Genomic DNA, 54,839 nt, shown 5'->3' on the forward strand with positions numbered 1-54,839 from the left:
TTCGGGCTCGACGTGCTCCGCCCCGCAACGGTCAAGGTCGTGTGCGACCGCGGTGAGCGGCTGCGGGTGGAAAGCGACCGCGGCGTCTTTTCGGCGCTTGGGGTGATCAATGCCACCGGAACCTGGGAGAAACCCTTTATCCCTGACATTGCGGGCCGTGCGCTCTTCGCTGGCCGGCAGCTGCACACGCACGACTTCCGCAGGGCAGAAGATTTCGCCGGCCAGCATGTGCTGGTCGTCGGGGGCGGAATCTCCGCCATCCAGCTGCTGGACCAAGTCTCGGCGGTGACGCGCACGACCTGGGTGACGCGGACGCCGCCCCGCTTCCGCGAAGGACCCTTCGATGAGGAGGCGGGCCGGGCGGCGGTGAAGCTGGTGGAGGATCGTGTCCGCGCCGGGCTGCCGCCCAACTCTGTCGTCTCGGTCACCGGACTGCCGCTGACGCCGACAATCCGGGCGATGCAAGAGCGCGGCGTGCTCGAACGGCAGGAGATGTTCGACGAGATCACGGCCCATGGCGTTCGCTGGGCCGATGGCCGGTCGCTCGACGTCGACGTCATCTTGTGGTGCACGGGCTTCCGCTCGGCACTCGACCACCTGGCCCCGCTGCAACTGCGGGAAGACTCGGGCGGTATCACCATGACCGGCCGGCTGGCGACGCAGGTGGCGCGTGACCCGCGCCTGCATCTCGTTGGCTATGGCCCCTCGGCCTCCACGATTGGCGCCAATCGCGCCGGTGCTGCCGCGGCACGGGAGCTGACCCGCCATCTCGGCATCGGCTAGGCTCTGCATGTCGATCAATCCGGCGGCTGCTCGTCGTGAGGTCAGCACCGTCAGTTGGAGGAGCTCAGGATGCCCGTCACCATCACGGCCTTTGCCGATTCTCCCGACGAGGGGCAGGGCATGGCCCGGGACATGCGCGTGCGCTGGGCGCTGGAAGAGGTTGGCCAGCCCTATGAGGTCGAGCTCCTCTCCTTCAGCCAGATGAAGAAGGCGCCGCATCTGGCGCGACAACCCTTCGGCCAGATTCCCAGCTATGAGGAGGACGGACTGGTGCTCTTCGAATCGGCCGCCATCGTCCTCCACATCGCCCAGCGCCACCGTGGCCTGCTGCCGGACGAGCAGAACGCCCGAGCCCGGGCGATTGCCTGGATGTTTGCCGCCGTCGGTACGGTGGAGCCGCCCATTGTCGATCTCGAAGTGGCCGAATTGGTGGAAAGGGACGAGTCCTGGTCCGATGCCCGCCTCCCTCTCGTTAAGGATCGCATTCGCGGGCGGCTTGACCAGCTCGTTGCGAGCCTGGGGGACCGCGATTGGCTCGAACACGCGTTTTCGGCCGCAGATCTGGTAATGGTGCATGTGCTGCGCCGGCTGGAGGGTTCCGGCATTCTGGAGGAATACAGCACCCTCTGCCGCTATATCGACCGCGCCAAGGCACGCCCCGCCCACCAGCGTGCCTTTGCCGCGCAGCTGGCCGTCTTCAACAATCGGCAGCAGGGCTGAAAAACGAAAGGCCGGACTTGCGTCCGGCCTTTTGATCGTTTCTTCCGGAAGGAAGATTGGAGCGGGCGATGGGATTCGAACCCACGACCCTAACCTTGGCAAGGTTATGCTCTACCCCTGAGCTACACCCGCGCTCCGTTTGCCGCCACCGCCTTGGCAGTGCGTCGACGCGGGCCTATATGCCCAATCGAAACCCCGATTGCAACCCACAATTTGACAGCATCGTCATCTTGGTGCCGCCTTGTGGATAGAGGGGCTTGTCACGTCACCGGTTGCGGGCGCAAGAAGGTCCGCAAATATCCCGGTTTGCTTGGTTTGAAGGGTCTCGTTTATGTCCACTCCGTTCAACGGCGTCGCCGCTGCCACTCCCTCCGCACCGCCGGCAGGGGCGCTGATCAAGGATTCCACCGATCAGGCCTTTAAGGCCGACGTGATCGATGCGTCGCTCGAAACGCCGGTGCTGGTCGATTTCTGGGCGCCCTGGTGCGGCCCCTGCCGCCAGCTGACGCCGGCGCTGGAAAAGGTGGTCAATGAAAAGGCCGGTGCCATCCGCCTGATCAAGATCAATATCGACGAGAATCCCCAGATCGCCGGTCAGTTGGGCATCCAGTCCATCCCGGCTGTGTTCGCCTTTGCCGGCGGCCGCCCGGTGGATGGCTTCATGGGTGCTATGCCGGAAGGCGAGGTGCGCCGCTTTGCCGACAAGGTCATCGCCGCCGGTCCCACGCCACAGCCAGCGCAGGGCTCCATGGAGTCCCAAATCGCAGAAGCGGTTGCCGCCGCCGAACAGGCATTCGGCGAGGGCGATCTCGGCCGTGCGGCACAGATTTTCGGCATGGTCATCCAGCATCAGCCTGACCACGCGGCATCGCTGATCGGCCTCGCCAAGGTTTACCTTGCGGCCGGCGAAGCCGAGCAGGCGCAGGCAACGCTGGACATGGTTCCCGAAGCCGAGCGCAAGGGCGATGCCTACAACACCCTGGCCAATTCCATTCGCCTTCTGGGCGAAGCGGCAGGCCTGAGTGAGTCGGCGGCGCTCGAAGCCGCCGTCGCCAGCAATCCCGACGACCACCAGGCCCGCTACGACCTGGCCCTGGCGCTCAATGCCGAGGGCAAGAAGGTCGAGGCCGCCGAGGCGCTGATCGCCATCTTCAAGCGCGACCGCACCTGGAACGAGGATGGCGCGCGCAAGAAGCTGCTCGAATTCTTCGACGCCTGGGGTCCGCGCGATCCCGCCACCAACAAGGGTCGCCGTCTCCTGTCGGCTGCCCTGTTCTCGTAAAGGAGTGCACCATGCCCAGGCGCCCCACGAGCCCGGATGATCTGCCCAAGTCGGTTCCCCTTTTTCCGCTGTCGGGCGCGCTGCTGCTGCCGTTCTCGCATCGCCCGCTCAACATCTTCGAGCCGCGCTATATCGAGCTCGTCGATGCCGCCTTGCGGGGCGACCGGCTGATCGGGCTGATCCAGCCCGAGGACACATCCGAGGAAAGCCCGCAGGGTCGCAGCCCCCTGCAGTCGGTGGGTTGCCTCGGGCGCCTGACCCATTTCGAGGAAAGCGGCGAAGGCCGCTATTTCATCATCCTCGAAGGGGTGACGCGGTTCCGCCTCCAGCATGAACTGACTGTGATGACGCCCTATCGGCAGGGCGTCATCTCGGCTGGAGGCTATGCCAGCGACTTCACCCGCAATTTCGGTGAGGAGGCGGTGGACCGCGACCGCTTCGTCAAGATGATGCGTGACTATGCCGAGTTCGCCAGCATCGAGCTCAACTGGGACGAGATCGAGCGGACTGGAACGGCGGAGTTGGTCAACTTCTGCTGCATGGTGGGGCCCTATGGCCCGGCCGACAAGCAACTGCTGCTCGAGGCGCAGACGCTGGAACAGCGGGCGGAAACGCTGATCGCCATGACCGAATACGAGATTGCGCGCGGGGCCGGCGGCGCCTCGCCGCTCAACTGATCGTGGAGAGTGCACCTTCGGCCGACCCGCGGCACGTCTTCGACGTCAAGACGCTCGAAATGCTGGTCTGCCCGCTGACCAAGACACGGCTGACGCTATCCGCCGACAAGAGCGAACTGATCTCGATCGCCGCCCGGCTGGCCTTTCCCATTGTCAACGGCGTGCCGCTGCTGAGCCTTGACGAGGCACGAAGCGTCGATCTCGACGCTTTGCGGCAACTGCCCGAGCTCAAGGGCGGCGGCCGCTAGATCGGCAGGCCGCTGAGCAGCTTTGGACCGGAGCTGCCGAGACCCGAGGCGGTGCGGATCAGTGCGGCCTTGAGCGGAGCGGCGCGATCCACCAGCCCAAGGCCGACGTCCCGCACGGCGCGAACGGGCGCTACGTCATTGGAGAACAGGCGATTGAGCGTGTCGGTCATCGCCGCCATGGCGGTGGTATCGAGCCGGCGCCACGCCTGGTAACGGGCAAGAACGTCGTCGCTGCCGTGGTCGAGGCCCAGCCGGATGGCTTCCACCACCACTTCGGCCAGCGCCGCCACGTCCTTGAGCCCGAGGTTGAGGCCCTGTCCGGCAATAGGATGCACCACATGGGCGGCATCCCCCACCAGGGCCAGCCGCGGTGCGACGAAGTCGCGCGCGATCTGGAGGCGCAGCGGAAAGCCCTGCAGCTTTTCCTCGATGCTGACGGCGCCCAGGGTCGACCCCATCGCCGCCTCGATCTCTTGCGCCAGGGCTGCGTCGTCCATGGCGAGGAACCGTCCGGCATCTTCGCTGCGCTCGGTCCAGACGAGGGACGATCGATTGCCGGGCAGGGGCAGGGAAGCAAAGGGGCCGGCGGGGCGGAAATGCTCGTAGGCGACGCCGTCATGCGCCAGTTCGTGTGCGATGGTGGTGACGAGGCCGGTCTGCCGATAGTCGTGGCCGGTGACGCCGATCCCGGCCATGCCGCGCAGCGCCGATTGCCCGCCATCGGCCGCGACCACCAGCGGCGCCTCGAGTACGCGTCCATCGCCCAGCGTCAGGCGGCCCAGGCCATCGCCCGCTGCAAACGCGGTAAAGGTTGCGGGGGCGATCACCTCGACCTGCGGGCTGACGGCGTCGAGCAGCGCCTGCGCGCTGACGCTGTTGGGCACCATGTGAGCAAAGGGCTCACCCGGAGCCACATCGCCTTCGAAGCTCAAGAATAGCGGGCGGGAAATGTCGCCCTGTCCGGAATCGGTGATGCGCATGGCATTGATGGGCTGGCTCGCCGCCGCCATGGACGGCCAGACGCCCAGGGCCTCGAAGATGCGCCGCACGCCCGCCGCGATGGCGGAGGCGCGATTGTCGCGCGGCACCGAGAGCGGCCGCCGGTCCACCAGGCCGATGCGGATGCCGCGGGCCGATTGCACCAGCGCCAGTGCCAGCGTCAGCCCCACATGGCCGCCGCCCACGATGATGACGTCAAACCGATCAGCCTGTTTGTCCATGCGAAACTCCTTGCGTCATTTGCGCCGCAACAGGTCACCGAGGCAAGCGCACGAAACGCCGCGGGCGCTGCCTAGATTGTAGGCAATGGGGAGCAGCGCTGCACAAAATCGCGACAGAGCCTCTCCGGGGGCTGCTGCTTTTTGCGACGAGTGCAGAATAAGTTATTGAATAGAAAGGAAAATTGTAGATCCGCGCAAACTGGCACGGCGCTTGAGTCTAACAAGCCATTCCAGACCGCGCCGAAAACGCAAAGGGGCAAACATGAAACTGGTGATCGCAATCATAAAGCCGTCACGCCTCGAAGAGGTTCGCCAAGCACTCAACACGCTCGATGTCCATGGCATGACCGTGACCGAAGTGAAGGGCTATGGCCGCCAGAAGGGGCACTCGGAAATCTACCGTGGCACCGAATATGCAGTGCACTTCCTGCCCAAGCTCAAGATCGAAATCGCCGTCGATGACGCGCTGGCCGATGCGGTCAGCAATGCCATTCGCGACGCGGCCCAGACCGGCCGCATCGGCGACGGCAAAATCTTCGTGCTCGATCTGCTTGCGGTCACCCGTATCCGCACCGGTGAAACCGGCGCTTCCGCCCTCTAAGCGTCTCAGGGAGACAAGAATGAAGACGTCAAAAATCCTGGGGAGCGCTGCACTGGCTTCCCTCCTGCTGGCGCTGCCGGCCTTTGCACAGGACGCGGCCCAGCCCATCGCCGAAGCCGGCGCCTCGGTTGCCGAAGCGGTTGAGGAAGTTGCCGCCGTGGTCGACAAGGGCGACACGGCGTTCATGCTGGTTTGCACCATGCTGGTCATTTTCATGACCGTGCCGGGCCTGGCGCTGTTTTATGGCGGGCTGGTTCGCGCCAAGAACATCCTGTCGGTCCTGACGCAGGTGTTCCTCGGCTTCTCGATGATTTCGATCCTCTGGGTCACCTATGGCTATTCGCTGGCCTTTGCCGGCCCGACAGAGGGCGGTCTTTCGGCATTTATCGGTGACTTCTCCAAGTTCTTCCTCTCTGGCGTGACGCTGGAATCGACGGCCGCCACTTTCTCGGCCGGTTTCGAACTGCCCGAAATGGTCTTCGTTGCCTTCCAGATGACCTTTGCCTGCATCACCGCCAGCCTCATCATCGGCGGCATTGCCGAGCGCATGAAGTTCGGCGCCGTGATGGCGTTCCTGGCCATCTGGTTCACCTTCTCCTACCTGCCGATCGCCCACATGGTCTGGTCGGGCCCCGGTCTCCTCTTCGGCATGGGTGCCTATGACTTTGCCGGCGGCACCGTGGTTCACATCAACTCGGGTGTTGCGGCCCTCGTCGCCGCCATTCTCCTGGGCCGCCGCATCGGCTACCAGCGCGAGCCGATTGCGCCGCACAACCTGGTCTGGACCTATGCCGGTACTGGCCTGCTGTGGTTCGGCTGGTTCGGCTTCAATGCCGGCTCCAACCTCGAAGCCAATAGCCTGACCGCCGTTGCCCTGATCAACACCGTGCTTGCGCCGGCTGCCGGTGCCCTGGCCTGGGCCTTGGGCGAAAAGATCACCCGCGGCCATGCCTCGGCACTGGGGGCCGTTTCGGGCGCCGTTGCCGGCCTCGTGGCCATCACCCCCGCTGCCGGCTTTGCCGGCATCGGCGGCGCCATCGTCCTTGGTGCCATCGCTGGCGTGGTCTGTCTCTGGGCCGTGGTCAACCTCAAGCCGATGCTCAAGTATGACGATTCGTTGGACGTGTTCGGCATCCACGGCGTCGGCGGCATCGTCGGTGCCCTGGGCACCGCCATTGTCGCGGCACCGGGCCTCGGTGGTTATCCGCTCGGCGATGCGGCTGCCTACTCCATCGGCGGCCAGTTCATGGTGCAGCTCACCGGCGTCGTCATCGCCATCGTCTGGTCGGCGGTCGTGGCCCTGGTCGCCATGCTGATCGTCAAAGCGATCTTCGGTGGGGCCCGCGTATCCGAATCGGCCGAAAGCGACGGTCTCGATCTCTCGTCGCACGGCGAACGCGCGTACAACTAAGAAAAGCGTCGGGCGGCAGCTTGCTGCCGCCCGGCTCTGCCACTCGAGCATAGCTCTCATGGCCTTTTCGCCTTCGATCGCTCCACCGGAGCGATCGATCCTGACGGAACGGCTCAAAGTTGATCGTGGCGTGCGGCCTGTGTTCCTCTTGGCCCGCCACAGAGGCTTCCCACTCGCAAACCGCATGGGCCGCACTCCACGATCAATTCCGAACATTCCCGCAGGCGCGCGCCTCCCTTGCGACCCTGCGGCTGACTGGCCCGCCTCCGTGGCGGGCCTTTTCTTTGCACGAAGCCGGAGTGGAGCCCCTCGGCCATGGTTAGCCTTGGGTTAACCCCACCCGGCTAGATTGAACTCAATGTGGGCCCGGTCTCCGGCCGGGCAGTGTTTGAGTTCGCCCATGCCCAGTTCACCCTCCCCAGTTCTCGACGAAATCCGCACGGTGCCGCAGCGCGGTACGCGCAGTCCGGCCGCAGCGCGCAAGGCCCTGCCGGCGCCGCCGCCCGCCCTGTCGATTCGGATACCGGTGCGCGTCGCAGGCATGATTCTGCTGGGCGTCGTGGCTATCTGCCTTGCTTCCCTCGCCTCCTGGTCGGTGGACGACCCGAGCTTTTCCTATGCCACCTCCAAGGTTCCGGCCAATTGGCTGGGCTTCCCCGGCGCGGCCATTGCGGACATCCTGTTCCAGGTCTTTGGCCTCTCGGCTCTGGCGCTTCTGGTGCCACCGGCGCTTTGGGGCTGGTCGCTGGTGCGCCGCCGCATGCCCACCCGTCTGGGCCTCCGCTTCATCGGCTGGCTCGCCGCCACTGTTCTTGTTGCGGGCGTCCTGTCCTTTGTCGCCATGCCCGCCACCTGGCCGCTGCCGACCGGCCTCGGTGGTCTTGTCGGCAACGGCTTCACCGCCTTGGCCAGCCTGGTTACTGGCGAGGCGCCGCAGGCGGTGACCTCGATCCTCTTTGCCATCATCATTTCGATCCCCGCCCTTGCCACCTTCTGGATCGCCATGGGCCTCGGCCAGTCCGTGCCCACCGACCCGCGCAAGAAGGTTGCAGGTGCCGGCAAGGGTGCCGCCGCCGCCGCATCGGACGACGACGAGCCCGAAACCAACCCCCTGCTCGACGTGGCGCTCGGTGCGCTCGTTCATATGGGCTATTCCGTGCGCACCGCCTTCCGCCGGGCGCGCGCCAGCCATGCCGAACGCCATGCCGCCGAACAGGCGAGCTGGCGCGACGAGGAGGTCGAGCCCAGCCTCGACGGGCATGCACCCGTGGTGGAGCGCCGCGAACCCGTGGTCGCACCCGCCACCCGCCGGATCCACGCGCCGGTCGAACCCCAGTTCCAGGCCGAGCCGAGCTTTGCCCAGGCGCCGGTGGAGTCCGAGATCTCCCCGCGCATCAATGCGCGTCCCAGCTACGACGAAACCGAACTCGACTATCCTGACGAGGTTGAGGACGACGTTCCCTTCGTGCCCGATCTTCCGGCGCCGGTGGTCAACCACCAGCAGCGCGGCGACTCGCGCTTCCATCCTGTCGATCCGGCCAAGCCGCGCGTCGTGGCGCCGCCAGCCGCACGTCCCGCCCAGGGCCAGCGCATGATGCGCGAGGCGCAGGCCTCGTTCCTCGACGAGCCCGGCGGGTTCGAACTGCCACCGCTGACGCTGCTTTCCGAGCCCAGGCATACCGGCCCCTCGCCCGAGCACGCACCCGAGCGCCTTGAGGAAATGGCGCGCCAGCTCGAGGGCGTGCTCGAGGACTTCGGGGTCAAGGGTGACATCATCAATGTCCGGCCCGGCCCGGTCGTGACCCTGTTCGAGCTCGAACCCGCACCCGGCATCAAGTCGAGCCGCGTGATCTCGCTGGCCGACGATATTGCCCGCTCGATGTCGGCCATCTCCGCCCGCGTTGCGGTCGTCCCGGGCCGCAACGCCATCGGCATCGAACTGCCCAACAGCAATCGCGAAACCGTCTATTTCCGCGAGATGCTGGCCTCGTCCGACTTCGAGAAGATGAAGGGCAAGCTGCCGATCTGCCTCGGCAAGACCATTGGTGGCGAGCCGGTCATCGCCGACCTCGCGCGCATGCCGCACCTCCTCATCGCCGGTACCACCGGCTCGGGCAAGTCGGTGGGCATCAACACCTTCATCCTGTCGCTGCTCTACCAGATGACCCCCGAGCAGTGCCGCATGATCATGATCGATCCCAAGATGCTGGAACTGTCGATCTATGACGGCATCCCGCACCTGCTGACCCCCGTCGTCACTGATCCGCACAAGGCGGTTGTGGCGCTCAAATGGGCGGTGCGCGAGATGGAAGATCGCTATCGCAAGATGAGCAAGATCGGCGTCCGCAACATCGACGGCTTCAACCAGCGCGTCACCGAATCCAAGGCCAAGGGCGAGGTCATCACCCGCACGGTGCAGACCGGCTTTGACCGCGAAACCGGTGAGGCGATCTTTGAGTCGGAAGAGTTTGATCTCGAGCCGCTGCCCTATATTGTCGTCATCGTCGACGAAATGGCCGACCTGATGATGGTGGCAGGCAAGGATATCGAAGGCGCCATCCAGCGCCTCGCACAGATGGCCCGTGCCGCCGGTATCCACATGATCACCGCCACCCAGCGTCCGTCGGTGGACGTGATCACCGGCACGATCAAGGCCAACTTCCCGACCCGCATCTCCTTCATGGTGACGAGCAAGATCGACTCGCGCACTATTCTGGGCGAACAGGGCGCCGAGCAGCTCTTGGGCAATGGCGACATGCTCTACATGGCCTCGGGCGGTCGCACCAAGCGCCTCCACGGCCCGTTTGTGGCCGACTCCGAAGTGGAAGCCGTCGTCAATCACCTCAAGTCGCAGGGCGCGCCCGATTACCTCGACTCGGTCACCGAGGAAGAGGATGGCGAGTTCGGCGGCGACAGTGGCGGAAGCGCTGGCGGCGACGGCTATGCTGGTTCGGGCGACGAACTCTACGACAAGGCCGTCCATATCGTCCTCACCGACAAGAAGGCCTCGACCTCCTATGTGCAGCGGCGCCTGGGCATCGGCTACAACAAGGCGGCAACGCTGATCGAGCGCATGGAAAATGAAGGCGTCATCTCAGCCGCCAACCATGCCGGTAAGCGTGAAATCCTCGTCGGCAACAATGCCGATGGGTACTAACAGGCCCTAGGTGATCAGGATCAAGAACCCCGGCCCTGTGCCGGGGTTTTGTTTCAGCCGCTAGTCGCCGTTCTCGGGGCAACTTAACTCACCCACATCCATATCGATGTGACGAGGCCCGGGAGGAAAATTACCCTCGAGATCGACTAATCTGACCTCAAGGGTACAGCCGCCACCGCGCACTTCGAAATGATCGGGAGCGACATCTGGATGCTGTCTATGGCATTGGGTGCAAGGGCGTTCACCACGTCGGGTTCGTTGAGAATAGCGATAAGTTCTGCCTGCCGCTGATAGTGCGGCGGCAAGGCTGCCAGCACCGAACTGGTGGCAAATAGCGATAGACTGGCGGCGACGGCAAACTTGCGCATCTCGAGCTCTCCGGGACGGGTCAAAAGAAAAGCATGCTTTCTCCCTTGGCGCCAAGCCGCTGCGGAACCACCTGTTGCCGCAATTGCTTTCTAGGCTAGCTTCTAAGTCAACCAATGTGTGGGAACATAAGTCCATGATTCGTCGCCATGCTCTTCTGCTCGGCTTTTCTGCGGCCTTTGCCCTGAGCATGCCGGCCTGGGCGCTGGATCGGGCGCTGACGCCCGAGGAACAGCAGCTGATTGCCGATATCGGGACGCACAACTCGGCGATCCGCACCATGGTGGGCCGGTTCCTCCAGATCGACACCAATGGCGGCCGCACGGAAGGCACGTTCTTTCTCGAGCGCCCCGACAAGATCGCCTTCCGCTACGCACCGCCCAGTCGTGAGGAAATCGTTTCGGTCGGCCGCGGCTTTTATGTGCTGAACCGCCGCGACGAGACCTATTACGCCTATCCGCAGGACACGATCCCGCTGCGCCAGTTCCTGGGCTCGGAGATCAACCTGCTCAATGCCAATGTGGTCGATGTGACGACCTCGGATGGCTATATCTCGATCACCGTCATCGACGAGACCGTCGCCGGCACGGTCCAGGTGTCGCTGATCTTCGATACCGACACCAAGGAACTCTCGCAGTGGAGCCTGGTGGAGCCCAGCGGCGCAGAGCTGACCTTCTCGCTCTACGACGTGGAGAAGGGCGTCGAAATCCCGCGCGCCTTCTTCTCGATCCCCGCGACCTTCAAGCCGCTCGAACAGTAGGGCGCTCGATCATCGGAATCGAAACGGCCGTCCCTTAGGGTGCGGCCGTTTTGCTTGTGACATGGGCTCAGCGGCCCAAGGCGTAAATGGCGACCAAACCTGCCACACCCACCAGGATGCGCCACCAGGCGAAGGGGGCAAAGCCATATTTGCTGACAAAGCCCAGGAGGTAGCGGACCACCAGGGCTCCCACCACGAAGGCGGCGGCAAAGCCGATGGCGACGTTGAGAGCAATGGAGCCATCAATGAGGTCGCGGCTCTTGTAAAGGTCGTAGCCGAAGGCGCCAACCATGATGGGCAGGGCGATAAAGAAGGTGAATTCGGCCGCCGCCCTCTTGGAGGCGCCAAACAGCATGCCGCCCACCACCGTCGAGCCGGACCGCGACACGCCGGGGACAAGGCTCAGCATCTGGAAGAGCCCGACAATGAAAGCCAGGTGCCAGGGAAACTGGTAGATGTCGTCATAGCGCGGCTGGAGCGGCAAGCGGTCGACGATGAGGAGGATCACGCCGCCGACCAGCAGGGTCCAGCAGATCAGCTGCGCCGACTCCCAAAGGTCGCCCTGGATGAAGTCGCGCAGCAGCACACCGGCCGCTACGGCGGGGAAACAGGCCAGGACGACGCTGAGCGCGAACTGCCAGGCATAGCGCTTGCCGGTCAAAGCGTCGCGGATCAACAGGCCCAACTTGGCGAAGTAGACGGTGATTACCGCCAGGATCGCACCGAGCTGAATCAGCACGATAAAGGTCGCCGGCTGGGTCAGGCCGAAGAAATGTCCCGCCAGCAGCAGATGGCCGGTGGAACTGACCGGCAGGAATTCGGTAAGGCCTTCGAGAATTCCAAGGATCAGCGGCACAAAAAGACCTTGATCGGCGTTCATTTGATCCCCTAATTCAGTCCATCGGGCCTGTGGTGCCGGCAAGCTCTAGCGTGGTTCGCTACACGCGCCAAGCAGCGGCCGCAAAAACAACGAGCGTCAAACATGCCGAGCCTCATCCATCATCCCCTGGACCCTTCCTCGCGCCTTATTCGCCTCATGTGCGCCGAATATGGCGTGCCGCTGGACATGCAGGAGATCAAGCCCTGGCTGCGCGAGCCTGAACTGCTCGAGATCAATCCCGCGGCCACCCTGCCCATCATGATCGGCGAGAGCGACCAGCCCATCATCGGGGTGCTTGCCGCCATCCATACGGTGGAAGATCTCTACACGCCCAGCATCGTTGCCGGCCTCGTGCCGCCCGATCCCGGTCCCCGGGCGGAGATGTGGCGGCTGCTGGAGTGGGTGATCGTCAAGCTCAATGACGAAGTCACCCGCTATGTGCTGGAAGAAAAGATCATCAAGCGCGACCACAAGGGTGCCACGCCCGACCCCGCCGTGCTGCGGGTCGCCAAGACCAACCTCAACGAGCACATGCTCTATTTCAACTGGCTGTTTGCCACCCGCTCCTGGTTGGCCGGCGACATCCTGACCCTCGCTGATTTCGCGCTGGCGGCGCACTTTTCGACGCTCGACTACTTGGGCGACATCGACTGGGGCAAGGCGGGCGAAACGCGCGACTGGTATTCCCGCATAAAGTCCCGCCCGGCCTTCCGCACCCTCCTCAACGACCGCGTCGTCGCCCTGCCGCCGCAGAAGGGCTATGCCGATCTGGATTTTTAGCAACGTCTGCGCGTCCCGCGCTGACCGTCACCCTCGGGCTTGACCCGAGGGCTCTTCACTTGCTGCATGCCTAGAAAGTATAGTGCCCTCGGGTCGAGCCCGAAGGTGACCCTTAGTGCTTGGGAAGAACCCGTGCTCGACTCCGACAATCCAGATCCAGGAAAGCTCGTCGCCGAGCTCAAGGCGCGTGCCGTTGCGCTTGGCTTTGACAGCTTCGGCATAGCGCCCGCCGACGCGCGGCCTGACCTGCCCGAGAAGCTCAATGCGGCGCTGGCTTCGGGCTGGCATGCGGACATGGAATGGATGGAGGAGACGGCCGAGCGGCGCGGCAGCCCAAAGGGCATGTGGCCCGAGGCGCGGTCGGTGATCGTCCTTGGCATCAACTATGGGCCGGAAACCGATCCGCTTGCCATATTGGAAGAGCGCTCCCTGGGCTCGATCTCGGTCTATGCCCGAAACCGCGACTACCACGAGATCATCAAGGGCAAGCTCAAGGAACTGGCGGGCCTGCTGGCCCGTCGATCAGGCGCCGAGGTCAAGGTCTTCGTCGATACTGCGCCCCTCATGGAAAAGCCCTTGGCCGAAGCGGCAGGGCTTGGCTGGCAGGGCAAGCATTCGGTGCTGGTCAGCCGCCACTTCGGGTCCTGGCTGTTTCTGGGTGCCATCCTCACCTCGGCCGAGCTTCCAGCCGATGCAGCGCATGTGGAAAGCTGCGGCTCGTGCACGCGTTGCCTGGACGTCTGCCCCACCAATGCCTTTCCCGGCCCGTTCCGGCTCGATGCGCGCCGCTGCCTGGCCTATCTGACGGTGGAGCACAAGGGCTCCATCCCCGTCGAGTTTCGCGCACCCATGGGCAACCGCATCTATGGCTGCGACGATTGCCTTGCCGTTTGCCCCTGGAACAAGTTTGCTTCGGTTAGCCGCGAGGCCAAGCTGCGGGCGCGACCGGAACTGGAGAGGCCGCGATTGGCCGAGCTCGTGCAACTGGAAGATGCCGGCTTTCGCACCGTGTTCGCCGGTTCGCCGATCAAGCGCATCGGCCATGCCCGCTTCCTGCGCAATGTACTGATCGCCGTCGGCAATTCCGCCGATCCTTCGCTTGTGCCGCTGGTCGAGGCGCGGCTCGGCTCCGATGACCCCATCGTGCGGGGGGCGGCAGTCTGGGCCCTGCGGCGCCTTGCGCCGGAGCGCGCAGAGGAGGTGGGCCTTGCCTATCGGGCGCGGGAAAGCAATAGCTCGGTGCTGGCGGAATGGACCGGGGAGATTGCATGAGCGCCTTTTTCTTTGGGCTGGGCTATTCGTCCACCGCCGCCGCTGAATGGATGCTGCGCGAAAAGCAGTTTGTCGGGATCGGCGGCACGGTCCGGACTGCGGAAAAGGCGGCAGCACTTCGAGCCCGCGGCCTCCGGGCCCATGTCTTTGACGGCACCAAACCGGGATCAACGCTTGCACCGGACCTGCGGCAGGCCAGCCACGTCATTTTCTCCATCGCACCCGCCGGCGATGGCGACCCGGCGCTGTTCCACCACCGCGCCGATCTCGACGCTTCCGAGAGGCTCGAATGGCTCTGCTATTACTCTACGGTCGGAGTCTATGGTGACTTCGGCGGCGCCTGGATCGATGAATCGGCGCCACTGGTGCCGCGCAACGAGCGCTCCGACCGGCGTGTTCTTGCCGAACAGGCCTGGCGCGACTACGCCGCCGAACGCGGCGTGCCGCTGGCCATCCTGCGCCTTGCCGGCATTTACGGCCCCGGCCGCTCCACCTTCGATAAGCTCCAGGACGGAACTGCCCGGCGCGTCGTCAAACCAGGTCAGGTGTTCAACCGCATCCATGTCGAGGACATCGCCCGCATCACCGCCCTTGCCGCGGCGGCCCGGCTGGACGGAACCTTCAACCTCGCCGATGACGAACCGGCGCCGCCCCAGGATCTGGTGACCTATGCCGCGGGACTGATGGGGGTTGAACCCCCGCCCAAAATTCCGTTTTCCGAGGCCGAGTTCACGCCGATGCAGCGGAGCTTCTATGCCGACAACAAGCGCGTTTCCAACGCGGCCATCAAGCAGGCGCTCGGGATCGAACTGCTCTACCCCAACTACCGCGTCAGCCTCGACGCCATCTGGGAGATCATGAAGTGACCGGCCTGCATCCTGCCAAATCTGCCCCCGAACCCATCGTGCTCGCCGGGCGCTTCGTCCGGCTCGAGCCGCTGGCCGCAGCCCATGCCCGGGACATCTTCGAAATCTCGACCATGCCCGGCGGCGCCGAGCGCTATCGCTGGCTGTTCAGCACGGCGCCGCAGACGCTGGAGGAAGTCGAGTCCCGGATCGCTGGCGCCACCTGGGGCGAAAACCGCTACGTCGCGGTCGTCGACCAGAAGAGCGGCAAGGCGGTGGGCCAGCAGGGCTGGATGCGCATCCGCCCCGAACATGGCTCGATCGAGATCGGCGGCGTCTATTGGGGCCTGCCCATGGCGCGCACGCCGCTCGCGACCGAAGCCCTCTATCTGTTCGCCCGCCATGCCTTCGACGATCTCGGCTACCGGCGCTTCGAATGGAAGTGCAACGATCGCAACGAGCCTTCCAAGGCCGCCGCCCGGCGCTTCGGCTTCACCTATGAGGGCCTGTTCCGGCAGGACATGATCCTCAAGGGCGAGTCGCGCGACACCGCATGGTTCTCGATCATCGACAGCGAGTGGCCGGCGCTGCGGGCCGAATACGAACGCTGGCTCGATCCCGCCAATTTCGACGCCGACGGGACGCAAAGGACCAAGCTCTCGACGCGCTAGGGGGCGAGCTGCCGCAGCACGGCATCCTTGAGCCGCAGGAGGTCCTCCTCGCGGCTCAGGCGGTGATCGCCGTCAGGGATCAGCGTCAGCGTTACCGGATCGTGGAGGATGTGCGTCACGAGCTTGATCGCATGAGCCTGCGGCACGTCGGGGTCCTTGCCGCCCTGCAGGATGGTCACGGGGCAGCCGGTCTCGATGACATTGCCGAACATGAGGTGCTTCTGCCCGTCCTCGATCAGCCTGCGCGTGATGCGGTAGGGCGTCTCCGAATACTGGCTGGGCTGGTCGATATAGCCCTGGTTCTGCAACTGCTCATGCTCCGCCGCCGTGAAGCCGGGCAGCATCAGGTCATGCGTCATGTCGGTGGCAGGGGCAATCAGCACCAGGGCATGCGCCGGGCTGCCGCGTCCCAGCAGCTTGCGGGCCAGCAGCAGCGCGATCCAGCCGCCCATGGAGGAGCCGACGATGATCTGCGGTCCCGAAGTCGAGGCGAGTACCGCTTCGGCTTCCTCGAGCCACCGGCTGATCGTGCCCTCGTCGAAGCTGCCGCCCGACGCGCCATGGCCGGAATAGTCGAAGCGCGTGACCATGAGTCCCTGTTCGGCGCCCAGGCTATCGAGCGCCATGGCCTTGCTTCCCATCATGTCCGAGCGGAACCCTCCCAGCCACAGGATCCCCGGCATGCGTCCGTGGCGCTGCTCCACCGCAATGGGGCGTGCAGCTGCTCCGGATCCAACGGTGATTTGGAAGCGTTCTGGCTGGGTTGAGGTCATCTGGTCCTGTAGAGAAGGGGGGTTGATCCATCGGGTTCGGTGGAAGCCCATTTACGAAGGGCGTTCCAATGCTGCAACAGCCCGGATTTTCTGGCGTTCAGCAGTTGACTTATCGGTCGCGTAACACGATTTTATGGCCGATTTCACCACTTGGCTAAATTACACAAGGATCCTTTGCCATTCGTCGTCCAATGAGACCAGTCGCGCCCCAGAAAGATGGGCCGCTCTCGAACGAAGATATCACCAGCCCCGATGTCCAGCTCATCGATGCTGAAGGCGAGAACCGCGGGGTGGTCCGCACCCGCGAGGCTCTTGCAGAAGCGCAGGAACAGGGGCTCGACCTCGTCCTGATCTCTCCCAACGCCGTGCCGCCCGTCGCCAAGATGCTCGACCTCGGCCGCTTCAAATACGCCGCGCAGAAAAAAGCTGCCGAGGCGCGCAAGAAGCAGAAGGTGATCGAGGTCAAGGAAGTCCAGATGCGTCCCAATATCGATACGCACGACTACGAGACCAAGATGAAGGCGGTGCACCGCTTTCTCGACGACGGCGATCGCGTCAAGGTAACGCTGCGCTTCCGCGGTCGCGAAATGGCGCACCAGGATCTGGGCATGCAGCTTTTGCTCAAGGTTCGCGAGCAGACGGAAGCCATTGCCAAGGTCGAGTCGCAGCCGCGCTCGGAAGGCCGACAGATGGTCATGGTCCTGGCGCCCAAGTAAGGGCGGCGGCGCTACGGAATGCTAAGAAGCGGGTCGAAAGGCCCGCTTTTCTTTGGCCCTTTTGCAGGCACAAGCAGCAGGCGCGGGTCTTGCCGGCAAAGAAATCTGGTGGCGCTATGTCGAAATCGGGCCGTGCCGACCGTCGTATAAGTGCCAAGTTCCTGGCATCACCATCTGCCCTGGAGACATTTCTATGCGCTACTTCATGAGTATCATTCCGCCTGCCGACCTCAAGCCAGAACAGATCCCCCGGGGTCTGATGGACGCCATGGGTCCCTGGATGGAGAAGCGCCTGGGCGATGGTTCGCTCGTTTCCACCGGCGGGCTCAAGCCAGCGTCCGAAGGCAAGCGCCTAGTGGGTTCCACGGGCGAGATCGTGATCACCGACGGTCCCTTCGCCGAGGCCAAGGAACTGATCGGCGGCTATGCCGTGTTCGAGGCGCACGACATGCAGGCGGCAACCGCACTTGCCGGCGAGTTTCTGCAGCTGCACATCGACAATGGCCTGCGCGATGTCGCCCTCGAGTTGCGAGAAATCGCCGGCGGCGCGAACTACTAGCCTGACCTGGCGGCAATTCCATTGAAGCTTGCTTCAGCGGGTCGCCGCCGCATCCACTTCCGCGGTATAGGGAATGGCGGGCTGCGCGCCCGGCTTGAGGCAGGCAAGGCTTGCTGCAGTCGCGGCGCGGCGCATGGCGGCTTCAAGATCAAGTCCGGCATCGAGGCCGGCAGCAAGATAGCCGCAGAATGTGTCGCCCGCGCCCACCGTGTCGACAGGCGCGATGGGGAGTGCAGGCACGACGATCACCTTGCCCTCCGCCGTCACGGCGCGCGCGCCGGCACCCCCCAGCGTCACGATGATGGTCTGTTGTTCGGTCTTTGCCCAGTCCAGCATCGCCCGCTCGATCTGGTCGTCAGCGCAACCGCTGAGCAGGGCGAACTCAATTTCGTTAGCGATGACGATGTCGGCCTTGGCCGCAACGGCGGCGGTGGTTTCAAGAAAGGGGGCCGTGTTGAGGATGGCGGTCATGCCCTTCTCCCGCGCCAACTCAAGCGCCCGTTCGGTCGCGGCCTGCGGAATCTCCTGCTGCACCAGCAGTACGCCACCGGAAACCGCGGACAATGCCTCTTCAGCGTCGGCCGGGCTTACCGTGCCGTTTGCCCCCGGCAGCACGGCGATGACATTCTCGCCGTGGCTGTCGACAAAGATCATGGCAATGCCGGTGGGCTCATCGACCGTCTTGACCGCAGAGAGATCGACCCCATCCTGACGTAGGAGGGCGAGCGCCAGATCGGCGAAGGCATCCTGCCCTACGGCAGAGACATGGCGGACGCTGCCGCCAGCGCGCCGCGCAGCCAGCGCCTGGTTGGCGCCTTTGCCCCCTGCAGCCATCGAAAAGGTGCCGCCGGCAACCGTCTCGCCCGGCCGCGGCAAGCGGCTGACCGTGCCCACCTGGTCGAGATTGGTGGAGCCGAATACAGTGATCATCGGAGCATCTTCTCCATGGTGTTCCAGTTGCGCATGGTGCCGGTATTGTCCTTGCTTAAGCGCTTGTAGAGCGGCGCCAGCACCTCCTCCACATGTTCGGTATAGCGGCCATTGCTTTGCCGATAGCCCGCCAGGTAGAGCTCCCGCGGGTCGATGCGGAGGATTTCGGTATCGCCCGGCCTGCCGTCGAGCGCGACGTCGTTCGGCAGAGCATGCTCGAAAAGGATCACATGCCGGGTGAGCTCGGCCCCGGGATTGAGGCTGCCGAAAGGATGGGCGGCCAGCATGGCCTCTACCTCATCCAAGCTCCGCAGGATCACGGTGACCGGAAAGCCGAAGCGCTCGGCGATCAATTCCTCTAACCGTGCCTTGACCGCGTCGGGCGCCTCTTCGGCGGAAAAGCGCACATTGCCGCTGGCAAGGACGGTCTTGATCTCCCCGAATCCTGCCGCTTCCATTGCGGCCTGGAGTTCGGCCATCTTCATCTGCCGCTTGCCGACATTGACGCCGCAGAGAAAGGCGCACCAGACCTGACTCATGCCTTGCCCTTGCCCTGTGGATAGATGGTTTCGCCCCGGGCCAGCATCTCCACAAAGCCTGCGATCTTCCTGGCGCGCGCTTCCGGCGTCTTGAGTGAAATGGTCCGGAACGTCAGGGCGAAGCGGTTCTGTGCGCTGAGGCTTTCATAGTTGGCCTTCGCCACGGGATTCGCGTTTATCGCCTGGAGCAAGTCCTCGGGCGCCTCCATTGTCGTCGCATAGGCCGCATCCCAGCGCCCATCGGCCTTGGCAGCCTCGACATGGCGCAGGCCATGTTCGGTCATCTTACCTTCGGCGATCAGCCGGGCGACGTTGTCGCGGTTGATCTGGCTCCAGACGCTTTTGGCCTTGCGGTGGGTATAGCGCTGGACGAAGCTTTCATCGTCCCAGCTCTTCTTGATGGCGTCGATCCAGCCCCAGCACAGCACCACATCGATGGCTTCGACAGGCGTGATGGTCTTCTTGCCCGTCGCCTTCTTGAAGATGCGGATCCAGACCTCGTCGACCTTGTCGTGGTTCTCGGCAAGCCACTGGTAGAATTCCTCCCGGTCGGGAAACTCCTTCACCTTGGCAGGATCCACCACGACGGGAGCCACGGCTAATGTTCCGACAAGGTTGGTTTGAGGAGGATCCCTTCGAGCTTGGGATCGAGCAACTCGGCTGCCGGCAGCTGGATGCCGAATGTGCCGCTGAGCACGTCCCGCAGTTCGTCGACGCTGCTCAGCGTCAGGGTCTCCGGAGCCTCGCCGGTCACATGGGTGGTGAGGCGGTTGTCCCAAAGCTTGAGGCGCTTGCCGGGTGAGGCAAGGGCCACGCGCAGTTCCTGCACGAAGGGGGAATCGGGGCGCGCCGACAACGCGAGGTTGATGCTGGCAAAGTCCTCGGCGCTCTTTTCAACCGTGTCGAACCGGTAGAGTGCCTTCCACGCGTCGCCCGCGCGCGTTTCCAGCAGCCAGTCCTGTTGGCCGCCAGTGAGCCGGTAGATGTCGTGTGGCGTCGTTTGTTCGCTGTCGGCACGCAGTTTCAGTGGTGACGACGGTGTGGAGCCGCCAAAGCCGGCATCCACTAGGTAGGTCGTTCCGGTGATATCGACCAGCAACAGCATGTGGGTCGCCTCGGCCGGGTCCGGATCATTCCGCAAGACGCGGGCGGCGAGATTGCGGACGGGGTAGTCGAGCTCGCGCAGCACGGCTCCTAGAAGGAGGTTGTGCTCGAAACAGTAGCCGCCGCGTTGTTCCGCAAGGAGCTTCTTTTCAATGGCCTTGAGGTCCAGGTCCACCGGCAGGCCCAGAAACGGATTGAGGTTCTCGAAGGGAATGGCTGCCACATGCAGCCCCAGGATCGTTTCAAGCGTCGCCAAGGTCGGGGCGATTGATCCGGCAAAGCCGATCCGCTCGAAATAGGCGTTTACATTGACCTTTTGGCTCATTGGCCACCCATCAAGCTGTTGTCACTAAGGCTGCAATATGGGTGATGCGAGCGCATCTGTCACCGCCAGGATGGTGGCGCGATAGAGGTTACGCCTGCGCCTTGCGTACGCGGATCACCACGTCGACATGGCTGACCTTCATGCCCTCGGGCGCGTCGGGCAGGGCCGCGAACTCGACTGATGAGGCCGGGATGTCGATCATGCGCTGCTCGTCTTCCACATAGAAGTGGTGATGGTCGGACGTGTCGGTATCGAAATAGGAACGCGAGGCATCGACGGCCACTTCGCGAAGCAGGCCCGCCTCGTGGAACTGATGCAGCGTGTTGTAGATGGTGGCCAGCGACACGCCGACCTTGGCTTCCGTTGCTTCCCCATGCAGCTGTTCGGCGCTGACATGGCGGTGCGGACCACCAAACAGCAGTTCGGCCAGCGCCACGCGCTGGCGTGTCGGGCGAAGGCCGGCCATGCGCAATACGGCCGTCAGGCAGGGCTTGCGGGAGGGCAGGGCACGAGTGGTGGGAAGTCGATCGGTCATTGGGTCCTTGAAGACGAAAGGGCCGGAACGTGAAGGCTTCCTTATAAACAGCGCACCCTTTTCACACAAGCGGCAGCAGCGCCGCGTGCTTGACCCTCTCCGCCCGCGCCTATACGAGACCAGAGGAAGGGTTAATGAGGTTTGTGGCCATGGCCGACCGGCAAAGTACATTCAACTACGAAGAGCTGCTGGCCCACGGCCGCGGCGAACTGCCGGGCCAGGGCGATGCCCGCCTGCCGGCCCCGCCCATGCTGATGTTCAACCGCATCACCCATATTTCGGAAACCGGCGGCGCCTATAGCAAGGGCGAGGTCCGCGCCGAGCTCGACGTGGATCCGAGCCTCTGGTTTTTCCAGTGCCACTTTGTCGGCGATCCGGTCATGCCCGGCTGCCTCGGCCTCGATGCAATCTGGCAGATGACCGGCTTCTTTCTCAGCTGGATCGGTCAGCCCGGTCGCGGCCGCGCCCTGGGCGGCGAGATCAAGTTCACCGGCCAGGTAACCAACGACGTCAAGCTCGTGGAATACGGCATCGACCTCAAGCGCGTGATGAAAGGCCGGCTGACCCTGGGCATTGCAGATGGCTGGGTCAAGGCTGACGGAAAGGTGATCTACGAAGCCAAGGATTTGCGCGTTGGCCTGTTTACCGATACGCAGATGATTGCGCAGAAAAGTGGCGCACCGGCTTAGTTTAGCCATCCGCAACGCACATATGAGAGACGCCTTCCCAAGGCGTCCGAGAGACTGAAGCGAGGATATGCATGAGACGAGTTGTCGTAACCGGCATGGGCATCATTTCCTCGATCGGCAACTCGCTGGACGAAGTGACCGCAAGCCTGCGTGCCGCCAAGCCAGGGATCATCGCCGCACCCGACTATGCCGAACTGGGCTTCCGCTCACAGGTCAAGGGCGATCCCATCATCGACCCGTTCGAGGTGCTGGATCGCCGCGTCACTCGTTTCATGGGCAAGGGTGCGGCCTGGAACTACCTCGCCATGCAGCAGGCCATCGCCGATGCAGGGCTCGAGCCGGGTGACGTGTCCAATCCGATGACGGGCATCGTCATGGGTTCGGGCGGGGCTTCGACCCGCACCATCGTCGAAGCCGCCGACATCACCCGCAAGAATACCAGCCCCAAGCGCATCGGGCCGCTGGCCGTGCCCAAGGCCATGGGCTCGACGGCCTCGGCGACGCTGGCCACGCCCTTTGGCATCAAGGGCATCAACTATACGATCACCGCCGCCTGCGCGACCTCCAAGCATTGCATCGGCAATGCCATGGAGCAGATCATGCTGGGCAAGCAGGACATCGTCTTTGCCGGCGGCCATGAAGATCTCGACTGGACCCTCAGCGACCTCTTCGACGCCATGGGCGCCATGAGTTCGGACTTCAACGAGACGCCGGAAAAGGCTTCGCGCTGCTATGACGCCAACCGCGATGGCTTCGTGATTTCGGGCGGCGCTGGCGTGCTGGTGCTGGAAGAATACGACCATGCCAAGGCGCGCGGCGCCAAGATCTGGGCCGAGCTGATCGGCTATGGCGCCACGTCCGACGGTCTCGACATGGTCGCCCCTTCGGGCGAGGGCGCCGAGCGCTGCATGCGCATGGCGCTGCAGAACGTCCGCCAGAAGGTCGACTACATCAACCCGCACGCCACTTCGACGCCCGTTGGCGATGCCAAGGAGATCGAGGCGCTGCGCGCCGTCTTCGGCAACGAGGACAAGTGCCCGCCCATTTCGGCCACCAAGTCGCTGACCGGCCATTCGCAGGGCGCCACGGGCGTTCATGAGTCGATCTATTCGATCCTGATGATGAAGCATCGCTTCATCGCCGAAAGCGCCAATATCGAGACGCTGGATCCCGCCTTCGAGGACATGCCGATCCTGCGCCAGCGCCGCGACGATGTGGATCTGGGCGTCGTGCTCTCCAACTCGTTCGGCTTTGGCGGCACCAATGCCGCCCTGGTGTTCAAGCACCCGGACGCCTAGTGCGGCTTAGGAATTCCACAGATCGTCCCCCTCGGGCTCGACCCGAGGGGGACGGCTGGTGAGTGGGGCGTTTTGGTTCGAGGCTGAACACAGCGCGTTCAGTACGAAAACTCGCTGAACCGCGCATCTTTGCCGTCATAGGTAAGGACGCGCCCGATCAGGGGCGTGCCGATGCCGGTGATCAGCTTGATGGCTTCGCTGGCCATGAGGGTGCCGATCACCCCGGTTAGCGGGCCCAATATGCCCGTCGCTTCGCAACTGGGCAGGTCTCCGTCATCGGCCTCGGCCGGATAAAGGTCGGCAAAGCGCGGACCTCCCGGCGCAAAGACCGTGACCTGGCCGTCAAACATCGAAACGGCGCCGGAGACCAGGGGTAGCCCCGGCGCCTCGGCCGCCTCGGCTATAAGACGCCGTGTTGCGAGATTATCCGTGCCATCCAGCACCAGATCATAGCCTTCAATGATGGCGGCAACGTTGTGCGCTTCGATCCGCTCAGCATGGGTGACCACCGTCACATGCGGGTTGAGCTGGCGGGCGAACCGGGCGGCGCTCTCCACCTTCGGCAGGCCGGGCTCACTGTGGATGACCTGCCGATGGAGGTTGGACAACGAGACCGCATCGTGATCGGCGATGCCCAGCGTGCCGACGCCTGCTCCGGCCAGATAGGCGATGATGGGACTTCCCAACCCGCCGGCACCGACCACTAGAACCCGTGCCCGCTTCAGCGCCTGTTGACCCGTGCCACCCATGCCCTTGAGGGTCAGGTGCCGCGCATAGCGGCGTGTCTCATCGGGGGAAAGCGGGCCGCTCGTCACCGCGGGCTCCACGCTAGCGGCCGGTTGAGCCATGGCCGCCCTCGCCGCGGACGGTGGCGTCCAGCTCGGTGACTTCCACCAGCGTCACGGCGCTGACCGGTGCCACCACCATCTGCGCGATGCGCTCGCCACGCCGAAGGGTGAAGGTCTCCCTGCCGTGATTGATCAGGAGCACCATGACCTCGCCGCGGTAGTCGGCGTCCACCGTGCCCGGGCTGTTGAGCACGGTGATGCCGTGCCGCGCGGCGAGGCCGGAACGCGGCCGCACCTGCGCCTCGAAGCCCTCCGGCAGGGCAATGGCAAGACCCGTCGGAATCTTGGCGTAGTCACCCGGGGCGATGTCCAGTACCTCGTCCGGTTCCAGCGCCGCGGCAAGGTCGAGCCCCGCCGCACCGGCAGTCTGCTGGCGGGGCAGGGGCAGGCCCTTGCCATGCGGGAGCCAGAGGAGTTTGACCTGGACACTCATGGCGCCTGCACCACGGCAAAATACTGCGCGGGCAAGTTTTCGTTCTCGGTGAGCACATCGCGGAGCAAGATGCGCTGTTCCGCCTTTTTGCCGTTGGCACTTTCCACCATGTTGGTCCGGATGACCGCGCCCCCCGAGACCTGGAGAGTGACGGAGGCCTGAGCAAGAAGCGCCGGTAGCGAGGCCTGCATCTCCTCGTCCAGCTTGCGCCTTTGCTGCGCGACCACGGCGCGTAGAGCTGAGATCGGCAGGCTCACCCGCACTTGGCCTGCTTCCCCGGCCACGAGCTCCAGCCTTCGCCCCTCTGGTCCTCGGCTCAGCATCGCCAGATCACCGGTCTCCTCAAGAACGCAGGTGGCGCTGCCGTCCGCTTTTTCGGTTAACTGACCCCTCTGGCAGAACAACGGAGCTGGCGCCGCTTGTTTTTGCGCCTTGGCTTCCGCCGCCGCTGCAGCCTGGCGCAGCTTGATCATTCCGTAAACCTCGGCCCCGACCGCCTGCGTGATGATGACATGAGCCGTTTCGGCATCCAAGACGTCGACCTGGACGCGGGCATCGACGCAGCCGCCCAAAGTGATCAACAACACCGTGCCCGCGATGAGCTTTCCCCACAGCGCCATGGTCAGCCCAGCATCTCCCACAAGACAACCAGCAGCGTGACGGCAGCCAGCGCCATGAGGCCAATCTGCGCGCGCCGCATCCAGGGATCGCGCGGCCGAGCCTTTTCGACATTGTACTGGGCCAATGCCAGTTCGGCCTGTGCTGCGATCACCGGCAGGCGGCCCGCGGCGTTGGCAATGGCGGTAAAATGCTCCTTGAGGTCCTCGATCCGCCCTAATGGCCCCGCCTCCTTGCGCAGCCAATCGCCTACCACCGGCTCGGCCACAGTCCAGATATCGAGGTTGGGATCCAGCGAACGCGCCACCCCTTCGACCAGAACCATGGACTTCTGCAGCAAGACCAGTTCCGGTCGGGTCTGCATGGAAAAGAGCTCGGTGATGGTGAAGAGCTGCCCCAGGACCTTGGCCATGGAAATGTCGCTGGCGGTCCTTCCATGCAGCGGCTCGCCGATCGACCGTATCGCCAAGGCGAAATCGTCCACCGACTGCTCCTTGGGAACATAGCCGATCTCGAAATGCCGCTCCGCCACCAGCCGGTAATTGCGGGTGATGAAGCCATAGAGGATGTCGGCCAGGAACCGGCGCTCACGGCGGTTGATGCGGCCCATGATGCCGAAATCGACCGCGATCACGTCGCCGCTCACCCGGTCGGCAAAAAGGTTGCCCGGATGCATGTCGGCATGAAAGAAGCCGTCGCGAATGGCGTGGCGCAAGAAGCTCTGCATGAGCTTGCGGGCCAATTCGGGCCGGTTCACTCCTGCAGCGTCGAGCGCTGCCAAGTCGCGGATCGGAATGCCCTCGACCCAGGTCGTGGTCAGCACATTCTGCGCCACCTGGTCCCAATGGACCGCGGGGATGATGAAGCCAGTATCATCCTTGATGTTCTCGGCCATTTCCGAGATTGCCGCGGCTTCGAGCCGCAGGTCGAGCTCGAGCCGGGCCGAGCGATCCAGCGTCTGGACCACTTCGGTCGGCCTGAGGCGGCGGGTGGAGCGGACAAAGCCCTCCGCCAGGCGTGCCGCGGCATAAAAGCTCTCGATATCGGCCATGAAGCGCGCTTCGACGCCGGGCCGCAGCACCTTGACCGCCACGGTCTTGATGCCACCGCTGGCCGGCCGCAGCCGCGCCCGATGCACCTGCGCGATCGACGCGGCGGCCACAGGCGGCGACAGTTCCGTCAATTCTGCTGCCTTCGGTCCCAGCGCCGATGATAGGATGGCGGGCACCAGTGCAGGATCGAACGGTTCCATCCGATCCTGCAGCCCGGCGAGGTCGCTGGCAACCTGCGGGCCCACGACGTCCGGGCGGGTCGCCAGCGTCTGGCCAAACTTCACATAGGTTGGGCCTAGCCGGTTCAACGCCTTGTTGAGCCGTTCGACGTGACCGGTGCGGCGCACGCTCGGCCGCTCCACCAGCCGCCCGAGCCAGAGGCCAAACCGTAGCGGCGCCAGCGCCGGCGGCAGGTTCTGAACAATCGACAGCGCGCCCTCGCGCGCCAGGACATAGCCGGCGCGAGCCAGCCGGAAATAGGCACCAAGTACCATGGGCTAGAACTTCCACCCCGAAAACAGCGTGGCGATATTGCCGGTGAAGCTCTGGTGCTTCACGCGCCGGAAGCCGGCCTGCCCGAGCATGGAAGAAAAGGCCTGCGGACCGGGAAACTTGCGGATGGACTCGATGAAGTATTGGTAGGGCTGCGCGTCGCCGGTCACCACCCGTCCCATCGGCGGGATCACTCGGTCCGAATAAAGCTGGTAGATGGCGTCGAGGCCGGGTACGTCTACCTGGCTGAATTCGAGCACCAGGATGCGCCCACCGCGCTTCAACACCCGATGGGCCTCGTCCAATGCCTTCTGTACGCGCGGCACGTTGCGAATGCCGAAGGCAATTGTATAGGCGTCGAAGCTCCCGTCCTCGAATGGCAGTTCCTCGGCATTGGCTTCCAGGAAGCTGACCTGTGACGGGTAGCGCCACGTCTTGGCCCGTTCGGCGCCCACGCGCAGCATGTCCGCGTTGATGTCGGACACTACCACTTCGGCATAGCCCACCGAGCGGTCGACGATGCGCTGGCCGATATCTCCCGTGCCACCCGCCATGTCGAGCACGCGATAGGGCCGCGTGCCGCTCCTGGGCGGCGCCAGTTCGCTGACCATGGCATCCTTCCACAGGCGGTGAACCCCGGCGCTCATCAGGTCGTTCATCAGGTCGTAGCGGTCGGCCACATCGTGGAAGACCTTGTCCACCAGCCCCTGCTTGTCCTCCATGGCCACGGTCTGCTCGCCGAAATGAGTGGTCTCGCGCGCTTCAGTCATGGCAATGCTCGCTAGGTTGATGTGTGGTGCTGCACCATATGCAACCCAATCCGGCTTTGCCATGGCACAAAGCCGCACAGGTAAAGAGACCCCAATGCCCGAACTGCCAGAGGTAGAAACCGTCCGACGTGGGCTCGAGCCCTGGCTGGCCGGTGCCCGTATCGAAAAAGTCACGCTCAACCGCGCCGATCTGCGCTTCGCCTTTCCCCAGGGGCTGGCGGCGGCCATCGAAGGGGCCACCATCACCGCTGTTGGCCGGCGCGCCAAATATCTGCTGATCGCGCTCGACAACGGCAAGACCGTGCTCAGCCATCTGGGCATGACCGGCTCCTGGCGTTTTGCCGAACATGGCATAGACAAGCCGCCGCGCTATTACGAGCCGGGCACCGAGCCCAAGCATGACCACATGGTCTGGGACATCGTTCATCCCGAGCATGGCCAGAGCCACCTGATCTATGCCGATCCGCGCCGCTTCGGCTTCATTGATCTCTATGACGACCCCGATGACAGTCCCTATCTCCAGGGCCTGGGTCCTGAGCCGCTCGGCAACGACTTCAACGCCGCCGAGATGGCCGACAAGTTCAAGGGCAAGAAGGCGCCGATCAAGGCCGCGCTGCTCGACCAGCGGGTGGTGGCGGGGCTGGGCAATATCTATGTCGCCGAAGCGCTCCACCGCAGCCACATCCTGCCCACCGTTTTGGCGGGAACGCTGGTCACCGCCAGGGGCAAGCCCAAGCCGGCGCTCGATGACCTCGCCCATGCCGTGCGGCAGGTGCTGCTTGAGGCCATCGAGGTGGGTGGGTCGACCCTGCGGGACTTCCGCAATGCGGAAGGTGGCTCGGGCTATTTCCAGCACCGCTTTGCCGTTTATGACCGGGAAGGCGAACCCTGCCCGACCCCGCTCTGCACCGGCACCATCGAGCGGATCGTTCAGTCGGGCCGTTCGACCTTCTTTTGTCCGGTGTGCCAGAAGGCGCCCTGAGCGCTGGGCCCCGGAATCCAGTTGACGCTTTCCCGCCTTTCCCCTATAGACCGCGCAACTTGGCGGCAGTCGAAAGCCGCCGATTTCATTTTATCTCCGGACGTCTGCGACTTTCGTGCGCTATCGGCCGGTTGGACGCCAAGAGGACCGTTATGGCCAATACGCCTTCAGCCAAAAAGGCTACCCGCAAGATTGCTGCCCGCACCGCGATCAACAAGTCGCGCCGTTCGCGCGTGCGCACCTTCATCCGCAAGGTTGAAGAAGCCATCACTGCCGGCGATCACAAGGTCGCCATGGAAGCGCTCAACGCTGCTGCTCCCGAGATCAACCGCGCTGCCTCCAAGGGCATCGTTCATGCCAATCTGGCAGCCCGCAAGATCTCGCGCCTCAACAGCCGCGTAAAGGCTCTCAGCGCCTGATCGGGCAACGTTCGGCACCTCTTCCTTGGGGTGCCGCTGGAAACGAATAACGGGCTCCGTCAGGGGCCCGTTTTGTTTCTCCAGCAGGGCAAGGTTTTTCCGGGTGCGACAGTTTTGTGTCGCTCTGGCGACAAAGGCGCCAAGCCGCTGTCTCGTGGGATCAGGAAGAAAACCTTGAGGTTCCACAAGCCTTTGTGATGCTCGAGAAGGGCTCGGCACAGAGCTGCTGAAGCTGCGGCAGGCAAGACTCGGGGCCGGGCGGAAATAATATTTTTACGATTTGGCGACGGCCCGCTGAGCGATTCTGCATTGAGTCACAGAGCCTTGCTTTGAGCGCCTTCGGGGCGCCTGCGGAGGGCAAAAACACAAGCTCAGAGTCAAGCCCCCATTTTGCAGATTCCACGGTTGCAGCACCAAAACCGACCCTCTAAAGTAATCCGGTCAGCAGCGGAAAGGGCCCCGCAAGAGAGGGTTCGACCAGGCTGGCAGGGTACTAAATCAGGGCGTAGTTTTCGGCTTCCGGGCGTCTCGTTCGAGAAGCTGTATCGGTGAAGGTTGTGTTGGCAGCACGTTTGGCAGTCGGTCTCCAAAGGGTCGGCAGGGTATAGTTCAAAGCCTTCGGTCGAGACTGGCCGGGTTCACGACAAGATTGAGCAGATAGCCGGTGGCCTGCCACCGGAGAGAAGATTTGTGCCCGCTTTCGGTGGGCATGAGGGCGAAGCTTTGGCCGGGGCGGCCGGGCAGATTGACACATTGCGGCTTTGCGGGCCGCGCGTAGAAATTGGGGCAACAGATGATGCGACAGGCAACCGCCGGTGGAGACGATTGGGCCCAGCCCGGTTCCTCCTCCACCACTTCCACCACCAAAGGCGACCTTCCTGTCATGATCAGTTCCGACTCTGCCGAAAGCCAGCGCGACCTCTGGAACCGGGTTCGGGCGCGCCTCAAGGCCGGTGTCGGCGAAGATGTGTTTGCCTCCTGGTTCGCCCGCCTTGAGCTCGAGGAACTGGTCGATGATGTCGTCCACCTGTCGGCGCCCACGCGTTTCCTTTGTTCTTGGGTGCAGAGCAACTATGCCGATCGTATCCTCGAAGCCTTCCGTGCCGATGACGAGGATGTCGCCCGCATCCAGGTGACCCTTCGCGTTAATGGCCAGGCCCGTCCCCGCCTTGCCCCCGTTGCCGCAGAACCCGCTGCCGCCCCCGCTGAAGCCGCGTCCCCCGCGCCCGCTCCGGCCCCCGTGCAGCTGACACAGCCCCGCCTGGTGCGCGACAATTCCGCCGCCAAGGGCGATGCGCTGGCCGGCAGCGCCATCGATCCGCGCATGACATTCGACACCTTTGTGGCCGGCGAGGCCAACGAGATGGCGCTCGGCGTGGCGCGGCAGATCGCCAATGCCGCCGCCAACAACACCGTGACCTTCAATCCGGTCTATATCCATTCAACCGTCGGTCTCGGTAAGTCGCACCTGCTCAATGCCATCGCCCATGCGGTGCAATCGGCGGATCCGACCAAGAACATCGTCTACCTGACCGCCGACCACTTCATGTACCATTTCATCACCGCCGTGCAGCGCCAGTCGGCGCTCGGCTTCAAGGAATGGCTGCGCCGTGTCGACCTGCTCCTCATCGACGACATGCAGTTCCTCCAGGGCAAGTCGGCGACCGAATTCGGCCATACGCTGGGCACGCTCCTGACCGGTGCCAAGCAGGTGGTCGTGGCCGGCGACGCCCCGCCGCGCGATCTTGAAATGATCGACGAGCGCATCCGCTCGCGCCTTTCCGGCGGCCTTGTCGTGCCGATCTCCGGTTTTGATCTCGAACTGCGCAAGTCCATCGTGCAGCGCCGGGCCGATCAGGCGACTGCCCGCTATGGCATGCATTTCCCGGCGCCCGTCATCGATTATGTCGCCCGTGCCGTGATCAGCCATGGCCGCGACCTCGATGGCGCCGTCAATCGCCTCGTCGCCGCCAACCAGCTGACCGGTGAGCTCATCACCGTCCCCCTCGCCGAAAAGACCCTGGGCGACCTCATCCGCACCCATGATGCGCGCCGCGTGCGCATCGAGGACATCCTCAAGATGGTGTCGCGTCACTACAAGGTGCCGCGCAACGAACTCCTCTCGGCCCGCCGCTCGCGCGATGTGGTGCGTCCGCGCCAGATCGCCATGTTCCTGGCCAAGGCCCTGACCTCCCGCTCCCTGCCCGAGATCGGCCGTCGCTTCGGCGGACGCGACCACACCACCGTCCTCCATTCTGTCCGCAAGGTCGAGCAGATGATCAAGGACGACGTGGAACTGGCGCAGGAAATCGAGCTGCTCAAGCGCATGCTTGAGGAGTAGGCTACTCCCTCCGTTCTGAACGCTGCTTGTATTGCGGATCGGTATGACGGCCGGCATAGGCTTCATCGAGTTCGTCGATGATCGCCTCGCCGTCGCTGGGCGCAACGCGTTTCAGGATTTCGTCGAGCTTGGCCTCCATGCGATCCTCGCCTTCCTTGGATTGCGGCGATCCCACATGCAGCAGCAGCGCGAGGCCCGCAACCTGCCAGATCAGCTGCAGGAATTCGGACTGCCAGTTCTCGAACGTGTCGCGCAGCATCTCGATCACGTAGGAACCAGCTTCCGGCGCCTGCCCATGGGTCGCGGCTTCCTCGGCAAAGGCGAACCAGCCGAACAGCCAATGGCCCACCAGCGAGATGATGAAAAATCCGGCGGTGACCCAGGCAAAGCTGTAGCGGCTCCAGATTGAATGTCCCGGCATGTCGGCATCCTCTACTTGTTTAAAGCCGAACGCCTGCGCCAACCACCCGGTTGCCGGGTGCAACCTTGTGCAAAGCCGGGCTGCGACACCGCTCGCCCTTGCCTTTTGGCTACCGAATTGTAAATGTCCAACCCCGGCCGGACGGGGCTTTCGGCCCCTGTTCGCGGTCGCGTAGTGCCAGGGAAGTTGTCGCATGAAAGTCACGCTCGAACGCAACCATCTGCTCAAGTCGCTGAGCCATGTGCATCGTGTCGTGGAGCGGCGCAACACATACCCGATCCTGGCCAACGTCTTGTTCAAGGCGAGTGACGACAAGGTCGAGCTGCGCGCCACCGACCTCGACATCGAGGTCACCGAAAGCGTGCCGGCCATGGTCGCGACGCCCGGCACCACGACCGTTCCGGCGCACACGCTCTATGAAATCGTGCGCAAGCTGGCCGATGGCGCCGAGGTGCGGCTCGAGACCGATGGCGGCGAGAACATGGTGCTGACCTCCGGCCGCTCGCGCTTCAATCTCGCCTGCCTCAATCCCGATAGCTTCCCCGATCTGAAGTCGGGCAGCTTCGGCCATGAATTCACCATGCCCGCGGCCTCCTTCCGTGAGCTGATCGAGCGCACCCAGTTCGCCATCAGCAACGAGGAAACCCGCTACTATCTCAACGGCATCTATTTCCACACCGTGGACGTGAGCAATGCCGGCACCGTGCTGCGCGCCGTGGCCACCGACGGTCACCGCATGGCGCGCGCCGAGATCGAGGCGCCGGCCGGTGCCAAGGGCATGCCGGGCATCATCGTGCCCAAGAAGACGGTGGGGGAGGTGCAAAAGCTCCTTGATGGCGCCGATGGCGACGTGACCGTCGAAGTCAGCGAAACCAAGATCCGCTTTGCCGTCGGTTCGGTCGTGCTCCTGAGCAAGCTGATCGAGGGGACCTTCCCCGATTATGACCGGGTGACGCCCAAGAACAACGACAAGCAGATGAACGTCGATCGCCAGAGCTTTGCGACGGCGGTTGACCGCGTCTCCACCATTGCCTCCGATCGTGGCGGCAAGGCCGTCAAGCTCCAGGCCCGCGATGGTCTGCTCGAGCTCTCGGTCACCAACCCGGACCACGGCACGGCCAGCGAAGAACTGCCGGTTGAATTCGACACCGACGGCTTCGAGATCGGATTCAACGCGCGCTACCTGCTCGACATCATCAGCCAGATCCGCTCCGACAGCGCCGTCTTCATGTTCAACGACGCCGGCTCGCCGACCCTGGTCAAGGACGAAGGCGAAACCCGCGCCCTCTACGTCCTGATGCCGATGCGCGTGTAAGGGGCTCCTTGTTCGCCGCAAACTCCATCGTCGCCCTCGGGCCTGACCCGAGGGCTCTTCACTTGCCGATGCCTGCGAAGTGCAACACCCTCGGGTCGATCCCGAGGCTGACGCGCGGTGGGTCAGGCAGCATGGCGGAAAGACTTTGACACCCCGCCACCTCTCCCGCCTCCGCCTCACTGCCTTCCGCAACTATGCGGCAGCAGCGCTTGATCTCGATGCGCGCCACGTGGTCCTCACCGGGCCCAACGGCGCCGGCAAGACCAATCTGCTGGAGGCCGTTTCCGTCCTCTCCCCTGGACGGGGCTTGCGCGGCGCCAGCTTCGAGACGCTGCAGCTGCAGGGCAGTGACCTGCCCTGGGCCGTTGCCGCCAGTGTCGAAACCGATGACGGTCCCTCTGATATCGGCACCGGCGCTGCGCCCGATGGCGGGCGGCGCGTGCGCATCAATGGCGCCAATGCCCGTTCCATCGAGGCGATGAGCGATTACCTGCGCGTGCTGTGGCTGACCCCAGCCATGGATGGTCTGTTTTCAGGCCCGGCCAGCGACCGCCGCCGCTTTCTTGACCGGCTGGTAACGACGCTGATCCCCACCCATTCCGCCTCCGTGGGCGACTATGAAAAGGCCATGCGGCAGCGCAATCGGCTGCTCGAGGACGGGGGCGACCCTGCCTGGCTTGGCGCCATCGAAGCGCAACTGGCGGAGCTGGGTGCCTCGATCCACCTGGCGCGCACCGATAGCCTCCAGCACCTGCAGGCGCTGATCGAGCAAAGCGTCGAGGACGGCAGCTTCCCGGCCGCCCATCTGGCGCTGACGCCGCTGTTTGAATCCGCTGCAGAGCCGCAAAGCGCTGCGGCGCTGGAATCGGCTCTCACAGAGCTGTGGCGGGGGTCCCGTGGGGTTGATCGCGCCGCCGGACGCACCATATCTGGTCCACACCGTGTCGACCTCGACGTCACCTACCGCCAGAAGGCCATGCCGGCAGCCCTCGGCTCCACCGGAGAGCAGAAGGCGCTGTTGATCGGGCTGATCCTTGCCCATGCCCGTCTGGTCAAGCTCAGGACCGGCATCACGCCGTTTCTGCTCCTCGACGAGATCGCGGCTCATCTCGATCCGGACCGCCGGCGGGCGCTGTTTTCCGCCCTCGATGGCTTGGGCACGCAGTGCTTCCTCACCGGCACCGACCGGCTGCTGTTCGAGGCGCTGGGGGATCGGGCACAGACGGTGACGGTCAAGGACGGGCGGCTGCAAAAGGACTGAGGCACGGTCCACGGTTGCCTGCTGCAGACCAAGGCTGCAATCCCCTGCAAAACCGGCGCAAACGCCCATTTTGCTTGGGGTTGAGCACCCCATCCGCTAGAACGAAACCTACTCGAAACGACTGATTCGGACCCCATGACCGATAACGAAAATTCCGTTCCCAACGAATACGGTGCCGACAGCATCAAGGTGCTCAAGGGCCTCGACGCGGTGCGCAAGCGCCCCGGCATGTATATCGGTGATACGGATGACGGTTCGGGCCTCCATCACATGGTCTACGAGGTGGTGGATAACGCCATCGACGAGGCCCTGGCCGGCCATGCCGACCTCGTGACGGTGACGCTCAATCCGGATGGCTCCTGCTCGGTCAACGACAATGGTCGCGGCATTCCCACCGACATCCACAAGGAAGAGGGCGTCTCGGCGGCCGAGGTCATCATGACCCAGCTCCATGCCGGCGGTAAGTTCGACCAGAACAGCTACAAGGTCTCCGGCGGCCTCCACGGCGTGGGCGTCTCGGTCGTCAACGCCCTCTCGGTCTGGCTGCGCCTCAATATCCGCCGCGACGGCAAGATTCACGAGATGGAATTTGCCCATGGCGACGCCGTGGCGCCGCTCAAGGTCGTGGGCGAATACAAGGAAGACAGAAAGCCCGGCACCTATGAAGGCCGCTCCGGCTCGGAAATCACCTTCCTGCCGTCGTCCGATACCTTCACCATGGTGGAGTTCGATTTTAAGACGCTGGAACACCGCCTGCGCGAACTCGCCTTCCTGAACTCGGGCGTTCGCATCCTGCTGCGTGACCTGCGTCATCCCGAGCCCATCGAAACCGAACTCTTCTACGAAGGCGGCCTCGAAGCCTTCGTGCAGTATCTCGACAAGTCCAAGGCGCCTGTGGTCGACAGGCCCATCACCATGATCAGCGAAAAGGACGGCATCACCGTCGAAGTGGCGCTGCAGTGGAATGACAGCTACCACGAGAACGTTCTCTGCTTCACCAACAACATTCCCCAGCGCGACGGCGGTACCCACCTGGCCGGCCTGCGCGGCGCCCTGACGCGCCAGGTTGTCGGCTATGCGGAAGCCAGCGGCATCGCGAAAAAGGAAAAGGTGACGCTGACTGGTGACGACACCCGCGAAGGCCTGACCTGCGTCCTCTCGGTCAAGGTGCCCGATCCGAAATTCTCCTCGCAGACCAAGGACAAGCTGGTGTCCTCCGAAGTCCGGCCTGTCGTCGAGAACATCGTCAACGACAAGCTCGGCCAGTGGTTCGAGGAGCACCCCAACGAGGCCAAGGTCATCGTCGGCAAGGTGGCTGAGGCTGCCGCTGCCCGCGAGGCTGCTCGCAAGGCGCGCGAACTCACGCGTCGCAAGGGCGCGCTGGAAATCTCCTCGCTGCCCGGCAAGCTCGCCGATTGCCAGGAGCGCGATCCGGCCAAGTCGGAAATCTTCATCGTGGAAGGCGACTCCGCCGGTGGTTCGGCCAAGCAGGGGCGCGACCGCTCCAACCAGGCCGTGCTGCCGCTGCGCGGCAAGATCCTCAATGTCGAGCGCGCGCGCTTTGATCGCATGATCTCATCCGACCAGGTCGGTACGCTGATCACGGCGCTGGGCACCGGCATCGGCCGCGAGGAGTTCAACGCCGACAAGCTCCGCTACCACAAGATCATCATCATGACCGACGCGGACGTGGACGGCGCCCACATTCGCACGCTCCTGCTGACCTTCTTCTACCGGCAGACGCCCGAACTGCTGGAGCGCGGTCACGTCTATATCGCCCAGCCACCGCTCTACAAAGCCATGCGTGGCCGGTCCGAACAGTATCTCAAGGACGAAGACGCGCTGATCGATTACCTGATCGAGGCAGGGCTCGACGATGCGGTCTTCACCACCCGCGATGGTCACCAGCATGCCGGCGCCGATCTCCAGGGCATCGTGCAGCAGGCCCGCCAGATCGTTGCGGCCATCGAAAACCTCAACACCCGTTACAGCCGCAGCCTGGTCGAACAGGCGGCAATCGTCGGCGGCCTCGATCCCGATGGTCTCAACAATCCTGACAAGATCGGCGAGGTGATGGCTCGCGTGGCCAACCGGCTCGACCGCATTTCGGACGAATGGGAGCAGGGCTGGTCCGGCGAAATCACCGATACCGATGACCTCGCCTTCTCGCGCACCGTCCGCGGCGTGGCCGAAAAGCACCTGCTGGACAAGGCATTGCTCCAGAGCGCCGACGCCCGCAAGCTCCGGCAGATGGCCGAGCGGCTTGACGAGATCTATGGTGGCGTGCCGACGCTCACCCGCAAGGGCGAGACCATCAACATCTATGGTCCCTCGAGCCTCTTCAAAGCGGTGACCGATGCCGGCCGCAAGGGCGTGTCGCTCCAGCGCTACAAGGGCCTGGGTGAAATGAACGCCTCCCAGCTCTGGGAAACGACGCTCGATCCCAACGCGCGTACCCTGCTCAAGGTCGAGATCAACCAGAGCGACGAAGCCGACCAGATCTTCACCGCCCTGATGGGGGACCTCGTCGAACCCCGTCGCGACTTCATCCAGGACAATGCCCTCAGCGTCAGCAACCTGGACGTCTGATCTTTACGGACCGGTGGCTATGCCGCCGGTCTGATCTACGGGGAGCTCGAGCTTAGTGCTTGAGCTCTTTCTCGACCGCCTTTCGGGAGTTGCCGACCTCCTTCACTGCCGCCTTGACCTCGCCTTTGCTGGCACCGGTCTTATCGGCTTCATAGCGAACCTCATGGTCCTGTCCGGCGGCGACCTTGGCGCGGTCCTGGGCACGGCCCCGTGATGTATGGGTGTTCGTTGCCATTTGAATCTCCTTTGCTGTTGTTTGTCTCAACGTCGCCAGGAGTCAGCAGGTTCATTCGGTTGTTCAGCGGCAGGAACGATGCGTTCTGCTTCTCTGGCTTTTTCTGACCAGTCCGGCATCATAGCTATCGGGCAGTCCTTCGCACCGGGGGACGCAACGCGCAGGTTCATCCATGAAAAAGATCGGGTTTCTGTCCTTCGGCCACTGGTCGCCCTCACCGCAATCGGGCACGCGCTCGGCCGGCGACGCCCTGCTGCAGTCCATCGACCTGGCAGTCGCTGCCGAGGAACTGGGAGCCGATGGCGCCTATTTCCGCGTGCATCACTTTGCCCGCCAGCTGGCCTCTCCCTTTCCGCTCTTGGCCGCCGCAGGCGCCAAGACCAAGCGCATCGAGCTCGGCACGGCCGTCATCGACATGCGCTACGAAAACCCGCTCTACATGGCTGAGGATGCCGGCGCTGCCGATCTGATCAGCGGAGGCCGCCTGCAGCTGGGCATCAGCCGCGGCTCGCCCGAGCAGGTGATCGATGGCTTCCGCTATTTCGGCTACAATCCGCCCGAGGGGCAGACCGATCAGGACATGGCGCGCGAGCAGACCAAGGTGTTCCTTGAAGTGCTCAAGGGCAATGGCTTTGCCGAACCCAATCCGCGCCCGATGTTCCCCAATCCGCCGGGCAAGTTGCGGCTCGAGCCGCATTCGCCGGGCCTGCGCGAGCGCATTTGGTGGGGTGCCGCCAGCGATGCCACGGCCGTCTGGGCTGCACAGATGGGCATGCATCTGCAATCCTCGACGCTCAAGTTCGACGAATCCGGCAAGCCGTTCCATATCCAGCAGGCCGAGCAGATCCGCGCCTACCGCGCCGCCTGGAAAGAGGCCGGGCACGCGCACGAGCCGCGCGTTTCAGTCAGCCGTTCGATCTTTGCCCTCGTCAATGACATGGACCGTGCCTATTTCGGCGCCGGCCGCAAGGAAGAAGACCAGTTCGGCTATATCGAGCCGGAAAAGCGCGCTGTGTTCGGCCGCGGCTATACGGGTGAGCCCGACAAGCTGATCGAGGAGCTGCGGCAGGACGAGGCAATCGCCGAAGCCGATACGCTCCTGCTGACCGTGCCCAACCAGCTTGGCGTCGACTACAATGCCCACGTCATCGAGAGCATCCTCAAACTGGTCGCCCCGGCTCTGGGCTGGCGCTAGCTGAAAGCTAGGGCAGCCGGTAATCCGACTGCTCGCAGCCGTTGGCCCGCCAATAGCGGTCAACCGGCGTGAACGCGCCGGTTGCTGCCATTTCGATCCGTGCTGCGAAGGCCATGGCCCGGCACTCGTCGGGCCCGGCCACCACATGCACCATCTCATGCAGAATGGTCAGCTGGCGCAAGGCGTCTGCGCCACGCGAGAAGAATTGGGGGCAGAGCACCAGCCGCACCGCCCCGTTCTCCGGCGGTATGCGGACAAAGGCGGCAAACTGACCGCACGAGCCGGTGGCGCTGTCGCGCCGCTCGATTTCGACGGTTATGGTGCCACCCCAATAGCCGGATTGAAACCGCTGCAGGCTGAGCGCATCGCGATAGGCGGCAACGTCAACCCCGAACTCTGCCGAGAGCGTCGGCAGCGCCTCTTCGAAGGTCGTGAGTGCACTATTCAACGCCTGCTCCACTGTTCTCTGCTCTTGGGCAAGGGCAGGTGCCGCAAGCGTGAAGAGAATTATGGCAGCAATGGCGCGACGCATGGGACCTCCCGGTTTGCCCGCGCGACATAATCGAGCCGACGTGGCAAGGGCAAGGCATGGCTTGTGACGGGAGGGCAACACTGCGCGGGAACCGGAAGTCCCCACATAAACCGGCCACAATTTCCCCTGAGAAGCGGCTCGTGATCGCACGGGAAAGCGCTTCGGCAGCAATGTCGCGCCCGCATGACGGTCAAGCCGCCTTAACCAGTCGCTAACCTCTTGTTCCCCGACGCAGCGGAACAGGGTAGAAGCGGGCACGAGGCACCACTTCTAGGGTATGCTTGATGGATTTTCGCATTTCCGCTGACGATCGCGTAGGCAATCAGCCATCCAGGGCTTCCAAGCCCAAGGCACGGTCGCGCGGCAAGAGCGGAGACCGTGTGGAGCCCACGCTCGGCCAGTCCATGGGCTTTTCGGTCGCCGATGAGCGGCCCTCGCGCAGCACCAAGGGCACTGGCGGTGGCGGCAAGCCGCCAAAGCCGTCGCGCCGCGGCAAGGCTCAGCCGAAAAAGCGCCGGTCCCGTTCCGGTGGCTTCCTCATGGGCCTCCTTTGGTGGGGCTTTGTGGCCTGCCTCTGGGTGGGCATCGCCGGCATTGGCGTCATCGTCTACTACGGCGCGCAACTGCCCTCGTCCAACACCTGGGCCATTCCCGACCGGCCGCCCAATATCCGCATCCTGGCCTCCGACGGCAGCCTGATTTCCAATCGTGGCGCCACCGGCGGCGAAGCCATCACCTATCGTGAACTGCCCTACTACGTTCCGGCGGCCATCATCGCCTCGGAAGACCGCCGCTTCATGAGTCATTTCGGCGTCGATCCGCTGGGCCTGATCTCCGTCGCCATCGAAACCGTGCAGGCTGGCGACGTCACTCGCGGCGCATCCACGATCACCCAGCAGGTCGCCAAGAACCTCTTCCTGACCCCCGACCAGACGATCGCCCGCAAGATCCAGGAAATGATCCTCGCGGTATGGCTGGAGCAGAACTACACCAAGGAAGAAATCCTCGAGCTCTATATGAACCGCGTCTATTTCGGCGCCGGCGCAACGGGTATCGAGGCTGCGGCACAGACCTATTTCGGCGTCTCCGCGCGCAATCTGTCGCTGGGCCAGGCCGCCATGCTGGCCGGCATCCTTCCGGCACCGTCGGCTTACAATCCGAAGAGCAATCCGGAACGCGCCATCGAACGGCAGCGTCTGTCCCTCGCGGCCATGGCGCGCGACGGCTTCATCACCCAGGAAGAGGCCGAAGCCGCCCAGATCGATCCCAACCAAACCGTGCGCACCCGCGTGGCCGGTTCGGAATCCTATGTGGCCGACTGGGTCGAGTCGCTGATGACCTCCTATATCGGCGAGATCAAGACCGACGTGGTGGTGCAGACCACCATCGATTTCAAGCTGCAAAAGGACGCCGAGTTCATCGTCAAGGAAGCGGTGGCCAATGAGGGTCCGAACCGCGGCTTCAGCCAGGGCGCGCTTGTTGCCATGGATGTGGACGGCACCGTGCGCGCTATGGTGGGCGGCGTCGACTACCAGGCCAGCCAGTATAACCGCGCCGTCACCGCCAAGCGCCAGCCTGGCTCGACCTTCAAGCCCTTCGTCTACATGGCCGCCATGGAAAAGGGCTACACGCCCGATACCCTGGCAGAAGATGCGCAGTTCGAATACCAGGGCTGGAGCCCGCGCAACGCTTCCGGCAAATATGCCGGCACGGTGACGCTGCGTCAGGGCCTAGCCTATTCGCTCAACACCATCGCGGCGCGCCTCGCCATCGACGTGACGCCCGAAGCGGTGATCGACGTGGCGACGCGCATGGGCATTTCCTCGCCCCTTACCCCGGTGCCCTCCATCGCCCTGGGCACCCAGGAGGTGAACCTCCTTGAGCTGACCTCGGCCTATGCGCCCTTCGCCAATGGCGGCATGGGAGTGATCCCCAATGTGATCACCTCCATTCAGTCCAAGGACGGCGAAATCCTCTACCAGGCGTCTGATGCCGGCCCGGGCCGCGTGGTCGATCCAACCGTGCTGGCGCAGATGAACGACATGCTGGAAACCGCCGTTGAGGTCGGCACCGGCAAGGGCGCCAACCTTGGCGGCTGGGAATTCGGCGGCAAGACTGGCACCTCGCAGAATGCCCGCGACGCCCTCTTTGTCGGCTACACCGCCGCCATGGTCACCGGCGTCTGGCTCGGCAACGACAACGACACCAAGACCACCTTGTCGGGCGGCAACGTTCCGGCCTCGATCTGGTCGGAATTCATGACCAAGGCACATGAGGGCAAGCAGATCGCCTCCATTCCGGGCGGCAGCTATGAGGGCCAGCTTGTGTCCCAGCCGGTGCTCGATCCGGCGACGGGCCAGGCGGTCATCGACCCGGCCACCGGTCAGCCGATGACGCAATATGTCGACGCCGGTACCGGCCAACCCGTCCAGACCATGACCGATCCGGCCACAGGGCAGTTGATGCAGCTCGATCCAGCCACCGGGCAGTATGTTCCGGCCACGGCCATGTCGGCCAACCAGCCGATCCAGACCGGCCAGATGGTTGACCCGGCCACGGGCCTCCCAGTCGGCGGTCAGCAGATCGACCCCGCCACGGGCCTTCCCGTCGCTGGCCAGCAGATCGACCCGGCTACGGGCATGCCCGTCGGCAATACGGGTGGCGGCATGCTGGTCGATGCCAATGGCGTACAGATCGATCCGGCGACGGGCCTGCCTGTGGGTCAGGTCGTGGGTGGAAACCAGGTCGTTCAGCCGCAGGCTGTCGATCCGGTCACCGGCTTCCCGCTGCAGCCGCAGAGCAATGGCGTCGGTCAGGCACCTATCGACCCGGCGACCGGCCTTCCGATGAACCTGGTGGTCGATCCGGCGACGGGTCAGCAGGTCTGGGTGCCCAGCGCCCCGGCCCAGCAGCAGCCTCAGGTCATCCAGCCGCAGCAGATCCAGCCGCCGGCCAATCTCGGGGAAACCGTGCCGATCCAGAACGAGCGCTCGCAGCGTACGCTGATGGACCTGATCTTCGGCGACCAGCAGAACTGAGGGCGTCAGCGCCCTCGGACCACGCTGACCGCGGGCGTTTAGCCGCCATGCGCCATAAGCTGGCGGCCATGCGCCTTGAGCCAGGCGCGCCCGCGCTCCATCTCGGGCAGGGTGCGCTTCACCGTGGCCCAGAAGGCCGCCGAGTGGTTCATCTCCACCAGATGCGCCACTTCATGGGCCGCCACATAGTCGAGCACGAAGGGCGGCGCCAAAATCAGCCGCCAGTTGTAGTTGATGTTGCCGCTCGATGAGCACGAGCCCCAGCGGCTGGCCTGGCTGCGCATCCGCACGGCCTTGACGGCCACGCCCAGCCGCCCGGCATGAAAAGCGGTCCGCTGTTCCAGGTCCGCCTGAGCTTCGCTCTTGAACCAGTCCACCAGCCGCCGCGCCTGGTGAGCCGCTTCGCCTGGCACAAGGATGACCCTCTCGCCATCGAGCTCTGCCAGCTCGACGCGGCCGCGCACCTTTCCCGTGGCAACGATGCGATGGTCCACCCCACGCAGCGGCACCACTCCGTCATGGGCAAAGCTCGCTGCAGCCGGCGCGCGTTTGATCCGCGCCGCCAGCCAGCCGCGGTGACGGTGGAGAAAGGCCTCCGCTTCCGCCCACTTGCCGTGCGGCGGCAGCGTCAACACCGGTCCCGTCGCCGGCAGGGAGAGCCGATAGCTCTTGGAGCGCGCATTGACCTTGACGGCGATGCTGACCGTCGTGCCATCGATCTCCAACGCGGTGCTGGTCGGGATCTTTGGCCTAGTGCGGAAGAAGAGATTCATGGCCGCAATACTAGCGTGATTCCGCTAGCCCTGCCTCCCGGTCAGGTACCTGCACAGCCGATACAAAAAAGGCGCCCCTTGCGGGGCGCCAGTACAGTCGTCGAAACGACCGGCTTCAGGAGGATTTGGTCAGGCGGGAGCGGCTTAGCCGTTGTTGCTCCAGCCATTGTTCTGGTCGCCATAGCCTTGGCGGGAACCGCGGCGTTCGTTCATGAAGCGATCGAACTCTTCGCGATCCTTGGCCTTGTTGAGGTTGGCCATGTATTCGTGGAAGGCGTCGATCTCGGCGTCGAGACGGGCGCGCTCTTCCTCGAGGCGCTTGAGTTGTTCGGCGCGGTATTCGTCAAAGGCTGCATTGCCGCTCGAGTTCATGCCATAGCTCCGGTTGTTCCAGTTGCGCTGTGCACCCTTGTTGGACGTGCACCAGGCTTTGCCCTTGTTCCAGTAGGCCTGCGCCTTTTCGGGCGAGCCGCCGAACTTTTCACCCCAGAGGATGTAGCCGAGCACGGCCAGGCCAAGCGGCCAGAAAAGAATAAAGCCCAGGACCATGAGGGCGATGGTCAGGGGCGACCATTGAGGCTTGATGATTGCTGTGTTCATTTCGGTTGGAGTCTCCCAGTCACGATAGGCAATACGTGGCCCATGCCCGGACGGGATCAATCCTGTGCCTGTCGATTTTGTGATCTTGAAATGCCGATCCTGCCTTACTATGGCGGGCGGCGATCCTGCCGCGAAAGCCCCGTAATATGCTCACCACTCCGGCCGACGGCCTGCCCTTGCCTACGACCTGGCGGCCGCTGCGCCTGCAGACCCTGGTGCTGATCCGCTGGCTGGCCGTGATCGGGCAGGCTATCGGCGTGCTCTTCGTCGCCTTTGGCCTCGGCTTCCCGCTGCCGCTGCTCGAATGTCTGGCGCTGATTGCCCTCTCTGCCGTCCTCAACATCGTGCTGGTGCTGCGGTTCGGTGCCACCCATCGCCCCAGTGCCGTCCTCGCCGCAGGGCAGGTCGCCTTCGACCTCTGCCAGCTCGGCGGTCTTCTGGCGCTGACCGGGGGCCTCCAGAACCCCTTCTCGCTGCTCTTGCTCGCCCCCGTCTCGGTGTCGGCCACGACCCTGCCGCAACGGTCCACCGTCATAATCGCGCTTCTCGCGGCAGTAATCGCATCGCTCCTCGCCGTCTGGCACCTGCCGCTGCCCTGGGCGCCTGACGACCGCATCGTATTCAACCGCATCTATGTGATCGGCATCTGGGTTTCGATCATCTGCGGCGTGGTGTTCATCTCCGCCTATACGATGCGGGTGGCGCACGATGCCCGCCAGATCGCCGACGCGCTGGCCGCGACCGAACTGGCGCTGGCGCAACGCGAACGGCTCTCCGCCCTCGACGGCCTCGCCGCCGCCGCCGCCCACGAGCTGGGAACGCCGCTTTCCACCATCGCCCTTGCCGCCAAGGAAATGCGCGCGGAGGCGGAGCCGGGCAGCGACCTGGCGGGAGACGTCGAACTGATCATCGCTCAGGCCGCGCGCTGCCGCGCCATCCTCGCCAAGCTGCGCAACCTCGGCAATGAAGGCGGCGACCCCTTTGCCGCCGTGCCCCTGACCGATCTCCTGGCCGAAGTGGCGCGTCCCCATGAGGGCCACGGCAAGGTGATCCTCTTTTATTCCGAACCCAGCGACGGCCTGCCGCCGGTGATCCAGCGCAGCGTCGGCCTGCTCTATGGCCTCGGAAACCTCATCGAAAACGCCAGCGACTTCGCCCGCTCAACGGTGGAGGTGGAGTCGAACTGGACGCCAAGCGAGGTCACGGTGACGATCACCGACGATGGCCCGGGCTTTGCCCCCGAGCTCATCGCCCGCCTTGGCGAACCCTACCTCACCAGCCGCCCGCGCGATCCCCATGGCCCGGATGCCAACAAGCCCGGTGGGCTGGGCCTTGGTGTCTTCATCGCCAAGACCCTCCTCGAGCGCACCGGCGCCCGCCTAGCCTTCGACAATGTCGCCGACGATGGTCACGCTCGTGTCCGCATTGTCTGGCCGCGCGCTGCCGTGGAAGTGGAACCCACCATCTAGCGTCGCGACAAAGCATCGCGTAGCGCCGAATTTTTTGACGTTTGCCCCGCAAAGCCCTACATGACAGGCATGAGCACGATCGAAGATCTCCTGGCCACCGACCCCAGTCTCTTGCTGGTAGACGATGACGCGGCCTTCCTCCAGCGCCTCGAACGCGCCATGGCGCGCCGCGGCTTCGATGTCCGGATCGCCGGCTCGGTTGCCGAGGGCCTCGCAGCGGTGAGCGAAAAGCCACCCGCCTACGCTGTGGTGGATCTGCGTCTCGAAGACGGCAATGGCCTGGAAGTGGTCTCGGCCCTTCACACCAAGCGCCCCGATGCTCGCGCCGTCGTGCTGACCGGCTATGGCAATATCGCTACGGCGGTAACCGCTGTGAAGCTTGGCGCCATCGACTATCTCAGCAAGCCTGCCGACGCCGACGACGTCATCAATGCATTGCTGGCCACGGGCGAGGAAAAGCCCGAGCCCCCAGAAAACCCCATGTCCGCCGATCGCGTGCGCTGGGAGCATATCCAGCGCGTCTATGAGCTCTGCGACCGCAACGTCTCCGAGACGGCCCGGCGGCTCAACATGCATCGGCGCACGCTGCAGCGAATTCTCGCCAAGCGCGCGCCGCGTTGATCGCGCCGTAGCTTAGCTACGGGTATAGGTGATCGTCTGGCAGAGGATTGCGCGGCAACCCTGGATGTCGATCGTGTCGGGGCTGGTTTGCGTCACCGTTGCTTCCGCGCTGATGCCACCCGCTTCCAGAGCACCCTTCCATTCGTTCGGGCCGGTTGCCGCGGCCTGCATCACCTGCTTGCCGACAAAGGCCAGGTTCTCCTCGGTGGCGGAGTCGCCCTTGAGCACGTCCAGCGTCCCGCAAAGCGCAGTGCCGTCGCCGCAGAGCGAGAAGGTAAAGGTCGTGCCCCACTGATCGACGAACGTGCCGTTCGGATCAAAGGTGCCGCTGGCCTCCTGCGCCTGGAGCGGAATGGCCGCGCCCGCGATAAGGGTGCCGATAACAAGAGTTTTCTTCCAGAAATGCATGGGATTCTCCATTCGCAACAACGTCCGCCCCACGCAGCCGCTCGATTAAGGTGTTTGACGCTGACCCAAACGCGCCGCCTCGGAGGCGGTTGCGTTCGGCCCGGAACTATCTAGCGCCGGAATGTGGCAGCAATCTCGATATGGGTGGATTGGGTGAACTGGTCCACTGCCACCAGGTCGCTCATCGCATAGCCACTGCCCACCAGAGTGGCGGCGTCGCGCGCAAAGGTGCGCGCATCGCAGGCTACCATCACCACCGTCTTGATCTTGGATTTGGCCAGCTCCCGCACCTGCGCCTCGGCGCCGGCACGGGGCGGGTCGAGCACGACCGCCTCGAAAGGCAGCTCGAACTGGGTCAATGGATCGCGGAACAGGTCGCGTGCCTTGGCCGAAACCTCGCGAATGCCCTTGGCGAAGCGCCGTGCCTTGTCCAGCGCGGCAATACCGGCCTTGTCGCTGTCTGCTGCAAAGACCGGCCGCTGCTCCGCCAGCCGCAGGGCAAAGGGACCGACGCCGCAGAAGAGGTCGGCCACGGTCTTGGCCTTGCCGACCGCCGCGGTCACATACTCGGCCAGCGCCAGTTCCGCCGCCTCCGTGGCCTGAAGGAAGCTGCCGATTGGCAGCTCCACCTGCGCCCGGCCCATGGCAACGATCGGCGGCTGCGCCTGCAGCACCATTTCGCCGTTGAGCGATAGACGCGCCAATCCGAACCGCGCGGCAAGCGGCGCCACGCGATCAGCCCGCGCCTGCTTCTTTTCGGTGCGAATGGCCACGTCGAGCCCGCTCAGCGTGGCCGTGAAGCTGACATCCGCCTCACCAACGGCCTGCATCACTGCGCGCGTGATGTCGGGCGCGCGCCGCAAAGCCGGCACGAGGATCGGGCAGGCATCGATGTCATACACCTGATGGCTGCGCAGGCGCATATAGCCCGCGCCCTCGCGCCGGGCGTGGAGCGTCGCCCGCCGCCGCCCGTCCCCCGACGCATCGATGAACCGGCTAACCTTGGTCTCGATGCCGGCAAAATGCAGCGGCGTTTCAACCAGGGCGGTCTTGAACGCCTCGTAGCTTGGCCGGTCCATATGCTGCAACTGACAGCCGCCACAGGCACCGAAATGCGGGCAGAACGGCTTGATGCGCTGCGCCGATTCCTGCCGCAGCGCCAGCAGCGTTCCCCGGTCGCCCTCCACTGCAATGTCGACTTCCTCTCCCGGCAGCGCCAGTGGGACGAAGACCTTGCGATCGTCGATTTCGGCAACGCCCTCGCCCTTGTGGCCGAGCGCGGTGATGGTGGTGGTGATGGTCATGGATGTCCGGGGCTTGCTGGCCCTGCACTAGCGCGTTTCGGGCTGGAGGTCACCCTCCGACAGGGCGAACCACTAGCGGCTCGCCCATTCCAGCAGACTGGCGAGGCTGACGAATGGCACGCCCGCATGTTCCGTGAGGCCCAAGGCGCAGGTCGAGACGGTGGAGACACCCAGTTCACACCCGTCGGGAACGTCGTTGCCCACCCGCCGCAAGGCATGGGCATTGAGTTCGGGAACAAAGAGCCCCTTGTCGCCGGCATAGCCGCAGCAGGTGATCGAGGAGAGGACAGCAACCTTCTCTGCGCATGCAGCGGCAATCGCTTCGGTCGCCGGCTGCTCTAACAGCCGCTGTGCCGAACAATTATGGTGCGCCGCCACAACCGGCAACTTCTGGGTGATGAGGAGGCGTGGCAGCACTTCGGCAAGGAGGAACTGCGCAGAATCGGCAACCGCCGCATCACCCGGAAACTCCCGCAGGTGCTTGGCGCAGGTCGAGGCATCGGTCACGACCTTGAGCTGCCCCGCCTCGGTCAGCGTCGAGAGCTCGCGCTTGAGCGCCTTGCCGACTTCGGCCGCCTGTTCCGGAAAGCCCTTGGACTGGAAGGGCTGACCGCAGCATTGGCCGGCAAGGCGCTCGGGCAGCACGACCTCGAACCCCGCCCGCTCCAGCAGCGCCAGCATGGCCGACGGCGTGTCGAGAAGCCCATGCCGCGTCTGGGGCGCCCCAAACATGCGGCTCGGGCAGGCGGGGAAATAGACGACCGTTTGGCGGCGCCTCTCGGATTTGTCTCTGTGCACTGCAGGCGCGCCCGGGCCGCGGTGCAGGGCACGCGAGACCCGGGGCATCCGCTTGTTGGTGACGCGCCGCGCCGTATCGGTGATCGCCTCGACAACCGGCGCCGGAATGACCGCGCGCGCGGCATCGGCCACGGCAAGGCCGCCACGCATGGCGCGCTCGAACGTGCCGCGATGGTCGGCAGCAAGGCGCGCCACCGATTGGGCCGTGCCGCCACGGCGGCGTGCGCGTTCCCCCATGATCATGGTGCCCGTTTCGATCCCGACGGGGCAGCGGAGGGCGCATAGGTTGCAGGCGGCGCAGGTGTCCATGCCGGCATATCGGAAATCGGCATCGAGCCTGGCGAGCCGCGCCGGGTCCTCGCCCGTTTCGCGCAGGCGCGAGCGCTCCCGCGTCACGGCGATGCGCTGGCGCGGCGTCAGCGTCATGTGGTGGCTGGGGCAGGCAGGCTCGCAGAAGCCGCATTCGATGCAGAGGTCGACCACCTCGTCGCTGAGCGGCATCAGCTTGAGGTTCTTGACGTGAACCTTGGGGTCGTCGTTGAGCAGCACGCCGGGATTGAGCAGGCGCTCGGGATCGAACAGGGCCTTGATGCGGTGCATGATCGCATAGGCCTGCGATCCCCATTCCGCTTCGACAAAGGGCGCAATGGCGCGGCCGGTGCCGTGTTCGGCCTTAAGCGAACCGCCGTAGCGGCCCGAGACGAGTGCGCTCAGGGCCTGGTTGAACAGGTCGAACTTCTCGGCAGCGCCGGGTTTGGAAAAATCGTCGCCCATTTGGAAATGGAGATTGCCGGCAAGCGCATGCCCGAAGATGACGGCGTCGAGGTAGCCGTGATCGTCGAGCATGGTGCGCAGGTCGACCACGAAGTCGGCGAGCTTTTCGATCGGCGCAGCCACGTCTTCGGTCAGCATGATGCTGCCCTTGGGGCGGGCGGCACCGGCCGAGGTGAAAAAGCCCTTGCGGATATCCCACAGCGCCTGGCTGCGCTGCTGATCAGTGGAAAGATCGATATGGGTCGCACCGTGACGGGCAAGCAGGTCCGCTGTCTTGGCAACTTCGACGGCGAGCTTGGCGGCATCGGGCGCCGTGACGTCGATCAGCACGGCCGGTGAATCGGCGGTCAGCCAGGGGAGGAGCGGCGCCATGGGGGTAAGGTGTTCCACCGTCGCGAGCGCCCGGCGCTCGATATATTCGGCAGCGGTGACCCCGGTCGTCACCTGCACGCCGCCATTGGCCATCTCGATGATCGCCGTTCCCGCCGATTGCGGATCGGGGAAGGGGACAAGGCCCGTCGCCTTGAAGGGGTGCTCGGGCACCGTGTTGTAGGTCACCTCCGACACAAAGCCGAGCGTGCCTTCCGAGCCCACCATCAGGTGGATCAAGATGTCGAGCGGGTCATGGTAGTCGACCAGCGCATTGAGCGAATAGCCGACGGTGTTCTTGATCCGGTACTTGTGGCGAATGAGAGCCACGAGATCCCGGTCGGCCATGACCTCGTGGTGCAGCTGGTGCAGCGCATCCAACATCCCGCCATGGGTCACGCGAAAGGCGTCCCGGCTCGCCGCGTCGCCGGAATCGAGCATTGTGCCATCCGCCAGCACGATGCGCAGGCGCGCCATCGTGTGATAGGTGTTCTGCGCCACGCCGCAGCACATGCCCGACGAGTTGTTGTTGACCACGCCGCCGATCTTGCAGGTGGCCTGCGAGGCCGGATCGGGCCCGATCTTCTTGTTGAACGGTTTGAGCGCCCGGTTCGCCTCAGCCACGATGATGGCCGGGCCCAACGTGATCTGCCCGGCCCCGGGATGGATTTCGAGCTTGCGCCAGCCATCGCCCAGCACCGCCAGCACGCCATCGGTCACCGCCTGGCCCGACAGCGATGTGCCGGCAGCCCGGAAGGTGACCGGAAGGCCTTCGGCGCGCCCCGCCTGGAACACCAGGCGGACATCGTCCTCGGAATTGACAAAAACCACGACAGCGGGGATCAGCCGGTAGGAGCTGGCATCGCCGCTCCAGGCATAGGTCATCAACGGATCGGTATGGATGGCCCCACGGACCCGGCCCTTGAGGCGGGCGGCGACGCGCTCGCCGGCCTGGAGGCGATCAGGCGATGGCGCCTTGGGCTGGGTCGAGGTGAGGACGGCTTGCTGCATGCCCTCACGCTAACATGTTAGTTCCTGACGAAAAAGGCCGGCTTGCTGGCAAGCCGGCCTCGTGCGCCTCACATCCCGGTGTCAGATGTCGACATCGTCCTCGCCCAGAGCCTCGATCTCGGCCGCCGCGCGATGGAGGATGTCGGCGGCGTGACGCTGCTGCTCCTCGCTGCCATGCCGCGCCTTCTTGATCGCCGCTTTCAGCGCCCGGCGTGCCTCGTTGAGTTCGGGCACCACGTCCTTGAGATCGCGGTCGCCATCAGGCCGGCCGCCCCAGCCGGGGCTGAAGCCACGATGCGGCGGGCAATTGCCGAGGTCATCGCTTGCGCCATGCTCACGGCCGCCAAAGGGCCAGTCGGCACGGGCGAATTCGCGGAAGCGGTTCATCTGTTCGCCGGCCTTGGCGAGAAAGGACAGGGTGGACTCAATGGCTTCCCGATTGTCGCTGAGGTGGGTTCGGCCAGCATCGGTGATGGTGTAGAGCTTCTTGTTACCGTCCGCCTGCGAGGTCACGTAGCCCGCCTCCTCGAGGAAGGTCAGCGCCGGATAAACGATGCCTGGGCTTGGCGTGTAGAAGCCGCCCGATTTTTCTTCGATGGCCTTGATCAGGTCATAACCGTGGCGCGGCTGCTGCTCGATCAGAAAGAGCGCCACCAGCCGCAGGTCGCCCGAGGCCAGCATGCGGCCGATCCGGAAATTGCCGCCCATATTGCCCCAGCCTTCGCCGCTCTCGAGGCCGGCTGCAAATCGTCCCCAGCCCTTGCGTGCCATGGCCTCGATGCGCCGCCAGTTGGCTTCGTCCTGCCAGTTGCCCATGATGTGTCTCCGATATGTCTTGCGTGTCACTGGCTCAAGAGATGGGCGCCGCTTGGGCGATTACAAGATATATCGCACGATAGTTTAGCGCGCGCCGTCATCAACATCTGCAACTAACCTCGTGGCCTGCGCGTTGACCTCGCGGAGCATTCCATCCTGAGGAGGAGATGATGGCCCAACGAAACACCGACCCGCCGAAAACGGATAAGCCCGCCAAGCCACGTGGGCCTGTCGGGCTTCTGCTTTATGGCGCGCTCACCATTCTAGGCGGGCTCGCGCTGGTCTTTGCGGCTGAGTAGCGGACGCTAGAGCACCGGCGAGGGTGCGTCGTCACGGTCGAACTGGCCGTGCTTGCGGAAGCGGTACATATAGGTCGGCAGGATCGTATCCATGCCCGTCGGTGTGATGCCGAACGCCTTGAACGTGCGCTTCTCCTTGGTGGCGAGGTCCGACACCACATTGTCGACATGCAGCAGCTCCACCTGATCGCCGGTGATCAGCGGTTTGATCGGCAGGATCGACATGGGCAGTGCCATCAGCTTGGCCATGCCGGCCGGGATGGGCAGCATGGGCTTGTTGCGGCCCGCCTCGCGCTGCACGCGCAGCATGATGTCCTTGTAGGTCTCGATGTCCGGCCCGCCCAGCTCATAAATCCTGCCGGTCTTGACCTGCTCTTCGGCAGCCAGGACGAAGGCTTCCGCAACATCGCGCACATAGACCGGCTGGAAGCGGGTGCTGCCGCCAATCAGCGGCAGGACGGGGAAGACGCGGGCGAGAACGCCCATCAGGTTGAAGAAGCCGTCGCCCGGCCCGAACATGATCGAAGGCCGCATGATCACCGCCTCCGGGAAAGCTTCCATCACGGCCGCCTCGCCGTCGAGCTTGCTCGACGCATATTCGCTGACGCCAGCGGCAACATCCACTCCAAGCGCCGACATATGCACCAGCGACGTCGCGCCCGCAGCCTTTGCGGCTACCGTGATATTGCGCGCACCGTCCACATGCACGGCGCGGAAGCTCTGCGCCCCGCGCGACTGGCCCACGCCCACGAGGTTGATCACGATGCCCGCGCCGCGTACCGCGCGCTCGACCGAGGCAGCATTGCGGACATTGGCCTGGATCGGCTGGATCTGCCCGACGCTGCCGAACATCTTGACGTGCCCGGCAAGCTCGGGACGGCGCACCGCCACGCGGACCCGGTGCCCGTGCCGCGCCAGCATCTGCACGATCTGCGTGCCGACAAAGCCCGCGCCGCCAAAGATGGTGACGAGTTGGGGATCGATACGGTCCATGGTCATGCTCCGGCGCAAGGCTGCTCAACACGCCGCTTCTATCGCAGGGGCCGCGCCGCTGTCGAGGGCTCCGGCCAGTGTTTTGGCTTGACTCTGCTGCCGCTATGTTCTTGATTTGTTCAAAGTTAGTGCAGGGAGAGAGTTATGCCTGAAGCCCAGACCTATCGCGGCCAATGCCATTGCGGCGCCGTGCAATACGACGTTTCAACCGCGCTCGATGGCATGGGCGACTGCAACTGCTCCCGCTGCCGCCGCCTCGGCTGGGTGCTGCAACCGGCGCCCGCCAGCCAGTTTCAGCTGCTGAGCGGCGCGGATAACCTCACCACCTACCGCTTCAACACCCACAATATCGAGCACCTGTTCTGCAAGACCTGTGGCGTCGAATCCTTCGCCCGCGGCAATGACGGCAAGGGCAACGACATGGTGATGATCAACGTCAATTGCCTCGAGCCGCCGGTAGCGGTGGACCGCAGCGCGATCCAGCATTGGGACGGTGCCAACTGGTAGCGCGACAGCCTTCGTGCAAAACCTCTCACAAGCGCATTGACATGGGGCCCCGCTCCCCCTAGTTACACCACCGCTTGCCCAGATGGCGGAATTGGTAGACGCGCACGGTTCAGGTCCGTGTACCGCAAGGTGTGGAGGTTCGAGTCCTCTTCTGGGCACCAGAATTAGAACCCCGGTCATGACAGCAGTCGTGGCCGGGGTTTTGCTTTTCCGCCTGAAGCATGTTGCGCCGCACTGCCTTCCCTTGGCCCCTTTGCTGTGCCATCAACGCCTGACATCGATTTCTTGCGAGTGTTTCATGGCCATCCGACTGCACCGCGGCGACCTGCCGGACCTTAGCCGTTACGGCCGCGAAGTGGCGATCGATACCGAAACCATGGGCCTCGACCCACACCGCGACCGGCTCTGCGTCATCCAGCTCTCGCCCGGCGACGGCAGTGCCGACATCGTGCAACTGCCGCAAGGGGTCAACGAGGCCCCCAACCTGGTCAAGCTCCTGGGCGACCAGTCCGTCACCAAGATTTTCCACTATGCGCGCTTCGATGTGGCCGCGCTCAAGAACCGCTTCGGCGTCGTCACCGGCCCCATCTACTGCACCAAGATCGCCTCCAAGCTGGTGCGCACCTATACCGACCGCCATGGCCTCAAGGATCTGGCGCGTGAGCTGCTCAACGTCGACCTGTCCAAGCAGCAGCAGAGTTCCGACTGGGGCGCCGACAAGCTCAGCGACGCCCAGCTCGACTATGCCGCCTCCGACGTGCTCTACCTTCACGATCTCAAGCGCCATCTCGACCGCATGCTGCAGCGCGAAGGTCGCACCGAGCTGGCCCGGCAATGTTTCGATTTCCTCGCCACCCGCTGCGAACTCGATCTCCTGGGCTGGAACGAGGTCGATATTTTTGCCCATAGCTAATCCATGACCTTCCAGGCCAATGCCGGCGAACGCCTCGCGACCTACCAGCGTCTCCAGCGGCGCAACCGCGTCGTGGCCATCTTGCGCATCGGCGTTCCGGCGCTGGGCGTGGTGGCGCTCGTTGGCCTCCTGGGCCAGATTTACCTCTCGAGCTTGTCGAGCCGTTTCAGCATCGGCCAGGTCTCGGTGACGCGCGAGGGCATCAGCGTCGATGCGCCCGAATATAGCGGTCTCCTGGAAGACGGCACCGCCTACCGCGTCTCGGCCACGGCCGCCCGCGCTGCCGCCGATGCAACCGACAAGATCGGCCTCGATGCCGCAAGGCTCGTGATGACCCGCGCCGACGGTGTCGTCACCACGGTCAAAGCCGAAATGGCCGTGCTCGACACCACCGGCGAACTGGTGGTGATCGAGGACGTGGCCCATGTCGCCACATCCGAGGGAACCCGCGGCGTCATTGCCGATTCCGTGTTCGACTATCAGACGCAGACGCTGAAAGGGGAGGGCGCCGTCACCATCGACTATGCCGATGGTACCCACCTCGACGCCGAAGGCCTGACCTATGACGCCAAAACCATGATCTGGACATTTACGCGCGCGGTCGTCACTTTGCCCGAGACGCCTGGAGCGGACACCTCAGAGAAGCCAACCCCATGATCAAGCGCCTGCTGCTGCTCGTCGCCTTCGGCCTTTTCGCCTTGCCCGCTGCGGCGCAGCAGCCGGTCGAGATCACGGCCGATCTCTTCACGGTGGACGAAACCACTAGCGAAGCGGTGTTCACCGGCAATGTCGTCGTGGTTCACCCCACGGTCAAGGTCTGGGCCGAAAAGGTCGTCGCCATCTATGGCGAAGAGGGCACGACCGACATCGAGAGCTTCGTTGCCACCGGTTCTGTGCGCCTCGTCACCGACGAGCAGGACGCCACTGGCGACCAGGCGGTGTTCACCCCCGGCGACCAGATGCTGCGCCTCACCGGCAATGTCAAAGTGGTGAACTCCGGCGGCACGGTAGATGCGGGCGAACTGGTGGTGAACCTTGAAACCAATGTTTCCACCTTCACCAGCAGCGGTGGCGGCCGGGTCACGGGCGTCTTCACCTCGCAATGAACGAAGCGCCCAAAAAGCCGCGCATCGACCAGACCGGATGGCTGGTCGCGCATAACCTTGCCAAGAGCTTCGGCAAGCGGGTCGTCGTGCGCGACGTGTCCATCGCCGTGCGCCGCGGCGAGGCCGTGGGCCTGCTCGGCCCCAATGGCGCGGGCAAGACCACGGTCTTCACCATGATCATGGGCCTGATCAAGCCCGACCAGGGCATGATCAGCCTCGATGGCCGCGACATAACCCGCCTGCCGCTGTTCCAGCGCGGGCAGCTCGGCATCGGCTATCTGCCGCAGGAACCGTCCATCTTCCGCGGGCTCAGCGTCACCGGCAACATCATGGCCGTGCTCGAAAATCACGTGAAGGGCAGGGCGGCGCGTGAGGCACGGCTCCGGTCGCTGCTCG

At 64.3% G+C, this 54,839-nt stretch carries 56 protein-coding genes, 2 tRNA genes and 1 pseudogene (2 of these 59 cut by a window edge); 34 read left to right on the top strand and 25 right to left on the bottom strand.

Features of this window, described 5'->3' with window-relative positions; genetic code table 11:
- On the top strand, positions 1–783 hold the 3' portion of the coding sequence (locus VIL88_RS10445) for an NAD(P)-binding domain-containing protein (RefSeq protein ID WP_331988480.1). It extends 315 nt beyond the left edge of the window; only the last 783 of its 1,098 coding nucleotides appear in the window; the start codon falls outside the window, past its left edge; it ends in the stop codon at positions 781–783.
- A gap of 69 nt (positions 784–852) precedes the next feature.
- The gene (locus VIL88_RS10450) at positions 853–1,503 is read left to right on the top strand and encodes a glutathione S-transferase family protein (protein ID WP_331988482.1); all 651 of its coding nucleotides are present in this window, start codon (positions 853–855) and stop codon (positions 1,501–1,503) included.
- A gap of 57 nt (positions 1,504–1,560) precedes the next feature.
- Here the strand turns inward: VIL88_RS10450 and VIL88_RS10455 are convergent.
- Positions 1,561–1,635: transfer RNA gene (locus VIL88_RS10455), tRNA-Gly, on the bottom strand.
- A 199-nt stretch (positions 1,636–1,834) separates the two neighbouring features.
- On the opposite strand from VIL88_RS10455, the gene VIL88_RS10460 reads away from it, so the two are divergent.
- The 3 genes from VIL88_RS10460 to VIL88_RS10470 are packed head-to-tail and all read left to right on the top strand — an operon-like array spanning position 1,835 to position 3,710.
- Entirely contained in the window at positions 1,835–2,785 is a 951-nt protein-coding gene (locus VIL88_RS10460) for a co-chaperone YbbN (protein ID WP_331988484.1), read from the top strand.
- 11 nt (positions 2,786–2,796) lie between these two features.
- Complete coding sequence (locus tag VIL88_RS10465; protein ID WP_331988486.1) at positions 2,797–3,462, top strand: LON peptidase substrate-binding domain-containing protein; 666 nt, start codon at positions 2,797–2,799, stop codon at positions 3,460–3,462.
- Between the two features lie 2 nt (positions 3,463–3,464).
- Positions 3,465–3,710, top strand: a complete 246-nt coding sequence (locus VIL88_RS10470; protein WP_331988488.1) for a Trm112 family protein — start codon at positions 3,465–3,467, stop codon at positions 3,708–3,710.
- Here the strand turns inward: VIL88_RS10470 and VIL88_RS10475 are convergent.
- Entirely contained in the window at positions 3,707–4,930 is a 1,224-nt protein-coding gene (locus tag VIL88_RS10475) for an FAD-dependent monooxygenase (RefSeq protein ID WP_331988490.1), read from the bottom strand. The two genes, VIL88_RS10470 and VIL88_RS10475, sit on opposite strands and share 4 nt — an antisense overlap.
- A gap of 262 nt (positions 4,931–5,192) precedes the next feature.
- Here VIL88_RS10475 and VIL88_RS10480 point away from each other — a divergent pair, with 262 nt between their 5' ends.
- The 3 genes from VIL88_RS10480 (at position 5,193) to VIL88_RS10490 (ending at position 10,099) form a co-directional block, all read left to right on the top strand.
- Positions 5,193–5,531 (top strand): P-II family nitrogen regulator, encoded by a 339-nt coding sequence (locus VIL88_RS10480; RefSeq protein ID WP_331988492.1) that lies wholly within the window; start codon positions 5,193–5,195, stop codon positions 5,529–5,531.
- Positions 5,532–5,550: 19 nt separating this feature from the next.
- Entirely contained in the window at positions 5,551–6,942 is a 1,392-nt protein-coding gene (locus tag VIL88_RS10485; protein ID WP_331988494.1) for an ammonium transporter, read from the top strand.
- A 400-nt stretch (positions 6,943–7,342) separates the two neighbouring features.
- A complete protein-coding gene (locus tag VIL88_RS10490) occupies positions 7,343–10,099 on the top strand; it encodes a DNA translocase FtsK (RefSeq protein WP_331988496.1) in 2,757 nt (918 codons plus the stop codon).
- A gap of 146 nt (positions 10,100–10,245) precedes the next feature.
- Here VIL88_RS10490 and VIL88_RS10495 read toward each other — a convergent pair whose 3' ends face one another.
- Positions 10,246–10,467 carry a hypothetical protein gene (locus VIL88_RS10495; RefSeq protein WP_331988498.1) on the bottom strand — a complete coding sequence of 74 codons (222 nt, stop codon included), beginning with the start codon at positions 10,465–10,467 and terminating at the stop codon, positions 10,246–10,248.
- Positions 10,468–10,601: 134 nt separating this feature from the next.
- Here VIL88_RS10495 and VIL88_RS10500 point away from each other — a divergent pair, with 134 nt between their 5' ends.
- Positions 10,602–11,225, top strand: coding sequence for an outer membrane lipoprotein carrier protein LolA (locus VIL88_RS10500; RefSeq protein ID WP_331988500.1), 624 nt, complete (start codon positions 10,602–10,604; stop codon positions 11,223–11,225).
- Between the two features lie 67 nt (positions 11,226–11,292).
- On the opposite strand, the gene VIL88_RS10505 is transcribed toward VIL88_RS10500, so the two are convergent.
- Positions 11,293–12,105, bottom strand: coding sequence for an undecaprenyl-diphosphate phosphatase (locus tag VIL88_RS10505; RefSeq protein ID WP_331988502.1), 813 nt, complete (start codon positions 12,103–12,105; stop codon positions 11,293–11,295).
- Between the two features lie 102 nt (positions 12,106–12,207).
- On the opposite strand from VIL88_RS10505, the gene VIL88_RS10510 reads away from it, so the two are divergent.
- From VIL88_RS10510 to VIL88_RS10525, 4 genes are all read left to right on the top strand, one after another.
- Positions 12,208–12,885 (top strand): glutathione S-transferase family protein, encoded by a 678-nt coding sequence (locus VIL88_RS10510; protein WP_331988504.1) that lies wholly within the window; start codon positions 12,208–12,210, stop codon positions 12,883–12,885.
- Between the two features lie 105 nt (positions 12,886–12,990).
- Complete coding sequence (queG, locus tag VIL88_RS10515; RefSeq protein ID WP_414650127.1) at positions 12,991–14,157, top strand: tRNA epoxyqueuosine(34) reductase QueG; 1,167 nt, start codon at positions 12,991–12,993, stop codon at positions 14,155–14,157.
- Complete coding sequence (locus tag VIL88_RS10520; RefSeq protein WP_331988506.1) at positions 14,154–15,023, top strand: NAD-dependent epimerase/dehydratase family protein; 870 nt, start codon at positions 14,154–14,156, stop codon at positions 15,021–15,023. Before queG ends, VIL88_RS10520 begins: the two co-directional genes overlap by 4 nt.
- Positions 15,020–15,673, top strand: coding sequence for a GNAT family protein (locus tag VIL88_RS10525; RefSeq protein ID WP_331988507.1), 654 nt, complete (start codon positions 15,020–15,022; stop codon positions 15,671–15,673). The genes VIL88_RS10520 and VIL88_RS10525 overlap by 4 nt, the downstream gene beginning before the upstream one ends.
- Here VIL88_RS10525 and VIL88_RS10530 read toward each other — a convergent pair.
- On the bottom strand, positions 15,670–16,446 hold the full coding sequence (locus tag VIL88_RS10530) for an alpha/beta hydrolase (protein WP_331988509.1): 777 nt from the start codon (positions 16,444–16,446) through the stop codon (positions 15,670–15,672). The two genes, VIL88_RS10525 and VIL88_RS10530, sit on opposite strands and share 4 nt — an antisense overlap.
- Before the next feature lie 179 nt (positions 16,447–16,625).
- Here VIL88_RS10530 and infC point away from each other — a divergent pair, with 179 nt between their 5' ends.
- Together infC and VIL88_RS10540 are read left to right on the top strand one after the other, a co-directional pair.
- Positions 16,626–17,162, top strand: coding sequence for a translation initiation factor IF-3 (infC, locus tag VIL88_RS10535; RefSeq protein WP_331988674.1), 537 nt, complete (start codon positions 16,626–16,628; stop codon positions 17,160–17,162).
- 193 nt (positions 17,163–17,355) lie between these two features.
- Positions 17,356–17,721: a YciI family protein gene (locus tag VIL88_RS10540; protein ID WP_331988511.1), complete on the top strand. Its 366-nt coding sequence runs from the start codon at positions 17,356–17,358 to the stop codon at positions 17,719–17,721.
- A gap of 33 nt (positions 17,722–17,754) precedes the next feature.
- Here VIL88_RS10540 and VIL88_RS10545 read toward each other — a convergent pair whose 3' ends face one another.
- From VIL88_RS10545 to irrA, 5 genes are all read right to left on the bottom strand, one after another.
- Positions 17,755–18,651, bottom strand: a complete 897-nt coding sequence (locus tag VIL88_RS10545; RefSeq protein WP_331988513.1) for a ribokinase — start codon at positions 18,649–18,651, stop codon at positions 17,755–17,757.
- Positions 18,648–19,190, bottom strand: coding sequence for a DUF1697 domain-containing protein (locus VIL88_RS10550; RefSeq protein WP_331988515.1), 543 nt, complete (start codon positions 19,188–19,190; stop codon positions 18,648–18,650). Before VIL88_RS10550 ends, VIL88_RS10545 begins: the two co-directional genes overlap by 4 nt.
- The gene (locus VIL88_RS10555) at positions 19,187–19,786 is read right to left on the bottom strand and encodes a YdeI/OmpD-associated family protein (protein WP_331988517.1); all 600 of its coding nucleotides are present in this window, start codon (positions 19,784–19,786) and stop codon (positions 19,187–19,189) included. The genes VIL88_RS10550 and VIL88_RS10555 overlap by 4 nt, the downstream gene beginning before the upstream one ends.
- A gap of 2 nt (positions 19,787–19,788) precedes the next feature.
- The gene (locus VIL88_RS10560) at positions 19,789–20,619 is read right to left on the bottom strand and encodes an arylamine N-acetyltransferase (protein ID WP_331988519.1); all 831 of its coding nucleotides are present in this window, start codon (positions 20,617–20,619) and stop codon (positions 19,789–19,791) included.
- A gap of 88 nt (positions 20,620–20,707) precedes the next feature.
- Positions 20,708–21,154, bottom strand: coding sequence for an iron response transcriptional regulator IrrA (gene irrA, locus VIL88_RS10565; RefSeq protein WP_331988521.1), 447 nt, complete (start codon positions 21,152–21,154; stop codon positions 20,708–20,710).
- Positions 21,155–21,303: 149 nt separating this feature from the next.
- On the opposite strand from irrA, the gene fabA reads away from it, so the two are divergent.
- Complete coding sequence (gene fabA / locus VIL88_RS10570; RefSeq protein WP_331988676.1) at positions 21,304–21,843, top strand: 3-hydroxyacyl-[acyl-carrier-protein] dehydratase FabA; 540 nt, start codon at positions 21,304–21,306, stop codon at positions 21,841–21,843.
- A 71-nt stretch (positions 21,844–21,914) separates the two neighbouring features.
- A complete protein-coding gene (gene fabB, locus VIL88_RS10575; RefSeq protein WP_331988523.1) occupies positions 21,915–23,141 on the top strand; it encodes a beta-ketoacyl-ACP synthase I in 1,227 nt (408 codons plus the stop codon).
- A 98-nt stretch (positions 23,142–23,239) separates the two neighbouring features.
- On the opposite strand, the gene VIL88_RS10580 is transcribed toward fabB, so the two are convergent.
- Genes VIL88_RS10580 through ubiE form a run of 5 tightly spaced genes read right to left on the bottom strand, consistent with a single transcriptional unit; the run spans position 23,240 to position 27,354 of the window.
- Positions 23,240–23,989 (bottom strand): HesA/MoeB/ThiF family protein, encoded by a 750-nt coding sequence (locus VIL88_RS10580; RefSeq protein ID WP_331988525.1) that lies wholly within the window; start codon positions 23,987–23,989, stop codon positions 23,240–23,242.
- The gene (dut, locus tag VIL88_RS10585; protein WP_331988527.1) at positions 23,970–24,422 is read right to left on the bottom strand and encodes a dUTP diphosphatase; all 453 of its coding nucleotides are present in this window, start codon (positions 24,420–24,422) and stop codon (positions 23,970–23,972) included. The genes VIL88_RS10580 and dut overlap by 20 nt, the downstream gene beginning before the upstream one ends.
- The gene (locus tag VIL88_RS10590) at positions 24,419–25,042 is read right to left on the bottom strand and encodes a hypothetical protein (RefSeq protein WP_331988529.1); all 624 of its coding nucleotides are present in this window, start codon (positions 25,040–25,042) and stop codon (positions 24,419–24,421) included. The genes dut and VIL88_RS10590 overlap by 4 nt, the downstream gene beginning before the upstream one ends.
- A gap of 2 nt (positions 25,043–25,044) precedes the next feature.
- A complete protein-coding gene (gene ubiB / locus VIL88_RS10595) occupies positions 25,045–26,586 on the bottom strand; it encodes a 2-polyprenylphenol 6-hydroxylase (RefSeq protein WP_331988531.1) in 1,542 nt (513 codons plus the stop codon).
- Between the two features lie 3 nt (positions 26,587–26,589).
- Positions 26,590–27,354, bottom strand: a complete 765-nt coding sequence (gene ubiE, locus VIL88_RS10600) for a bifunctional demethylmenaquinone methyltransferase/2-methoxy-6-polyprenyl-1,4-benzoquinol methylase UbiE (RefSeq protein ID WP_331988534.1) — start codon at positions 27,352–27,354, stop codon at positions 26,590–26,592.
- 94 nt (positions 27,355–27,448) lie between these two features.
- On the opposite strand from ubiE, the gene mutM reads away from it, so the two are divergent.
- From mutM to dnaA, 3 genes are all read left to right on the top strand, one after another.
- Positions 27,449–28,336, top strand: a complete 888-nt coding sequence (gene mutM / locus VIL88_RS10605) for a bifunctional DNA-formamidopyrimidine glycosylase/DNA-(apurinic or apyrimidinic site) lyase (protein WP_331988536.1) — start codon at positions 27,449–27,451, stop codon at positions 28,334–28,336.
- A gap of 152 nt (positions 28,337–28,488) precedes the next feature.
- On the top strand, positions 28,489–28,755 hold the full coding sequence (rpsT, locus tag VIL88_RS10610) for a 30S ribosomal protein S20 (protein WP_331988538.1): 267 nt from the start codon (positions 28,489–28,491) through the stop codon (positions 28,753–28,755).
- A gap of 796 nt (positions 28,756–29,551) precedes the next feature.
- Positions 29,552–31,096: a chromosomal replication initiator protein DnaA gene (gene dnaA, locus VIL88_RS10615; protein WP_414650129.1), complete on the top strand. Its 1,545-nt coding sequence runs from the start codon at positions 29,552–29,554 to the stop codon at positions 31,094–31,096.
- Between the two features lies 1 nt (position 31,097).
- On the opposite strand, the gene VIL88_RS10620 is transcribed toward dnaA, so the two are convergent.
- Complete coding sequence (locus VIL88_RS10620) at positions 31,098–31,517, bottom strand: DUF6766 family protein (protein WP_331988542.1); 420 nt, start codon at positions 31,515–31,517, stop codon at positions 31,098–31,100.
- 193 nt (positions 31,518–31,710) lie between these two features.
- Here VIL88_RS10620 and dnaN point away from each other — a divergent pair, with 193 nt between their 5' ends.
- The 3 genes from dnaN (at position 31,711) to gyrB (ending at position 36,682) form a co-directional block, all read left to right on the top strand.
- On the top strand, positions 31,711–32,832 hold the full coding sequence (dnaN, locus tag VIL88_RS10625) for a DNA polymerase III subunit beta (RefSeq protein WP_331988544.1): 1,122 nt from the start codon (positions 31,711–31,713) through the stop codon (positions 32,830–32,832).
- A 145-nt stretch (positions 32,833–32,977) separates the two neighbouring features.
- The gene (recF, locus tag VIL88_RS10630; protein ID WP_331988546.1) at positions 32,978–34,093 is read left to right on the top strand and encodes a DNA replication/repair protein RecF; all 1,116 of its coding nucleotides are present in this window, start codon (positions 32,978–32,980) and stop codon (positions 34,091–34,093) included.
- A gap of 135 nt (positions 34,094–34,228) precedes the next feature.
- Positions 34,229–36,682 carry a DNA topoisomerase (ATP-hydrolyzing) subunit B gene (gene gyrB / locus VIL88_RS10635; RefSeq protein WP_331988548.1) on the top strand — a complete coding sequence of 818 codons (2,454 nt, stop codon included), beginning with the start codon at positions 34,229–34,231 and terminating at the stop codon, positions 36,680–36,682.
- A gap of 52 nt (positions 36,683–36,734) precedes the next feature.
- On the opposite strand, the gene VIL88_RS10640 is transcribed toward gyrB, so the two are convergent.
- Complete coding sequence (locus VIL88_RS10640; protein ID WP_331988550.1) at positions 36,735–36,917, bottom strand: DUF3606 domain-containing protein; 183 nt, start codon at positions 36,915–36,917, stop codon at positions 36,735–36,737.
- A gap of 172 nt (positions 36,918–37,089) precedes the next feature.
- Between VIL88_RS10640 and VIL88_RS10645 the strand changes: the two genes are divergently transcribed.
- On the top strand, positions 37,090–38,112 hold the full coding sequence (locus VIL88_RS10645; RefSeq protein ID WP_331988552.1) for an LLM class flavin-dependent oxidoreductase: 1,023 nt from the start codon (positions 37,090–37,092) through the stop codon (positions 38,110–38,112).
- A 7-nt stretch (positions 38,113–38,119) separates the two neighbouring features.
- On the opposite strand, the gene VIL88_RS10650 is transcribed toward VIL88_RS10645, so the two are convergent.
- Positions 38,120–38,644, bottom strand: coding sequence for a hypothetical protein (locus tag VIL88_RS10650; RefSeq protein ID WP_331988554.1), 525 nt, complete (start codon positions 38,642–38,644; stop codon positions 38,120–38,122).
- 284 nt (positions 38,645–38,928) lie between these two features.
- On the opposite strand from VIL88_RS10650, the gene VIL88_RS10655 reads away from it, so the two are divergent.
- Complete coding sequence (locus tag VIL88_RS10655) at positions 38,929–41,682, top strand: PBP1A family penicillin-binding protein (RefSeq protein ID WP_331988556.1); 2,754 nt, start codon at positions 38,929–38,931, stop codon at positions 41,680–41,682.
- A 38-nt stretch (positions 41,683–41,720) separates the two neighbouring features.
- Here the strand turns inward: VIL88_RS10655 and VIL88_RS10660 are convergent, their stop codons facing one another.
- Together VIL88_RS10660 and VIL88_RS10665 are read right to left on the bottom strand one after the other, a co-directional pair.
- On the bottom strand, positions 41,721–42,455 hold the full coding sequence (locus tag VIL88_RS10660; RefSeq protein ID WP_331988558.1) for a SprT family zinc-dependent metalloprotease: 735 nt from the start codon (positions 42,453–42,455) through the stop codon (positions 41,721–41,723).
- 144 nt (positions 42,456–42,599) lie between these two features.
- The gene (locus tag VIL88_RS10665) at positions 42,600–43,055 is read right to left on the bottom strand and encodes a DUF2852 domain-containing protein (protein WP_331988560.1); all 456 of its coding nucleotides are present in this window, start codon (positions 43,053–43,055) and stop codon (positions 42,600–42,602) included.
- Between the two features lie 146 nt (positions 43,056–43,201).
- Here VIL88_RS10665 and VIL88_RS10670 point away from each other — a divergent pair, with 146 nt between their 5' ends.
- Positions 43,202–44,524, top strand: coding sequence for an ActS/PrrB/RegB family redox-sensitive histidine kinase (locus tag VIL88_RS10670; RefSeq protein WP_331988562.1), 1,323 nt, complete (start codon positions 43,202–43,204; stop codon positions 44,522–44,524).
- 69 nt (positions 44,525–44,593) lie between these two features.
- On the top strand, positions 44,594–45,145 hold the full coding sequence (locus tag VIL88_RS10675; RefSeq protein WP_331988564.1) for an ActR/PrrA/RegA family redox response regulator transcription factor: 552 nt from the start codon (positions 44,594–44,596) through the stop codon (positions 45,143–45,145).
- A gap of 12 nt (positions 45,146–45,157) precedes the next feature.
- Here the strand turns inward: VIL88_RS10675 and VIL88_RS10680 are convergent, their stop codons facing one another.
- From VIL88_RS10680 to VIL88_RS10695, 4 genes are all read right to left on the bottom strand, one after another.
- A complete protein-coding gene (locus VIL88_RS10680) occupies positions 45,158–45,553 on the bottom strand; it encodes a hypothetical protein (RefSeq protein ID WP_331988566.1) in 396 nt (131 codons plus the stop codon).
- A gap of 110 nt (positions 45,554–45,663) precedes the next feature.
- Entirely contained in the window at positions 45,664–46,857 is a 1,194-nt protein-coding gene (locus tag VIL88_RS10685) for a class I SAM-dependent RNA methyltransferase (protein WP_331988568.1), read from the bottom strand.
- Positions 46,858–46,929: 72 nt separating this feature from the next.
- Positions 46,930–49,809, bottom strand: coding sequence for an FAD-binding and (Fe-S)-binding domain-containing protein (locus VIL88_RS10690; protein WP_331988570.1), 2,880 nt, complete (start codon positions 49,807–49,809; stop codon positions 46,930–46,932).
- A gap of 81 nt (positions 49,810–49,890) precedes the next feature.
- Positions 49,891–50,625 (bottom strand): PadR family transcriptional regulator, encoded by a 735-nt coding sequence (locus tag VIL88_RS10695; protein WP_331988572.1) that lies wholly within the window; start codon positions 50,623–50,625, stop codon positions 49,891–49,893.
- A 170-nt stretch (positions 50,626–50,795) separates the two neighbouring features.
- On the opposite strand from VIL88_RS10695, the gene VIL88_RS10700 reads away from it, so the two are divergent.
- Positions 50,796–50,924, top strand: a complete 129-nt coding sequence (locus VIL88_RS10700; RefSeq protein ID WP_331988574.1) for a hypothetical protein — start codon at positions 50,796–50,798, stop codon at positions 50,922–50,924.
- Between the two features lie 6 nt (positions 50,925–50,930).
- Here VIL88_RS10700 and VIL88_RS10705 read toward each other — a convergent pair whose 3' ends face one another.
- Positions 50,931–51,917 carry a complex I NDUFA9 subunit family protein gene (locus tag VIL88_RS10705; RefSeq protein ID WP_331988576.1) on the bottom strand — a complete coding sequence of 329 codons (987 nt, stop codon included), beginning with the start codon at positions 51,915–51,917 and terminating at the stop codon, positions 50,931–50,933.
- A gap of 144 nt (positions 51,918–52,061) precedes the next feature.
- Between VIL88_RS10705 and VIL88_RS10710 the strand changes: the two genes are divergently transcribed.
- The 6 genes and pseudogenes from VIL88_RS10710 to lptB all read left to right on the top strand — a co-directional run.
- Entirely contained in the window at positions 52,062–52,424 is a 363-nt protein-coding gene (locus tag VIL88_RS10710; protein WP_331988578.1) for a GFA family protein, read from the top strand.
- Positions 52,425–52,500: 76 nt separating this feature from the next.
- Positions 52,501–52,585, top strand: a tRNA-Leu gene (locus VIL88_RS10715).
- 137 nt (positions 52,586–52,722) lie between these two features.
- Positions 52,723–53,337: a ribonuclease D gene (locus tag VIL88_RS10720; RefSeq protein WP_331988580.1), complete on the top strand. Its 615-nt coding sequence runs from the start codon at positions 52,723–52,725 to the stop codon at positions 53,335–53,337.
- A 3-nt stretch (positions 53,338–53,340) separates the two neighbouring features.
- A complete protein-coding gene (lptC, locus tag VIL88_RS10725; RefSeq protein ID WP_331988582.1) occupies positions 53,341–53,994 on the top strand; it encodes an LPS export ABC transporter periplasmic protein LptC in 654 nt (217 codons plus the stop codon).
- Positions 53,991–54,443 carry a lipopolysaccharide transport periplasmic protein LptA gene (gene lptA / locus VIL88_RS10730; RefSeq protein ID WP_331988584.1) on the top strand — a complete coding sequence of 151 codons (453 nt, stop codon included), beginning with the start codon at positions 53,991–53,993 and terminating at the stop codon, positions 54,441–54,443. The genes lptC and lptA overlap by 4 nt, the downstream gene beginning before the upstream one ends.
- A pseudogene (gene lptB / locus VIL88_RS10735) lies at positions 54,401–54,839 on the top strand (LPS export ABC transporter ATP-binding protein); its annotated part runs 359 nt beyond the window's last position; the annotation flags it as partial. The gene lptA and the pseudogene lptB, both read left to right, overlap by 43 nt.

Origin of the sequence: Devosia sp. (assembly GCF_036563435.1) — a bacterium.
In the GTDB taxonomy this organism is placed as follows: Bacteria; Pseudomonadota; Alphaproteobacteria; order Rhizobiales; family Devosiaceae; genus Devosia.

Excerpts from the sequence above, each read along its gene's own strand:
- VIL88_RS10450 (WP_331988482.1), top strand. The coding sequence starts at position 853 with ATGCCCGTCACCATCACGGCCTTTGCCGATTCTCCCGACGAGGGGCAG.
- VIL88_RS10460 (WP_331988484.1), top strand. The coding sequence starts at position 1,835 with ATGTCCACTCCGTTCAACGGCGTCGCCGCTGCCACTCCCTCCGCACCG.
- VIL88_RS10465 (WP_331988486.1), top strand. The coding sequence starts at position 2,797 with ATGCCCAGGCGCCCCACGAGCCCGGATGATCTGCCCAAGTCGGTTCCC.
- VIL88_RS10475 (WP_331988490.1), bottom strand. The coding sequence starts at position 4,930 with ATGGACAAACAGGCTGATCGGTTTGACGTCATCATCGTGGGCGGCGGC.
- VIL88_RS10480 (WP_331988492.1), top strand. The coding sequence starts at position 5,193 with ATGAAACTGGTGATCGCAATCATAAAGCCGTCACGCCTCGAAGAGGTT.
- VIL88_RS10485 (WP_331988494.1), top strand. The coding sequence starts at position 5,551 with ATGAAGACGTCAAAAATCCTGGGGAGCGCTGCACTGGCTTCCCTCCTG.
- VIL88_RS10490 (WP_331988496.1), top strand. The coding sequence starts at position 7,343 with ATGCCCAGTTCACCCTCCCCAGTTCTCGACGAAATCCGCACGGTGCCG.
- VIL88_RS10495 (WP_331988498.1), bottom strand. The coding sequence starts at position 10,467 with ATGCGCAAGTTTGCCGTCGCCGCCAGTCTATCGCTATTTGCCACCAGT.
- VIL88_RS10500 (WP_331988500.1), top strand. The coding sequence starts at position 10,602 with ATGATTCGTCGCCATGCTCTTCTGCTCGGCTTTTCTGCGGCCTTTGCC.
- VIL88_RS10505 (WP_331988502.1), bottom strand. The coding sequence starts at position 12,105 with ATGAACGCCGATCAAGGTCTTTTTGTGCCGCTGATCCTTGGAATTCTC.
- VIL88_RS10510 (WP_331988504.1), top strand. The coding sequence starts at position 12,208 with ATGCCGAGCCTCATCCATCATCCCCTGGACCCTTCCTCGCGCCTTATT.
- VIL88_RS10520 (WP_331988506.1), top strand. The coding sequence starts at position 14,154 with ATGAGCGCCTTTTTCTTTGGGCTGGGCTATTCGTCCACCGCCGCCGCT.
- VIL88_RS10530 (WP_331988509.1), bottom strand. The coding sequence starts at position 16,446 with ATGACCTCAACCCAGCCAGAACGCTTCCAAATCACCGTTGGATCCGGA.
- VIL88_RS10540 (WP_331988511.1), top strand. The coding sequence starts at position 17,356 with ATGCGCTACTTCATGAGTATCATTCCGCCTGCCGACCTCAAGCCAGAA.
- VIL88_RS10545 (WP_331988513.1), bottom strand. The coding sequence starts at position 18,651 with ATGATCACTGTATTCGGCTCCACCAATCTCGACCAGGTGGGCACGGTC.
- VIL88_RS10550 (WP_331988515.1), bottom strand. The coding sequence starts at position 19,190 with ATGAGTCAGGTCTGGTGCGCCTTTCTCTGCGGCGTCAATGTCGGCAAG.
- VIL88_RS10560 (WP_331988519.1), bottom strand. The coding sequence starts at position 20,619 with ATGAGCCAAAAGGTCAATGTAAACGCCTATTTCGAGCGGATCGGCTTT.
- irrA (WP_331988521.1), bottom strand. The coding sequence starts at position 21,154 with ATGACCGATCGACTTCCCACCACTCGTGCCCTGCCCTCCCGCAAGCCC.
- fabA (WP_331988676.1), top strand. The coding sequence starts at position 21,304 with ATGGCCGACCGGCAAAGTACATTCAACTACGAAGAGCTGCTGGCCCAC.
- fabB (WP_331988523.1), top strand. The coding sequence starts at position 21,915 with ATGAGACGAGTTGTCGTAACCGGCATGGGCATCATTTCCTCGATCGGC.
- VIL88_RS10580 (WP_331988525.1), bottom strand. The coding sequence starts at position 23,989 with ATGGCTCAACCGGCCGCTAGCGTGGAGCCCGCGGTGACGAGCGGCCCG.
- dut (WP_331988527.1), bottom strand. The coding sequence starts at position 24,422 with ATGAGTGTCCAGGTCAAACTCCTCTGGCTCCCGCATGGCAAGGGCCTG.
- VIL88_RS10590 (WP_331988529.1), bottom strand. The coding sequence starts at position 25,042 with ATGGCGCTGTGGGGAAAGCTCATCGCGGGCACGGTGTTGTTGATCACT.
- ubiB (WP_331988531.1), bottom strand. The coding sequence starts at position 26,586 with ATGGTACTTGGTGCCTATTTCCGGCTGGCTCGCGCCGGCTATGTCCTG.
- ubiE (WP_331988534.1), bottom strand. The coding sequence starts at position 27,354 with ATGACTGAAGCGCGCGAGACCACTCATTTCGGCGAGCAGACCGTGGCC.
- mutM (WP_331988536.1), top strand. The coding sequence starts at position 27,449 with ATGCCCGAACTGCCAGAGGTAGAAACCGTCCGACGTGGGCTCGAGCCC.
- rpsT (WP_331988538.1), top strand. The coding sequence starts at position 28,489 with ATGGCCAATACGCCTTCAGCCAAAAAGGCTACCCGCAAGATTGCTGCC.
- dnaA (WP_414650129.1), top strand. The coding sequence starts at position 29,552 with ATGCGACAGGCAACCGCCGGTGGAGACGATTGGGCCCAGCCCGGTTCC.
- VIL88_RS10620 (WP_331988542.1), bottom strand. The coding sequence starts at position 31,517 with ATGCCGGGACATTCAATCTGGAGCCGCTACAGCTTTGCCTGGGTCACC.
- dnaN (WP_331988544.1), top strand. The coding sequence starts at position 31,711 with ATGAAAGTCACGCTCGAACGCAACCATCTGCTCAAGTCGCTGAGCCAT.
- gyrB (WP_331988548.1), top strand. The coding sequence starts at position 34,229 with ATGACCGATAACGAAAATTCCGTTCCCAACGAATACGGTGCCGACAGC.
- VIL88_RS10640 (WP_331988550.1), bottom strand. The coding sequence starts at position 36,917 with ATGGCAACGAACACCCATACATCACGGGGCCGTGCCCAGGACCGCGCC.
- VIL88_RS10645 (WP_331988552.1), top strand. The coding sequence starts at position 37,090 with ATGAAAAAGATCGGGTTTCTGTCCTTCGGCCACTGGTCGCCCTCACCG.
- VIL88_RS10650 (WP_331988554.1), bottom strand. The coding sequence starts at position 38,644 with ATGCGTCGCGCCATTGCTGCCATAATTCTCTTCACGCTTGCGGCACCT.
- VIL88_RS10655 (WP_331988556.1), top strand. The coding sequence starts at position 38,929 with ATGGATTTTCGCATTTCCGCTGACGATCGCGTAGGCAATCAGCCATCC.
- VIL88_RS10660 (WP_331988558.1), bottom strand. The coding sequence starts at position 42,455 with ATGAATCTCTTCTTCCGCACTAGGCCAAAGATCCCGACCAGCACCGCG.
- VIL88_RS10665 (WP_331988560.1), bottom strand. The coding sequence starts at position 43,055 with ATGAACACAGCAATCATCAAGCCTCAATGGTCGCCCCTGACCATCGCC.
- VIL88_RS10670 (WP_331988562.1), top strand. The coding sequence starts at position 43,202 with ATGCTCACCACTCCGGCCGACGGCCTGCCCTTGCCTACGACCTGGCGG.
- VIL88_RS10675 (WP_331988564.1), top strand. The coding sequence starts at position 44,594 with ATGAGCACGATCGAAGATCTCCTGGCCACCGACCCCAGTCTCTTGCTG.
- VIL88_RS10680 (WP_331988566.1), bottom strand. The coding sequence starts at position 45,553 with ATGCATTTCTGGAAGAAAACTCTTGTTATCGGCACCCTTATCGCGGGC.
- VIL88_RS10685 (WP_331988568.1), bottom strand. The coding sequence starts at position 46,857 with ATGACCATCACCACCACCATCACCGCGCTCGGCCACAAGGGCGAGGGC.
- VIL88_RS10690 (WP_331988570.1), bottom strand. The coding sequence starts at position 49,809 with ATGCAGCAAGCCGTCCTCACCTCGACCCAGCCCAAGGCGCCATCGCCT.
- VIL88_RS10695 (WP_331988572.1), bottom strand. The coding sequence starts at position 50,625 with ATGGGCAACTGGCAGGACGAAGCCAACTGGCGGCGCATCGAGGCCATG.
- VIL88_RS10700 (WP_331988574.1), top strand. The coding sequence starts at position 50,796 with ATGGCCCAACGAAACACCGACCCGCCGAAAACGGATAAGCCCGCCAAG.
- VIL88_RS10705 (WP_331988576.1), bottom strand. The coding sequence starts at position 51,917 with ATGGACCGTATCGATCCCCAACTCGTCACCATCTTTGGCGGCGCGGGC.
- VIL88_RS10710 (WP_331988578.1), top strand. The coding sequence starts at position 52,062 with ATGCCTGAAGCCCAGACCTATCGCGGCCAATGCCATTGCGGCGCCGTG.
- VIL88_RS10720 (WP_331988580.1), top strand. The coding sequence starts at position 52,723 with ATGGCCATCCGACTGCACCGCGGCGACCTGCCGGACCTTAGCCGTTAC.
- lptC (WP_331988582.1), top strand. The coding sequence starts at position 53,341 with ATGACCTTCCAGGCCAATGCCGGCGAACGCCTCGCGACCTACCAGCGT.
- lptA (WP_331988584.1), top strand. The coding sequence starts at position 53,991 with ATGATCAAGCGCCTGCTGCTGCTCGTCGCCTTCGGCCTTTTCGCCTTG.